76 protein-coding genes and 1 pseudogene (2 of these 77 cut by a window edge) are annotated in these 55,143 nt (G+C 43.9%); 4 read left to right on the forward strand and 73 right to left on the reverse strand.

Annotated elements, in window-relative coordinates:
* Nucleotides 1-106 carry the 3' end of an alpha/beta hydrolase gene (locus tag FPL14_RS01350; protein ID WP_182301332.1) on the forward strand. Its footprint begins 743 nt before the window's first position, so only the last 106 of its 849 coding nucleotides appear in the window; its start codon lies beyond the left edge, outside the window; the stop codon is at nt 104-106.
* A gap of 6 nt (nt 107-112) precedes the next feature.
* Here the strand turns inward: FPL14_RS01350 and FPL14_RS01355 are convergent, their stop codons facing one another.
* From FPL14_RS01355 to FPL14_RS01365, 3 genes are all read right to left on the reverse strand, one after another.
* On the reverse strand, nt 113-1,321 hold the full coding sequence (locus tag FPL14_RS01355) for an MFS transporter (protein WP_182301333.1): 1,209 nt from the start codon (nt 1,319-1,321) through the stop codon (nt 113-115).
* Nucleotides 1,322-1,323: 2 nt separating this feature from the next.
* Complete coding sequence (locus tag FPL14_RS01360) at nt 1,324-2,097, reverse strand: IucA/IucC family C-terminal-domain containing protein (RefSeq protein ID WP_182301334.1); 774 nt, start codon at nt 2,095-2,097, stop codon at nt 1,324-1,326.
* Between the two features lie 129 nt (nt 2,098-2,226).
* Nucleotides 2,227-3,789, reverse strand: a complete 1,563-nt coding sequence (locus FPL14_RS01365; protein ID WP_182303794.1) for a family 10 glycosylhydrolase — start codon at nt 3,787-3,789, stop codon at nt 2,227-2,229.
* A 346-nt stretch (nt 3,790-4,135) separates the two neighbouring features.
* Here FPL14_RS01365 and FPL14_RS01370 point away from each other — a divergent pair, with 346 nt between their 5' ends.
* The gene (locus FPL14_RS01370) at nt 4,136-5,398 is read left to right on the forward strand and encodes a mandelate racemase/muconate lactonizing enzyme family protein (RefSeq protein ID WP_229263926.1); all 1,263 of its coding nucleotides are present in this window, start codon (nt 4,136-4,138) and stop codon (nt 5,396-5,398) included.
* A 29-nt stretch (nt 5,399-5,427) separates the two neighbouring features.
* Here the strand turns inward: FPL14_RS01370 and FPL14_RS01375 are convergent, their stop codons facing one another.
* The 7 genes from FPL14_RS01375 to FPL14_RS01405 all read right to left on the reverse strand — a co-directional run bounded on the left by FPL14_RS01375 (nt 5,428) and on the right by FPL14_RS01405 (nt 14,371).
* Nucleotides 5,428-6,996, reverse strand: coding sequence for a response regulator transcription factor (locus FPL14_RS01375; protein ID WP_182301335.1), 1,569 nt, complete (start codon nt 6,994-6,996; stop codon nt 5,428-5,430).
* Complete coding sequence (locus tag FPL14_RS01380) at nt 6,974-8,746, reverse strand: sensor histidine kinase (protein ID WP_182301336.1); 1,773 nt, start codon at nt 8,744-8,746, stop codon at nt 6,974-6,976. The genes FPL14_RS01375 and FPL14_RS01380 overlap by 23 nt, the downstream gene beginning before the upstream one ends.
* Before the next feature lie 24 nt (nt 8,747-8,770).
* Nucleotides 8,771-10,084: an extracellular solute-binding protein gene (locus FPL14_RS01385; RefSeq protein ID WP_182301337.1), complete on the reverse strand. Its 1,314-nt coding sequence runs from the start codon at nt 10,082-10,084 to the stop codon at nt 8,771-8,773.
* 69 nt (nt 10,085-10,153) lie between these two features.
* A complete protein-coding gene (locus FPL14_RS01390) occupies nt 10,154-11,140 on the reverse strand; it encodes a mannonate dehydratase (protein ID WP_182301338.1) in 987 nt (328 codons plus the stop codon).
* A gap of 98 nt (nt 11,141-11,238) precedes the next feature.
* Nucleotides 11,239-12,579, reverse strand: coding sequence for an ABC transporter substrate-binding protein (locus FPL14_RS01395; protein WP_182301339.1), 1,341 nt, complete (start codon nt 12,577-12,579; stop codon nt 11,239-11,241).
* Between the two features lie 38 nt (nt 12,580-12,617).
* Complete coding sequence (locus FPL14_RS01400; RefSeq protein WP_182301340.1) at nt 12,618-13,451, reverse strand: carbohydrate ABC transporter permease; 834 nt, start codon at nt 13,449-13,451, stop codon at nt 12,618-12,620.
* Complete coding sequence (locus FPL14_RS01405) at nt 13,448-14,371, reverse strand: carbohydrate ABC transporter permease (protein WP_182301341.1); 924 nt, start codon at nt 14,369-14,371, stop codon at nt 13,448-13,450. Before FPL14_RS01405 ends, FPL14_RS01400 begins: the two co-directional genes overlap by 4 nt.
* Before the next feature lie 257 nt (nt 14,372-14,628).
* Here FPL14_RS01405 and FPL14_RS01410 point away from each other — a divergent pair, with 257 nt between their 5' ends.
* On the forward strand, nt 14,629-15,534 hold the full coding sequence (locus tag FPL14_RS01410; protein ID WP_182301342.1) for an RraA family protein: 906 nt from the start codon (nt 14,629-14,631) through the stop codon (nt 15,532-15,534).
* A 61-nt stretch (nt 15,535-15,595) separates the two neighbouring features.
* On the opposite strand, the gene FPL14_RS01415 is transcribed toward FPL14_RS01410, so the two are convergent.
* The 50 genes from FPL14_RS01415 to FPL14_RS01655 form a co-directional block, all read right to left on the reverse strand.
* Nucleotides 15,596-16,789, reverse strand: coding sequence for a helix-turn-helix domain-containing protein (locus FPL14_RS01415; protein ID WP_182301343.1), 1,194 nt, complete (start codon nt 16,787-16,789; stop codon nt 15,596-15,598).
* 59 nt (nt 16,790-16,848) lie between these two features.
* Nucleotides 16,849-17,496, reverse strand: a complete 648-nt coding sequence (locus FPL14_RS01420; protein WP_182301344.1) for a GntR family transcriptional regulator — start codon at nt 17,494-17,496, stop codon at nt 16,849-16,851.
* Nucleotides 17,497-17,641: 145 nt separating this feature from the next.
* Nucleotides 17,642-18,157: a hypothetical protein gene (locus FPL14_RS01425; RefSeq protein WP_182301345.1), complete on the reverse strand. Its 516-nt coding sequence runs from the start codon at nt 18,155-18,157 to the stop codon at nt 17,642-17,644.
* 211 nt (nt 18,158-18,368) lie between these two features.
* On the reverse strand, nt 18,369-18,911 hold the full coding sequence (locus FPL14_RS01430) for a DUF1697 domain-containing protein (protein ID WP_182301346.1): 543 nt from the start codon (nt 18,909-18,911) through the stop codon (nt 18,369-18,371).
* Nucleotides 18,912-19,166: 255 nt separating this feature from the next.
* Entirely contained in the window at nt 19,167-19,472 is a 306-nt protein-coding gene (locus FPL14_RS01435) for a DUF4870 domain-containing protein (protein WP_229263738.1), read from the reverse strand.
* Between the two features lie 149 nt (nt 19,473-19,621).
* On the reverse strand, nt 19,622-20,242 hold the full coding sequence (locus FPL14_RS01440; protein WP_324617860.1) for a LysE/ArgO family amino acid transporter: 621 nt from the start codon (nt 20,240-20,242) through the stop codon (nt 19,622-19,624).
* 24 nt (nt 20,243-20,266) lie between these two features.
* Nucleotides 20,267-20,419, reverse strand: coding sequence for an alpha/beta hydrolase family protein (locus FPL14_RS01445; RefSeq protein ID WP_182301347.1), 153 nt, complete (start codon nt 20,417-20,419; stop codon nt 20,267-20,269).
* A 24-nt stretch (nt 20,420-20,443) separates the two neighbouring features.
* Nucleotides 20,444-21,013 carry a GNAT family N-acetyltransferase gene (locus FPL14_RS01450; RefSeq protein WP_182301348.1) on the reverse strand — a complete coding sequence of 190 codons (570 nt, stop codon included), beginning with the start codon at nt 21,011-21,013 and terminating at the stop codon, nt 20,444-20,446.
* 9 nt (nt 21,014-21,022) lie between these two features.
* Complete coding sequence (locus tag FPL14_RS01455) at nt 21,023-21,499, reverse strand: GNAT family N-acetyltransferase (protein ID WP_182301349.1); 477 nt, start codon at nt 21,497-21,499, stop codon at nt 21,023-21,025.
* Nucleotides 21,500-21,537: 38 nt separating this feature from the next.
* On the reverse strand, nt 21,538-22,353 hold the full coding sequence (gene pheA / locus FPL14_RS01460) for a prephenate dehydratase (RefSeq protein ID WP_229263739.1): 816 nt from the start codon (nt 22,351-22,353) through the stop codon (nt 21,538-21,540).
* A 57-nt stretch (nt 22,354-22,410) separates the two neighbouring features.
* Nucleotides 22,411-22,608, reverse strand: coding sequence for a helix-hairpin-helix domain-containing protein (locus tag FPL14_RS01465; protein ID WP_182303798.1), 198 nt, complete (start codon nt 22,606-22,608; stop codon nt 22,411-22,413).
* Nucleotides 22,595-23,188: a hypothetical protein gene (locus tag FPL14_RS01470; RefSeq protein ID WP_182301350.1), complete on the reverse strand. Its 594-nt coding sequence runs from the start codon at nt 23,186-23,188 to the stop codon at nt 22,595-22,597. The genes FPL14_RS01465 and FPL14_RS01470 overlap by 14 nt, the downstream gene beginning before the upstream one ends.
* A 44-nt stretch (nt 23,189-23,232) precedes the next feature.
* Nucleotides 23,233-24,036, reverse strand: coding sequence for a phosphotransferase family protein (locus tag FPL14_RS01475; RefSeq protein WP_182301351.1), 804 nt, complete (start codon nt 24,034-24,036; stop codon nt 23,233-23,235).
* Nucleotides 24,037-24,066: 30 nt separating this feature from the next.
* Nucleotides 24,067-24,801: a YqjF family protein gene (locus FPL14_RS01480; protein ID WP_229263740.1), complete on the reverse strand. Its 735-nt coding sequence runs from the start codon at nt 24,799-24,801 to the stop codon at nt 24,067-24,069.
* Nucleotides 24,802-24,876: 75 nt separating this feature from the next.
* On the reverse strand, nt 24,877-25,158 hold the full coding sequence (locus FPL14_RS01485) for a hypothetical protein (RefSeq protein WP_182301352.1): 282 nt from the start codon (nt 25,156-25,158) through the stop codon (nt 24,877-24,879).
* A 45-nt stretch (nt 25,159-25,203) separates the two neighbouring features.
* Nucleotides 25,204-25,464 carry a DinB family protein gene (locus FPL14_RS01490; protein ID WP_182301353.1) on the reverse strand — a complete coding sequence of 87 codons (261 nt, stop codon included), beginning with the start codon at nt 25,462-25,464 and terminating at the stop codon, nt 25,204-25,206.
* A 24-nt stretch (nt 25,465-25,488) separates the two neighbouring features.
* Nucleotides 25,489-25,944: an SRPBCC family protein gene (locus FPL14_RS01495; RefSeq protein WP_182301354.1), complete on the reverse strand. Its 456-nt coding sequence runs from the start codon at nt 25,942-25,944 to the stop codon at nt 25,489-25,491.
* A 49-nt stretch (nt 25,945-25,993) separates the two neighbouring features.
* Complete coding sequence (locus FPL14_RS01500; RefSeq protein WP_182301355.1) at nt 25,994-26,461, reverse strand: hypothetical protein; 468 nt, start codon at nt 26,459-26,461, stop codon at nt 25,994-25,996.
* A gap of 34 nt (nt 26,462-26,495) precedes the next feature.
* Nucleotides 26,496-27,110, reverse strand: a complete 615-nt coding sequence (locus tag FPL14_RS01505) for a transglutaminase-like domain-containing protein (RefSeq protein ID WP_182301356.1) — start codon at nt 27,108-27,110, stop codon at nt 26,496-26,498.
* Nucleotides 27,111-27,148: 38 nt separating this feature from the next.
* Entirely contained in the window at nt 27,149-27,847 is a 699-nt protein-coding gene (locus tag FPL14_RS01510) for an MBL fold metallo-hydrolase (protein WP_182301357.1), read from the reverse strand.
* 145 nt (nt 27,848-27,992) lie between these two features.
* Nucleotides 27,993-28,376 (reverse strand): GRAM domain-containing protein, encoded by a 384-nt coding sequence (locus FPL14_RS01515; RefSeq protein ID WP_229263741.1) that lies wholly within the window; start codon nt 28,374-28,376, stop codon nt 27,993-27,995.
* Between the two features lie 12 nt (nt 28,377-28,388).
* A complete protein-coding gene (locus tag FPL14_RS01520) occupies nt 28,389-29,150 on the reverse strand; it encodes a class I SAM-dependent methyltransferase (RefSeq protein ID WP_182301358.1) in 762 nt (253 codons plus the stop codon).
* A 7-nt stretch (nt 29,151-29,157) separates the two neighbouring features.
* Entirely contained in the window at nt 29,158-29,721 is a 564-nt protein-coding gene (locus tag FPL14_RS01525) for a GNAT family N-acetyltransferase (protein WP_182301359.1), read from the reverse strand.
* A gap of 25 nt (nt 29,722-29,746) precedes the next feature.
* Nucleotides 29,747-30,205, reverse strand: a complete 459-nt coding sequence (locus FPL14_RS01530) for an NUDIX hydrolase (RefSeq protein ID WP_182301360.1) — start codon at nt 30,203-30,205, stop codon at nt 29,747-29,749.
* A 10-nt stretch (nt 30,206-30,215) separates the two neighbouring features.
* Entirely contained in the window at nt 30,216-30,653 is a 438-nt protein-coding gene (locus FPL14_RS01535; protein WP_182301361.1) for an NUDIX domain-containing protein, read from the reverse strand.
* 105 nt (nt 30,654-30,758) lie between these two features.
* Nucleotides 30,759-31,178 (reverse strand): GNAT family N-acetyltransferase, encoded by a 420-nt coding sequence (locus tag FPL14_RS01540; protein ID WP_182301362.1) that lies wholly within the window; start codon nt 31,176-31,178, stop codon nt 30,759-30,761.
* A 155-nt stretch (nt 31,179-31,333) separates the two neighbouring features.
* Nucleotides 31,334-32,011 carry a VOC family protein gene (locus FPL14_RS01545; protein ID WP_182301363.1) on the reverse strand — a complete coding sequence of 226 codons (678 nt, stop codon included), beginning with the start codon at nt 32,009-32,011 and terminating at the stop codon, nt 31,334-31,336.
* A gap of 51 nt (nt 32,012-32,062) precedes the next feature.
* Complete coding sequence (locus FPL14_RS01550; protein ID WP_182301364.1) at nt 32,063-32,500, reverse strand: hypothetical protein; 438 nt, start codon at nt 32,498-32,500, stop codon at nt 32,063-32,065.
* 23 nt (nt 32,501-32,523) lie between these two features.
* Nucleotides 32,524-33,156 (reverse strand): pyridoxamine 5'-phosphate oxidase family protein, encoded by a 633-nt coding sequence (locus tag FPL14_RS01555; RefSeq protein WP_182301365.1) that lies wholly within the window; start codon nt 33,154-33,156, stop codon nt 32,524-32,526.
* 278 nt (nt 33,157-33,434) lie between these two features.
* Nucleotides 33,435-33,959, reverse strand: coding sequence for a nucleotidyltransferase family protein (locus FPL14_RS01560; RefSeq protein WP_182301366.1), 525 nt, complete (start codon nt 33,957-33,959; stop codon nt 33,435-33,437).
* Nucleotides 33,960-34,020: 61 nt separating this feature from the next.
* Nucleotides 34,021-34,377 carry a hypothetical protein gene (locus tag FPL14_RS01565; RefSeq protein WP_182301367.1) on the reverse strand — a complete coding sequence of 119 codons (357 nt, stop codon included), beginning with the start codon at nt 34,375-34,377 and terminating at the stop codon, nt 34,021-34,023.
* Between the two features lie 286 nt (nt 34,378-34,663).
* Nucleotides 34,664-35,185: a GNAT family N-acetyltransferase gene (locus tag FPL14_RS01570; protein WP_229263742.1), complete on the reverse strand. Its 522-nt coding sequence runs from the start codon at nt 35,183-35,185 to the stop codon at nt 34,664-34,666.
* A 136-nt stretch (nt 35,186-35,321) separates the two neighbouring features.
* On the reverse strand, nt 35,322-35,486 hold the full coding sequence (locus FPL14_RS01575; RefSeq protein WP_182301368.1) for a hypothetical protein: 165 nt from the start codon (nt 35,484-35,486) through the stop codon (nt 35,322-35,324).
* Nucleotides 35,487-35,510: 24 nt separating this feature from the next.
* Entirely contained in the window at nt 35,511-36,377 is an 867-nt protein-coding gene (locus FPL14_RS01580; RefSeq protein WP_182301369.1) for an aminoglycoside phosphotransferase family protein, read from the reverse strand.
* Nucleotides 36,378-36,406: 29 nt separating this feature from the next.
* Nucleotides 36,407-36,871, reverse strand: coding sequence for a GNAT family N-acetyltransferase (locus FPL14_RS01585; protein WP_182301370.1), 465 nt, complete (start codon nt 36,869-36,871; stop codon nt 36,407-36,409).
* A 371-nt stretch (nt 36,872-37,242) separates the two neighbouring features.
* Nucleotides 37,243-37,503: a DUF2164 domain-containing protein gene (locus FPL14_RS01590; RefSeq protein ID WP_324617861.1), complete on the reverse strand. Its 261-nt coding sequence runs from the start codon at nt 37,501-37,503 to the stop codon at nt 37,243-37,245.
* 55 nt (nt 37,504-37,558) lie between these two features.
* Nucleotides 37,559-37,999 carry a hypothetical protein gene (locus tag FPL14_RS01595; protein ID WP_182301371.1) on the reverse strand — a complete coding sequence of 147 codons (441 nt, stop codon included), beginning with the start codon at nt 37,997-37,999 and terminating at the stop codon, nt 37,559-37,561.
* A gap of 4 nt (nt 38,000-38,003) precedes the next feature.
* Nucleotides 38,004-38,723, reverse strand: a complete 720-nt coding sequence (locus FPL14_RS01600) for a hypothetical protein (RefSeq protein WP_182301372.1) — start codon at nt 38,721-38,723, stop codon at nt 38,004-38,006.
* A gap of 26 nt (nt 38,724-38,749) precedes the next feature.
* Nucleotides 38,750-39,373, reverse strand: coding sequence for an HAD family hydrolase (locus FPL14_RS01605; RefSeq protein WP_182301373.1), 624 nt, complete (start codon nt 39,371-39,373; stop codon nt 38,750-38,752).
* A 30-nt stretch (nt 39,374-39,403) separates the two neighbouring features.
* The gene (locus tag FPL14_RS01610; RefSeq protein WP_182301374.1) at nt 39,404-39,973 is read right to left on the reverse strand and encodes a hypothetical protein; all 570 of its coding nucleotides are present in this window, start codon (nt 39,971-39,973) and stop codon (nt 39,404-39,406) included.
* Between the two features lie 45 nt (nt 39,974-40,018).
* The gene (locus tag FPL14_RS01615; protein ID WP_182301375.1) at nt 40,019-40,630 is read right to left on the reverse strand and encodes a hypothetical protein; all 612 of its coding nucleotides are present in this window, start codon (nt 40,628-40,630) and stop codon (nt 40,019-40,021) included.
* Nucleotides 40,631-40,867: 237 nt separating this feature from the next.
* Nucleotides 40,868-41,320 (reverse strand): GNAT family N-acetyltransferase, encoded by a 453-nt coding sequence (locus FPL14_RS01620; RefSeq protein WP_182301376.1) that lies wholly within the window; start codon nt 41,318-41,320, stop codon nt 40,868-40,870.
* A gap of 321 nt (nt 41,321-41,641) precedes the next feature.
* The gene (locus tag FPL14_RS01625; RefSeq protein ID WP_182301377.1) at nt 41,642-41,893 is read right to left on the reverse strand and encodes a hypothetical protein; all 252 of its coding nucleotides are present in this window, start codon (nt 41,891-41,893) and stop codon (nt 41,642-41,644) included.
* A gap of 49 nt (nt 41,894-41,942) precedes the next feature.
* Nucleotides 41,943-42,605, reverse strand: a complete 663-nt coding sequence (locus tag FPL14_RS01630; RefSeq protein ID WP_182301378.1) for an HAD family hydrolase — start codon at nt 42,603-42,605, stop codon at nt 41,943-41,945.
* Nucleotides 42,606-42,628: 23 nt separating this feature from the next.
* Nucleotides 42,629-43,405 (reverse strand): Cof-type HAD-IIB family hydrolase, encoded by a 777-nt coding sequence (locus tag FPL14_RS01635; RefSeq protein WP_182301379.1) that lies wholly within the window; start codon nt 43,403-43,405, stop codon nt 42,629-42,631.
* A 171-nt stretch (nt 43,406-43,576) separates the two neighbouring features.
* A complete protein-coding gene (locus FPL14_RS01640) occupies nt 43,577-44,098 on the reverse strand; it encodes an SMI1/KNR4 family protein (protein ID WP_182301380.1) in 522 nt (173 codons plus the stop codon).
* Between the two features lie 479 nt (nt 44,099-44,577).
* Complete coding sequence (locus FPL14_RS01645; protein WP_182301381.1) at nt 44,578-44,778, reverse strand: DUF4177 domain-containing protein; 201 nt, start codon at nt 44,776-44,778, stop codon at nt 44,578-44,580.
* 51 nt (nt 44,779-44,829) lie between these two features.
* Nucleotides 44,830-45,060, reverse strand: coding sequence for a glycoside hydrolase family 16 protein (locus FPL14_RS30670; protein ID WP_220471203.1), 231 nt, complete (start codon nt 45,058-45,060; stop codon nt 44,830-44,832).
* The gene (locus FPL14_RS01650; protein WP_220471204.1) at nt 45,057-45,635 is read right to left on the reverse strand and encodes a glycoside hydrolase family 16 protein; all 579 of its coding nucleotides are present in this window, start codon (nt 45,633-45,635) and stop codon (nt 45,057-45,059) included. The genes FPL14_RS30670 and FPL14_RS01650 overlap by 4 nt, the downstream gene beginning before the upstream one ends.
* 25 nt (nt 45,636-45,660) lie before the next feature.
* Nucleotides 45,661-46,326: a B-box zinc finger protein gene (locus tag FPL14_RS01655; RefSeq protein WP_182301382.1), complete on the reverse strand. Its 666-nt coding sequence runs from the start codon at nt 46,324-46,326 to the stop codon at nt 45,661-45,663.
* A gap of 449 nt (nt 46,327-46,775) precedes the next feature.
* On the opposite strand from FPL14_RS01655, the gene FPL14_RS01660 reads away from it, so the two are divergent.
* Nucleotides 46,776-47,024, forward strand: a complete 249-nt coding sequence (locus FPL14_RS01660) for a hypothetical protein (protein ID WP_182301383.1) — start codon at nt 46,776-46,778, stop codon at nt 47,022-47,024.
* Nucleotides 47,025-47,297: 273 nt separating this feature from the next.
* Here the strand turns inward: FPL14_RS01660 and FPL14_RS01665 are convergent, their stop codons facing one another.
* From FPL14_RS01665 to FPL14_RS29710, 13 genes and pseudogenes are all read right to left on the reverse strand, one after another.
* Nucleotides 47,298-47,774: a hypothetical protein gene (locus FPL14_RS01665; RefSeq protein WP_182301384.1), complete on the reverse strand. Its 477-nt coding sequence runs from the start codon at nt 47,772-47,774 to the stop codon at nt 47,298-47,300.
* A gap of 60 nt (nt 47,775-47,834) precedes the next feature.
* Entirely contained in the window at nt 47,835-48,311 is a 477-nt protein-coding gene (locus FPL14_RS01670) for a GNAT family N-acetyltransferase (RefSeq protein ID WP_182301385.1), read from the reverse strand.
* 11 nt (nt 48,312-48,322) lie between these two features.
* Complete coding sequence (locus FPL14_RS01675) at nt 48,323-48,850, reverse strand: DinB family protein (protein ID WP_407644638.1); 528 nt, start codon at nt 48,848-48,850, stop codon at nt 48,323-48,325.
* Nucleotides 48,851-49,050: 200 nt separating this feature from the next.
* A complete protein-coding gene (locus FPL14_RS01680) occupies nt 49,051-49,314 on the reverse strand; it encodes a tautomerase family protein (RefSeq protein WP_229263744.1) in 264 nt (87 codons plus the stop codon).
* A 44-nt stretch (nt 49,315-49,358) separates the two neighbouring features.
* Complete coding sequence (locus tag FPL14_RS01685; protein WP_182301386.1) at nt 49,359-50,090, reverse strand: alpha/beta fold hydrolase; 732 nt, start codon at nt 50,088-50,090, stop codon at nt 49,359-49,361.
* 808 nt (nt 50,091-50,898) lie between these two features.
* Nucleotides 50,899-51,534, reverse strand: a complete 636-nt coding sequence (locus FPL14_RS01690; protein ID WP_182301387.1) for a histidine phosphatase family protein — start codon at nt 51,532-51,534, stop codon at nt 50,899-50,901.
* Between the two features lie 148 nt (nt 51,535-51,682).
* A complete protein-coding gene (locus tag FPL14_RS01695) occupies nt 51,683-52,129 on the reverse strand; it encodes a hypothetical protein (protein WP_182301388.1) in 447 nt (148 codons plus the stop codon).
* A gap of 174 nt (nt 52,130-52,303) precedes the next feature.
* A complete protein-coding gene (locus FPL14_RS01700) occupies nt 52,304-52,570 on the reverse strand; it encodes a hypothetical protein (RefSeq protein WP_182301389.1) in 267 nt (88 codons plus the stop codon).
* A gap of 157 nt (nt 52,571-52,727) precedes the next feature.
* Nucleotides 52,728-53,618 (reverse strand): IS3 family transposase, encoded by an 891-nt coding sequence (locus FPL14_RS30675; protein WP_182301390.1) that lies wholly within the window; start codon nt 53,616-53,618, stop codon nt 52,728-52,730.
* Between the two features lie 29 nt (nt 53,619-53,647).
* A complete protein-coding gene (locus tag FPL14_RS01710) occupies nt 53,648-53,974 on the reverse strand; it encodes a transposase (protein WP_182299820.1) in 327 nt (108 codons plus the stop codon).
* A gap of 57 nt (nt 53,975-54,031) precedes the next feature.
* A complete protein-coding gene (locus FPL14_RS01715) occupies nt 54,032-54,397 on the reverse strand; it encodes a hypothetical protein (RefSeq protein WP_182301391.1) in 366 nt (121 codons plus the stop codon).
* 144 nt (nt 54,398-54,541) lie between these two features.
* On the reverse strand, nt 54,542-54,892 hold the full coding sequence (locus FPL14_RS01720; RefSeq protein WP_182303805.1) for a VOC family protein: 351 nt from the start codon (nt 54,890-54,892) through the stop codon (nt 54,542-54,544).
* Nucleotides 54,893-55,067: 175 nt separating this feature from the next.
* Nucleotides 55,068-55,143 (reverse strand): annotated as a pseudogene (locus FPL14_RS29710) (IS5/IS1182 family transposase) (its annotated part continues 204 nt past the right edge of the window); the annotation flags it as partial.

Below are 55,143 nucleotides of genomic sequence, written 5' to 3' on the forward strand. Positions count from 1 at the left end.
GCGGGAATGGCCGGGGTTCAAGCACGAGCTGCTTAACGAGCGTGGTCGGCAAGAAGTATTCCATGTCATTCGCGATTGGCTTGACGTACAATTGAAAGCTCGTTGAGCGGATTCAACTTCCATCGGTCAACGATGTTTTCTCCTTTTTATTAAAGAAGGTAAATTTCATCCAAATATTGTTCATAAACAACAGTGCCGCGGAACCGATGAAAATCATAGGCAAGCCGAACCGGGACGAGAGTGCTCCCATTCCGACCGCACCAATCATCCCCCCGAGGAAAAGCGCGCAATTAAAGTAGCTATAGGTTCGGCTCTCCATCCCTTGAGGCGCATATTTCCGAACGAGCGAATTCAAGGAAGGCATCATGCCGCCAAGGCAAGCGCCGGTTAGGATGCGCAGCAGGATTAACTGCCATAATTCCTGAACGAAGGCTTGCGGTATCGTAAATATAATTGCCCCTAATATGGAACTGATCAACACGAAATGCGATCCGAATCGGTCTCCCAACTTGCCTAGCTGCGGTGCGGTAATCATGTTGCCTATCCCCATCGCCGCCGCAGTAATACCTGCCCATAAAACCAAATTATCCTCGTTCGGCGCGAGCATCTGGACATAAAGCGGGATAAGAGGCAACGTGCCTACCATCGCCGTTCGGATGAGGGTGGCCGATACGAATAGAGATGCGATCGGTTTTCGGGAAACGATCGTCTTGAAATCCTGCGTGAAACGCGTCTTCACCCGTTCCTTCTTCTCGAAGCTTTCGCTTACGAACAAAAAGACGATCATGGCGGCAACGAAAATACTTATACCCGTGCACACGAAGACGGCTTTGAACCCGAAATGGTCTGCCATCAACCCGCCTAACAAAGGACCGCACATCGTTCCGGCAACGGCACCGGAATGTAATATGCCAAGCGCGTACCCGCTTCGTTCCTTTGGCGTATTCGTTGCAACGAAGGCGATCGCGGCCGGACCGAATCCGGACATCATCCCGTTCAGCAGTCGAAGCAAGAGCAAGTGAATCGGCGCAGAGCAGAAGCCCATCAACGTAAGGGTGACGGCCATCCCGATCCCGGAGCGTACGATCATCGGTTTGCGTCCGTGCCTATCCGCGAGCTTTCCCCATATCGGCGAGAAAAGAAAGGCCGTCAGCAGGTTGGCGCCGTATACCAAACCCGACCATAACCGAACCTCGCCCGGGTCGGTAAGCCCAAGATCTTGCAAATAAAGAGGCAAGAATGGAGTGACGCTGTTGATGGAGGCCATAGCTAGAAATTGACCTGCGTACAGGATGTATAAATTCCGTTTCCACTTTTCCACCTTCACGATCCATTCCTAGGGCAATTCGAGCAGTACCCCTCATCCGAAGGAACCATGTAATAGAAGCAACAGGTTTTCCGGACCCGGACAGGGGAATCCGAACAACCTTTCAAGCTGCCTTCACCGTAAAACCGCATGAACGGATTGTCGGCCTCCCCGAATAGGGATCCCGACGCCCGGCGAATCAAATAATCGTAATCCTCTTGCAGACGCAAACGTACTTCGTTATTGTTGGCAGCTATACCGGATATTCGTTTTTCGTACAACGAAAATACCCGCACGGCCGCGTTTTCCCACAGAATCGGCATGGGAATGCTCGCTACCTTCGACAATGTTCGCCATACTTTCGCAATATGGTCATAGAAAAGCCGTTGCAGCAGCTCCTCTCGCCATTGCTCCCGGTTACCCGTTCTGGGCTCGGACGCCCGCAGAGCGGTCATAGCGTTACCCGGCAACCAGATCTGATTAGAAGCGGTCTCCAAATAGCACTCCTCAAGCGGCAATTCAAATCCTTTGTTGAACATCGTCATTGCGTACAAACGCGGTACGATGACCAGAAACGCGTACCTCTTCGAGAACAAGGAAGCCGTAACCTTTCTGGACGGGGAACGATACAGCTTCGTCCATTCGTCCAGATATGCCGCGCATCGGGTCTCGTCGAGCAGGTCCATGGAGATATAGGCGTTGCCGGAATGTTCCTCGGATGGAGAGGAAATCCCGAAGTTTCTCGCCAAGTCATCGATTTCTGCATACGTAAGCCGGGATAGCTTGATCATTTCATCATCCTTCTTCAAAATCTTAGCAATTCCATTATATTGATAATAATTCTCAATATCAATTAGAAGTTAAGAAAAAACCCTGAACGACATCCTAGGGGTGTCGATTTCAGGGTTTGCTCTATTGCTTTAATTATTGCCTGACACTTTATAATAGGCTTTCAACAGCGGAATGAGTCCGAGCGGATTTCTCCGCATATCCTTGGCGCTGAAAAAGATATCTCCTTTGACCTCGAACACCTTCTCATTGTATTTCAACTGGTTGATGATCTCCTGCGCGTTGTCCCATCCCGCTTCTTTAGTCCCGAGTTTATAAGGCGCGTGACCGATATAGAGATCGACGTTCGTGCCTCTTACCTCGTTCGCCCACCAATCTACGAGTTTATCGTACTGAGCGATTTTAAGGGACATGCTCCAGTAAATCTGGGGCACGATATAATCTACCCACTCTTGCTTGATCCAGGTACGAACATCGGCGTGCATATTGTCGTATGCGGTAACGCTCGCCTTCGTATCCGATCCTGACGCATCCGTTTCTTGATTGCGCCATACGCCGAAAGGGCTGATTCCGAATCGAACCTTCGGTTTGGCTTTATGGATAGCTTTGCTTAACTCCTCGACGAATAGGTTGATATTGTCTCTGCGCCAATCGGCTTTATTCGGCAGATTGTTGACGTTGTACGCCAAGTAGGTCGCATCGTCATCGAATACGCCGCTCGAAGGATAGAAGTAATCATCGAGATGTACGCCATCGACTTCGTAATTGTTGACTACTTCCAGAATCACGTCGATGATGTGCTGGCGAGCTTCCGGTATTCCCGGGTTAATGTACATTATGCTGCCGGATTTAACGATCCAATCGGGATGAGTGACCGCTACATGGTTAGAGGCGAGATTCTCGATTTTGCCATCCATGCTCGCCCGAAACGGATTAAACCACGCATGAAACTCCATTCCGCGTCGATGGGTTTCCTCGATCATGAACGCTAACGGATCATAATCAGGCGCAACTCCCTGCTTCCCCGTCACGAACTTGGACCAAGGAACAAGCTGCGACGGATAGAAGCTGTCCGCGGAAGGACGCACTTGTACGAACGCCGTATTCAGCCCCATCGCTTGCAATTCATCGAGTAGCTGTATGTATTCTTGTTGCTGCTGTTGCGATTTGCCGTATGATTTATCGGATGGCCAATCTAGATTATAGACGGTAGACACCCACGCGCCTTTGAGGGAATTGTCCATTGTTCCTCCTTGGGTCTGAAGCTTAATTGTCCGTGCGGATTGATACCAAGTGACTAGCAGCTTCATCTGTTGGCTCACGAATCGTATAGGAACCATGATTCGACCATTTATCGCTTGCACTGTTGAATCCAGAGCGACCTGCGCGCCATTGACTAAAGCGTACTTTTGTCCGATCGTCATCGATAAGATCAAGCCTTCATACTTGATCGTGGCGGTTTTGGTTGATTGCGACCATGCAACTCCCGCTCCGAGATTTTTGCTGATGACGCTTAAAGGTACCATCGTCACGTTCGATTTCGTGATATAAGGCGGAACATCGGCGTTGATCTTGTTGCCATCGAGATAGATGCTTATCGATGCGGGCGTCTTGGCATGAGCAGGAATACTCATTATCGTAAAACAAGTGAAAAGACTAAGAATGAGTAACAAATATCGACTTCGAAAGTTCATCATGAAAATCCTCCAGAGCAGCTTAAACATGCTATTAATATCTCAACTTAATTATAGACGTTTCAATAACGCGGAGGTTGCAGGCGAAATGCTAAAAAATCAAACCTAATCATAATTTTACGGCATCGTTGCGAAAGGAACTTATTCGTATAATGAGAGGAAGCGAAGCGAAACTTCCGTTTCCAGCCCGATTCGGACATCTTCATAAAGGAGAGAATTACGTTGTCTAATGCGGACACCTATGAAAGTACCTTGGCTTACGTGAAAACCGGTTCGAACCCGTCGGAGCTGAGAATTACCGATATCCGGTTCGCGGACATCGTCGGGCCCTTTCCACAGCAGCTTAATCAAGGTTTATACGAATCAAGGAATTGTCGGTTACGGCGAAGTCCGGGATAACGCGGATAAAGTATATGCGCTTATGCTCAAAAGCCGTTTGCTAGGTGAAAACCCTTGCCATATCGACAAGCTCTTCCGCAGAATCAAGCAGTTCGGAAATCATGCCAGACAAGGCGGCGGAGTTAGCGGCATCGAGATCGCATTGTGGGATTTGGCAGGCAAAGCGTACAGCATTCCCATCTACCAGATGCTTGGCGGCCCATTCCGCGATCGTATACGCATGTATTGCGACACGGATGTCCACGGTAAAGACAGCGGACATGCGATGGGAGCAGCTTTAAAGCAGAAGATGGACAAAGGTTTCACGTTCTTGAAGATGGATCTTGGCATCAATCAAATCATTCACGAGCCGGGAACGCTCAGCGCGCCGATCGGCTGGCTTAAAGAAATGCAGACGATCAGCAAAGATTGGTACTCTCGCAAGAACGGCACGGCAACGGAGGAAGAACTACGTGATCTTCGAATTCGCCATTATGACATATACAATATCGCTCATCCCTTCACAGGCATACACGTAACCGAAAAAGGCTTGGATATGCTTGAGCAATACGTAGCCGACGTTCGTTCCGTTATCGGCTACGAAGTTCCTCTCGCGATCGATCACTTCGGACATATCGGCCTAGAGGACTGTATCAAGCTAGGAAGACGAATCGAAAAGTTCAATTTGGCGTGGATGGAAGATATGATCCCTTGGACTTATACGGAGCAATACGCGCGATTAGCAAGGGCGGTAACAACGCCGATCTGTACGGGCGAGGATATTTACTTGAAGGAAAATTTCAAACCTTTATTGGAGGCTGGCGGAGTGTCCGTCGTCCATCCCGACGTGTTAACTTCCGGCGGAATTCTCGAGACGAAGAAAATCGGGGACATGGCGCAAGATTACGGGGTAAATATGGCCATTCATATGGCGGAAAGCCCCATCGCCTGTTTAGCTGCCGCGCATGTTGCAGCCGCAACGGAAAATTTCCTTGCGCTCGAGTACCATTCGGACGGAATCGATTGGTGGGATGATCTCATATCGGGCAGCATGCTGCCTAAGCCGCTTGTCCAGAATGGTTTTATCGTGCTTCCCGACGCGCCTGGACTAGGGATCGAACAGTTGAATGACGAAGTGATCGCCGAGCATTTACACCCGGACATTCCGGGACTATGGGAGCCAACCGTTCAATGGAACAACTATTGGAGCCATGATAGGTTGTGGAGTTAATAGAACAAGAGAGCTAACAGCTTAGGCTGCTAGCTCTCTTGTTTAGACCGAACGCGGTCGCGATATTCACGCGGAGTTTGACCGGTATGCTTCTTGAACATTTGCCCGAAATACTTTACATCCTCGAAGCCTACCTTAGCTGCAACATCGCCAATCTTCGCATGCGACGTGGTCAGAATTTGAGCAGCGAGATCCATTTTCTTCCTCGTTACATAATCTACGAATTTCATCCCGGTCTCTCTTTTGAATACCTCGCTAAGATGATTGGGATGCAGATGCACGTGCTCCGCGACCTGCTGCAATCCGAAATCAAATCCCAACTGTTCCTCGATATAGGCGATCGCTTTTTGGACATGTACCTTTTTCCCATCCGCAAGCCGGTTATGATAGAGCTTCATAATGGCGTATAAATGCTGAAATAAAATCTCGTTCGGCAAACGGTTCAATTTATAGACTAGCGGTCCCTGGCTCGGCTCAACTTCCGATTGTTTGCCAAGGACTGCCTTCAATCTCTCTAACCATCGTAGAGCGGCGATCGCAACGGATTGAATGGCCGCTTCCAGCGATTCAGGCGTGACATCCGAATCATTAAGAAGCCCTTCGATATACTGTTGAACCCAAGCTTTCAACGCGATGGGATCATCCTCAAGAAGCTTCGAGGACAATTCCTTCTCTTCCTCGACGGTACAGATCGTTTTACCGCCTTTACGGCATGCGATGTCCGAATAGTCCCATATCTTATTCTTAACTAACGGCCTATATCGGCTTGCTTCCGCGGCTGCGACATAAGAAGAATGCCATTGCTCGGGGCTTTCTACCGCCAGCCCGGTTACGACTACCAATTGGCACTTGAGCAAGCGTTCGATTTTCTCATAGACGGAATGTTGAAGCGTCTTAACCCATTCCGTCTCCTTCACCAAAACGGCCATGATGACTTGATCCTTATGAATGAAGCTTATGCAGGGCAGCAAGTCCATGACCATATTGTCTACCGCAAACAGCAATAATGCCTGTTCGGCCGCCGAGTCCCCCCAACCGTTGGCTGCGATTAGCGTGACTTGCCATTTTCCTCTCGCTCTATCGAAGGAAGGTTCAATAGCCGGTTTCAAAGCCTTGAGAATCGCTTCTTCACTAGCTTTAACGTCACCGTCGACAATACAACGCTTAAGAAGCTCGTTTCTCTCCGCCCGATCTTTAATATTGTCCCGGTTAACCGAAGCCCATCGTTTCTCTATACGCTGCTTCACTTTCAATACCGTTCGAATGATTTCCTCCGGCCTGCTTGTCTTCAACAAATAGTCGCTCACGTTTTGGCGGATCGCTTGCTGCGTATAGATGAAATCGTCATAGCCGGATAAGATGATGACTTCAAGATCCGGTAACGTCAGTTTTGCTTCCTCGGCAAGCTGAAGCCCGGTTTTCCCGTTCATGCGAATATCCGTCAATAGAATGTCCGGGCGTTCCTTTTCGATCCGCTCCAACACCTCTTCCGCGGATTCCGCGGGTGTCAACAGTTTAAGACCCAGTTCCTTCCACTTGATTAAGTCGGCCAGCCCCTCCCGAATGATAATCTCGTCATCCGCGATCATGATTTTCATAGGGAACCTCCAAGAATGGAATCGTGAAAGAAATGCGGGTTCCGGCATGCAGCCTGCTCTCGATAGTTAGTCGCGACATCGGTCCGTAATGCAACCTGAGCCTCTCGTTCACGTTCCGCAGACCATAGCTGGCCCCGGGACTATAAGAGCCGTCAGTTTGACCGATAATGTCTCGTACGTATTGCAGTCGATGCTCTTCCATCCCGATGCCGTCGTCGATAACAAGAACATTCATGGAATGGCCTGACTGTTCCAAGTAAATGCCGATCGTACCCTTACCCGTTTTCTTCTGTATCCCATGAATCATCGCGTTCTCTAGGAGCGGCTGCAGAAGGAGCTTGAGCATGATTTTGTCGTTAAGCGCGGGATCCACGTTAATATCCACTTCGAATTTATTCGGGTACCGAATCGACTGGACTTGCGCGTAATTCCGAATATGGGCGATCTCCTGATGAACCGGGCAATATTCGCTCCCTTTATTTAAGCTGAATTGCAGAAAATCGCTTAATGCTCCGACCATATCCGCTATGCGCCTATCCTCTGTCCTTAACGCCATCCAATGAATTGAAGACAACGTGTTATAGAGAAAATGAGGGTTGATTTGCGCTTGAAGCGCTCTGATGTCCGCTTCCTTCTTGCGTGCCTCATCGCGAATAAATTGTTGCTTAAGCTCTTTGATATGGGAGCCTAACATATTGTAGCTCTCTCCAAGCCTTCCGATCTCATCTCGCGAAGAAGAATAATAGGTCGGCATTGGACCATCCGGATTCACTTTCGTAAGCAACCGAGTAAGTACCCGAAGAGGATTCGTGACTCGCTGAATAACGAACAGCACCAATCCCGCATTGATCACGACCATTATGACAACGGCTATAGCGGTTAATAGGAGGATAAAGCGATTCTGCGAGCTATATAAATCGTTGGGGATCGTACCCACTAACGTCCAATCCGTAATGGGTTGATGGTAATAGAGAATGGTTTTCCTGTCTTGCCCTTCCCCGAAATCCGTTTCACCCTGCTTGCCGGATAGAATCCGGCTTGTCGCACCCGGAAATATCTCATCGAAGGGCTGCGTTAACCACTCTCTCTCCGTGGAAGAGAGCACGTTGCCCGTTTCATTCAATAGAGCTACCTGTCCCCTGCCATCACCTAAGTGCGGCTCCGACCAATACTCGGAAATGAAGGTTTCATCGAGACTGATGACCATCCAGCCGAGATTCTCATAGGTGTATATGCTCCTAAGGGGACGTATAAACGAGATAACTTGGTGCTTGCCCGAATAATTGGATATCGTATAGATTCCCGTCCACATTTTCTCCTTCACGTCATAAAGATTGATTAGATCATCCAGATTAGAAGAATAGATCGTTGAATTCGAGAGCGGCGTATTGAATTTCTTTGGATAAACCGTAATGTTAAGAATATACTTCTTGGAGCTTGACAGGTTCAGCATCAGATTAAGAATGCGGCCCTTTAACTCCTCGTTCTCCTCGGATTGGCTAAGATACTGCTGAATATCGCTTTGCCCGATCAGGAACATGGATATATTCTCGATATCCCCGATGACGAATCTAAGCTTTCCCTCCATTTGCTCTAACGTATCGATACCCGACTGCTTGATTTTTTCCTCCGTAACGTTAGAGGAGATTAAATAAGTGAAAGCTCCCAGCGAAAGCAAAGGAACCAGAGTCGAGACCATGATCATAATCGAGAGTTTGCGCCCAAGCGATAGGCTCATCCAATGCCTCATTGTGTGTCCTCCAAAGCCTATCAGCTACTTGGCTGTCGCGGCCGCTTGCGTCTCCTGTATTTTACGGGCAACCGATAAGGGATCCGCTCCGAGCAATAACTCCTGCAACCCGTTGTTCATTACCTCGACGGTAACCGCCTCAAGCTTACCATCGTAGACCGGGCTTATCTCCACGTTCTGAATGAGTTCGTAGAGTTCAACGAACATAGGATTGGCCTTGCTCTTGTCCCATTCGACGTTATAGCTAACGAGCGTATTTCCATCCAGAGTCGCCTTCTGACCTTCTGGACCGGACAAGGCGTAGAAGAGCTCGAGTGCCGCTGCTTTCCTCGCTCCATCTAATTTCTTATTTACTCCCAGCCCCGTCCCTACGACGCCGGAGGCCGATCTCGCTTTGCCGCCTCCCCCGTGAATGGCGGGTAGTATGGTGACATGCGTATGATCCAAAACTTCCTTCGGAGCATTCTGAACGATGTTCGATGCGGCCCATCCCCCGTTAATGACCATGGCGGACTTGCCCTCGAAAAAAAGCTGCATCATCTGGTTGTCGTCGATGCTGTTGAACCCGGGCTGAAAGGCTTTCATCGTTCCTAACGATTGCAATAGCTCTAAAGCGCGAATAAACTCCGGATCGGTAAAGGCCGCGCCATTCTGATTAATAGCCCGCTTAAACCAATCCGTACCCGTAATGCGATCGGCTAACGTGCTGAATATCGTGGATTGAACGACCCAATTGGATTTATTGCCAAGCGCTATCGGAATAACGCCTTTTTCATTGAACCTGTTGATGGCGACGAGCAACTCATCCCAAGTCGTAGGAACCTTCACGCCATGCTTGTCAAAAAGGGCATTGTTGTAGTAAATAATCGAAGTGGGCGCTAAGTTCATCGGAACCGTATACGTCTTTCCTTCTACGGTGAAATCATCGAGAGCATGCGGGATAAAATGATCTCTCCACTCCGGTTTGCTGTCTAACATATCATCGATCGGTTGCAGCAAGTTTCCTTTGACGAAATCCTTAGTCATCGCTCCTGGCCACATGACGAACAGATCCGGCATCTCGTCCGCAGCCGCTAACGTGCGAAGTCTAGCCTTCAAGCCATCCGTAGAAAGACCTTCTTCCTCCACGATCACATCGGGGTGCGTTGCACGGAAGTTTTCCAACACTCTTCTCATGGCAACCGCTTTACCGTCTTCTATCGTCCAATTATGCATGATCGTGATCGTAATCTTCTCCGACGATTCTTCAAAACCTGTTTGGTTCATTTCGGAAATACAGCCTGTTAGAAGGAGCATGGTAACGAAAATAACGATCCGTCTATCAAACCCTCTCTTCATCCCAGGGAACCCCCTACCCTATCTATCCATTCATTTTATCTTTTAACAATATCATACAGCAGATGGAAATTAACAGATTTCAGGCAGAACATTCGCAGAGCGCGAAGCGGCTCTCATGAGCCCCTTAATATAACCGACTCCGTACAATCGTCCCATTAGCTCATAACCCGGATTGGAATTATCCTCACCCTCCATTGTCGGGACATGATCCGGTCGTGCAGGACCTTGGAATCCGACCTGATAGTAAGCGTTCATCGCTTCCAACATATCCGTTTGACCATCATCATGGAACGTTTCTTCAAACTTCTCCGGGGTACCGCGAACGTCACGAAAATGAACGAAAAAAATCTTGCCTTGCTTGGCAAAATGACGGATTACGGCTGGAATGTCCTCGCCTGCTGTCGCTAGCGTTCCTTGGCATAACGTGATGCCGCTGTATTCGCTTGGCACCAGATCAATCGCTTGCTGCAATTCGTTTGAATTGCGCAGAATACGCGACACGCCTCGAATCGGACTAATCGGCGGATCGTCCGGGTGCAGAGCCAGCTTCACGCCAGCCCTCTCCGCAACGGGAACGATCTTCTCAAGATAAAACTTTAGATTCGTCCACAGCTGATCTTCGGAGACGATTCCCGCTTCCGTCAGGGGAGCATTCTTCATAAGGGAATGGTCATAGCTGGATACAAGCGCTCCTCCGCGGGTACGCGTTGTGGTCGAGGTGCGAAACCAATTGAATTGGGCCATGAAATTGTAGCAAAGCACGGGGATGCCCGCAGCCCCCATATTCGTTATCAATTCAGTCATGAACCCGATCTCTTCATCCCTTCCGGCCGTGCCTAGCTTAATATGATTCGTAGGCGGGGCCGACTCTATGACAGATAACGTGAATCCGAAATTCTCGAAACGCTGTTTCATATGAATGAGAGGCATAAGCTCCCAAGGTTTTGCTCCTTTTTCCTCCCAAGGCAGGGGGCCGACCGCATGAGAGATCCCCATCTGCTTGGCGAGATGCCAAAGCCGATCCGGCTGCGAGGCGAAAAATTCGGCTAACTGCATAAGTTATTCCTCCGCTTCTCTTCGCTTAGGACAAGAAAAGGACCGCCCGATACCTTTTCAGTAACGGCTTGCGGTCCCTTTCCTTTCGAATTGAACTCTTATTTCGCTTTCGCCGCGATTTCATTGCCCAATTTATTCAATTTCTCATAAGCGTCTTCGATTTCCATTTGACCGAACATGACGCTTTCCATTGTTGCCTTGAATGTATCTACCCACTCCGTGAATCCCGCTGCGATCGGGTAGAAGGGCAACGCTTTATCAAGCGCAACGTCATAGATTTTTTTGCCGAGCTTATCTTTTGGCTCAAGCGTCGGTTCAAGAGCCGCATAGATTTCCGGATTGATCGGGATGCCTCGCGTTAGTCCTAGCGCTTGCCCCGCTTCTTTGTCCGATACGAACCATTTCACGAAAGCTTTGGACTGTTCCAAGTTTTTGGAATCCGCGCTGACTGCTAAGAAAATCGTCGATTGCGCCCATCCGCCGCCTGCTGATCCGGTCGGGATATTCACCACGTCGACCTTACCGGGCATAAGTTGTTCGAGTGCGCTTACGGAGCCTGTAGTCGCGCCGCGCGTCATGACGACGCCGGAGGCCATGGGATCGGCAGTCGGGTCATTCTCCAAGAAAGCCACCTGCTTGTCGGCGGGCGGTACGGCTTTCTCCTTGCGGAGTTCGGCGAACGTAGTTTGGTATTTCATGAACAAGTCTTTGTCGAGAGTGAATGTTTTACCGCCGTCCGTCATTAGCGGCTTGCCGCCGTTAGCGGTTTGATACCATTGATACCAGTCCCAGATGTTAGAGGTGTCGTTAATGGCGTATTTGCCTTCCGGCAATTTCTCCTTCGCCTTCCGTCCGAATTCGAAGTATTCCTCCCAAGTCCAGTCCTTCCGCGGAAGCTCGATACCCGCTGCCTCTAGTTCCGGTTTATTGAATGCGATTCCCTGGGCATTCTGGCTAAGCGGGACCCCGTACAGCTTGCCATCGATTTTCAAGTTCTCGATTACCGCTGGATCTACTATGCCTGCCAAATCAAGGTCCGACAGATCGGCTAAAGTTCCTTTCGCGACATACTCTTGGATGTATGCTGCATCCATCTGAAGCACGTCCGTCATCGATTTGGATGCCGCTAACGTTGGAAGCTTTGCCCAGAACGCATCCCATGCGACATACTCGGGCTTGAAGGTAACGTTAGGCTTCTGCTTCGTATAGATATCGAGAGCTTTAAGCGTTGCCTCATGCCTTGCGTCCGATCCCCACCACATGATGCTGAGCTTGACCGGATCCGAGCTTGGCGCGGAGCTTCCGGCTTCCTTGGAGCTTACTGCCGCCTTGCTTGGTTCGCTGTTTTTGGCGTTATTGTTATTGTCTCCGCAAGCCGTTAGTACCAATACGAAGGCCAACAACATCAATCCCAATCCTCTGTACCCTTTGAATCCCATCTTTTTTTCCCCTCTCGAATCGTAATGGATTTACACCGTCAGCCTTTGATTCCCGTTGTTGCAATCCCCTCGACGAAATGTTTCTGCGCGAGGAAAAATATAATCGCGGATGGAACGACGGATGCCAAAGCCATAGCCAGCATCGGTCCCCACTGGATTTCAAATTGATCGATGTACATTCGAAGCGCTAGTCCTACCGTGAATTTGTCCACCGAGGTTAAGTAAAGCACCTGCGAGAAGAAATCATCCCAGCTCCAGATGAAGGTGAATATCGCGACAGTCACGAGAGCCGGCTTTATTAGCGGGAAAATGATTTTCAGGAAAATGCCGTAAACCGACGCGCCGTCAATCTTCGCGGCCTCGTCCAAGTCTCTTGGAATTCCCCGAATGAATTGAACAAGCAGGAAGATGAAGAAGGCTCCCCCTCCGAAGAAATGCGGCAATATTAATGGAACATAACTATTCACTAAATTGAAATTGTTAAAGAGAATGTACTGGGGCACGATCGTGACCTGCGTCGGAAGCATCATCGTCATCAGAAGGATCGCGAACCAGAATCCGCGCAGCTTAAAGTTTAATCTTCCGAACCCATAAGCGACGGCCGCTGCGGACAATACCCCGCCTACCACGTTCCATAATTCCATGAGCAAAGTATTGCCGAAGAAGTGGGCAAAGGTATGGTCCGAAGGCGTGAAGTCCCAGCCCTTAATGTAGTTGTCCCATACCGGGCTCTCCGGCCAGATTGCCGGCAGGCTCATCTCCGGCAACGTTTTCAAGGAGGCGCCCATCCACCAGATGATCGGGTAAACCATGAGAAGCGAGAAGATCAGCAAGAAAAGATGGTTCGTTATTCTCGGACGCCGCGCGTTCATTTCCCATTCCTCCCATCCGTCTCATAGAACACCCAGTATCGAGAAGCGAAGAAGTTTATGGCGGTGATCACGGCAACGATAACGAGCAGAACCCAAGCAAGCGCTGAAGCGTATCCCATCTGGAAGTGCTTGAATGCTTTCTCGTACAAGAACAAAGCGTACGTGTAGGTGGAGTGCATCGGTCCGCCCTTCGTAATGACAAGCGCAGCGGTAAACATCTGGAACGAACCGATGATTCCGAGAATGAGGTTAAAGAACATCACCGGCGAAAGCATAGGAAGAGTGATATGGAAAAATTTTCTGATCTTGGCCGCCCCGTCAACGGAAGCCGACTCATAAAGCTCTTGCGGAATTTGCTTAAGTCCCGCCAGGAAAATAACCATCGTGGATCCGAATTGCCATATATTCAACAGGATCAGCGTTCCTAGTGCGGTGTCGGGATTGGAAATCCAGCCCGTGCCAGCGATCCCGAACCAAGACAGCACCTCGTTGAAATAACCGTCGACTCCGAACATGTTCCTCCATAACAAGGAAACGGCAATACTCCCACCGATCAAGGACGGAAAATAAATCGCCGTCCGATACAGGTTCATGCCGCGAATCTTCTGATTCAACAGCATCGCTACAAGTAAGGAGAAGATTAATTTAAGAGGCAATGAAATGAGCACGAATAGGAAGGTAACTCTGAGCGACTTCACAAACTCGTCGTCGTTGGTGAAGATTCTGGTGTAATTGGCCAAGCCTGACCATTCCGGCTCGGCTAATAACGAGTAGTCCGTGAAGGACAAATAAAATGACTGTATGATCGGCCATAAGGTCAGCAGGAGAAATCCGATTAACCAAGGTGCGATAAAAAGATAACCGGCTCGATTGTTCTCCCCGCGGTTCCGAAGCTTGCGAATCATCTGATTGGCTGACATTCCTTCACCCCCTCATACGCTCTCTAGCGGTCTCGCATTTAACATTAACGGACGGCACTAGGTATGAACAGGCGAAGAATTCAATATCGATAGGTGAAAAAAACAAGGGATTCCATAGCCAAGTGCGACAAACTTACGATTCCCGTTCATTCCCTTAAGTTCGTCGCATCGACACTTGCAGAAGCGTCATCGATAATGAAAGTGATGCAATAGATTAGGCAATTGTCTTGATTAACACGCTGAAAGAAGGGGTTCGGATGAAATTCGATAACGCGGATGATATTATTCAGTGGACGCAGTTATGGGAAGGCGAACGTTTCCAGAACGGTCGTCCCAAGGTGTCATCGGACATCTTGCGGAGAATGCGGAACATTACGCTAGAGGAAGCTTGGGGACCGTTATGGAATAGGGGATATCAAGCTCAATTCGAGGGAGACTTCAAAATCGTTCACCCGGAAAAGGTGATGGTCGGCCGCGCAGTTACTGCCGTAATGGTACCTCGGCGCCCGGATCTTCACGATACGTTGCTTCAATACGGACATGAACAGGAGAACCGGCGAGGTTTCTTCAATCAATGGGTCATCGATACGCTCGAGGAGGAGGATGTCGTTGTCGTCGATTTATTCGACAAAATTTTCAAAGGCACTTATGTCGGAGGAAACCTCGCAACCGCGATTTCAACGCGCACGAAGCGTGGAGGCGCGGTTATCTGGGGAGGTATCCGCGATAACCAACAAGTCGTTAAGATCGAGAACATCAATGTGTTTCATCGGGGCAGCGATCCTACCGCCATCGAAGATGTCACTATGATCGGGATGAATACCCCCACGAGGATTGGCAAAGCGATTTGCTTGCCGGGCGACGTCGTTCTAGCCACTCCCGCCGGAGTGATCTTCATTCCTCCTCACATGGCCGAGCATGTTGTCGTTCAAGCAGAGAAATCCCAGGTTCGCGACGTCTTCGGGTTCGTTCGTCTAAGAGACTTAGCCTACACGACAGCACAAATCGACTCCCCTTGGTCTAGCCCAATGTGGCAAGATTTCCTTAATTGGTTTATGACCGACCGGCAAGCGGCAGATTACCAACACCTGAATTGGGATAAAGAGCTTGAGGAAGCCAAGCAGTATGATGACAAAGGGCCTTCTTACGAAGTTCGGCTATAATCCGTCTCCCCGCTTCGACGCCAAATAGGAGCTATCCCGATAGAAGAACGGGTTAGCTCCTTTATTCTCTCTCTATCCATCCTGCTCGATAATCACGTCTCCACGGAATCCCTATATTCGCTAGGCGAGAGACCAACCTTCTTTTTGAATAGCTGGCTAAAGTATCTGGAATCGTGATAACCGATTTTTCGGCAATCTCGTAATTTTTTAGCCCCGTGCTGCTTAATAAAGCCTTGGCTTTGTCGATCCGAATATTCGTAAGCTGTTCGATAAAAGTGATGCCCGTGTTCGCCTTGAAGAGCATGCTCAGATAAGTTGGAGTCATGTAAACTTTGCGAGCCATTCTTTCAAGAGTGGCGATCTGACATTCTTGTTCCATATAGGAGATCGTTTTTTTGATTATACTACGATGGCTATCCTGATCGTCCCTCTTCGCCCTTTCCCTCCTATCGAGCAAATACATGGCTGCAAAACTTATAATCTCCCCTAGGGTTTCCATCTTCACGATCGATACCATCTCATATTTAGCCAGAGAAGCCCTTGATTCGCCCAAAATTTTATTCTCCATCCCTACTAGCATGCGAAGCGTCACCTCGCGAATTTGATTCACTTCTATCGGACCGTTCTTTATTACATGTTCGTAGAACAGGCCTATGCCCTGCTCCATATCCGTAATATCCTTAGCGGATTTAACCCTATGGTACAGTTCCTTTTCTTGCAATACCGGATAATCCTCAAGAGATTCTGCCTTGTTCAGCTCAGAGTACAAGATCCATTGCCCGGTTCCCTGATAGAACTTAGCTTCAAGCGCTCGCAAAGCTTGTACGTAACTCTTATGAACATCTCTTAGCAACATGCAAGGCTCTCCAATTCCGATATTAACGGGACAAGAAGCGGTTAACGATATTCTTGTATTTAAAGCTCGAAGAAGGGGGAAGTGCTCCCAAGAAAAAAGCAACGCAACCCGATCCTCCCCATCCTTGAAGAGAATGCTTCCTTCAGGCATATGCTGCGTCAAAAACAATTGGAGCCGTTCGTTCTCTTTATTCCGCTGAATATCATCGATAAGGGTGCCAGAGCATTCAAACAATGCAATACTGGGTGCAGTGAAATAACAATTCAGATTCAACATAATGAGCTTATGTTGCCATTCCTCGATTTCCGCATTGGGGGACGCAACCAGATTTCTCAATACGCTGTCCCTCATCCAACTCAGTACCAATGGATCCTCTAGCAGCATTGTTTCGTTCCTCATGCTCCATTACCCCTTATCGGAAAAAGGTTAACAAGATCATGGCTCGCATTTGTTCCCGCTTAGTTCAAGTCGATCATTTTATAGGCGTGCATATGCTCGATAAACTTATTCTCCGCTAACCGTGCATCTCCCGTCTTCAAGGCTGCGATCAATTGCAGATGCCATTCCGCCAACTTCTCCGTGGAATAATGCCGATTAGAGATCGCCATGAAGCGCATGATCGTTGTTCTCATCCGGTGCCATAGCTCCAAGATCGCCCCGTTATCGCACAAGGTAAAGAAGTAACCATGAAACTCCATATCCTTCTCCAAGATCGCAAGACTGTCGTTGATCTGAATCGCGGCTTCCATCTCCGTTAGAATTTGCTCCAAGTTTATATAATCTTGATCCGTTAACAGGGATATGGATTGCTTCACCGCGAAGCTCTCTATTATCTCGCGAAGCACGAACAGATCCTTGATTTCTTTAGAGGTAATCGAAGAAACGACGGATCCTTTATTCGGTTGCCCGACGATTAGTCCTTCTTGCTTCAATCTTTCCAGCGCTTCCCTCACAGGGGCTTGACTTATCTGATACTTTCCCGCGATTTCGAGCACGATAAGCCGGTGACCGGGATGAAGCGTTCCGTCTATAATATCCTTCTTCAGAGCGGCATATACGCTCTCGCTGATCGAGGATATCGGGAGCAGCATCTGTTTGTCAGTCATCAGTAAACCATCTCTCTTCGTCATTATCGATTATCGATAATTTGTAATTGATTTAATTTTAGGTTTAGCGAATCGCGAAGTCAACAACAATTTAATGTACACAAAAAAAGCGTTTCCTCTCCAAGGAAACGCTAATTTGACTATATTACGGAAGGAATTGCTGCGTGATTTTAACGATTTTATCATTCTCGACGGAAAAGTGATAAGGATAATCTTTCAAGCTCATTCCGGAATCGTCGCTCGTCATCAGAGTAAAGAATTGATCGACGGTGATCTGCTCGTTCCATACGGTGCCCGCTTCTTCTACGTTACCCGTCCGGTTATAGATTTGCATGAACACTTTCGCATCGTCGGCAATTTCCAGCATCACCAATTGAGGGTCGTCGTTAACGATATAGTAACCGTCCGGCGCTTCCGTCATTTCCGCATCCCGTTCTCTCTCGCGGAATATTTCGTTCGCTTCTTCGCCCTCATACCATTCTATTAAATCCGCATTCAAATACCGCTTGCCGTCCTGTTGATAGATTCGGTCAATATAAGCAACCTTTGTCTTCGAATCCTGGGGAACCGGCATATAGTCATTCGTATTGGCTTTAATATATCCGAGAGACATGAACCCGAATAATACGGCGACAAAGCTGACTATTGTTTTGTTGATCATAACCGCATTCTCTCCTTCAGGGCTTGAGCCCGTAGCCTTTACGAAAACCTATACCCATTAGACGTTCGACCCAATCGGAAAGTTACATCCTTGAACCGATATTATTAAAATTTTTTAACCTTTTCAACGACCAATAAATGCCTTTAATTAAGCATATTGCGCGACCGATGCATTTAGTCTGTGACAGCTTGTTATAATCCTTAAATTATCGTTAAACTTGCCCCATGCCGATCAATTTATTGACCGTAGCCCAGTTCCTCGTCGTAGCCGCCACTTTCAGCTTCTTCTCGAGGAAGTTGTTGGAGAACTTCGAAGTGCCGTAACTTTTATGAATCAGAATATACGCTTCCGTATCCGTAATGACGAGCTCATCGGCTTCGTTCTTCAATGCCATGCATTGAGCGATCGCTTCTTCGGCTGGACGCTCGGACAAGAAACTGACGTAGAGAGAATCCGTCTTCTGCATTTCCTCCAAAGGGTAAGGATTGTTCCTCACCACCTCTTCCAACTCCCGAATCGTTCTTAGGACAACCGTTACCGGAAAGGAATACTCCTCTTCGATCTTCGCTTCGATTTGCCTCGCCACCTTAACCGAATCATTATCCGAAGAATCGAACAGGACGTTCCCGCTTTGAATATACGTTCGCACGCGATGATATCCCAACTGTTCGAATACGCTTTTCAGGTGATCCATCTTAATTAGCTTTTGCCCGCTGACATTAATCCCTCTGAGCAACGCAACGTAATTGATCATGGTTCTTTCCTCCCCCTCAGCCTTAGGGCTGCTCTTTGTTTGGCATATCCCAGCCGTCTCCTTTAAGGAACGACTTTCCTCCCAAGCTTATGTCCGGCGATCACGATCGGCAACAATAGAATGCCTGTAGACGCGTACGTCAAAACTTGGCTGAGCGTCAAGGAATCCGAATCCATTGTCCATCTCCTCAACAAAAACCCCATCACCTAATGGTAGACGGGGTTTATTTCCGCGAATTAATCTTAAGCCGTTTCGTTACTTCATAATAACGATCTGTCCGATCAATGGTAACGGCTTGTTTTGGCCGTTAACGGCATTGACGATACCTAATATCGCCAAAGCAAGAACGCCAAGGTTCGCTAAAGGCAAGAGCAGCCAACCGATAATCGGAATAATCCCGAGTACGATATTTACCGCCAGTGCAAGCAAGAACAAATTCAATCCTTGTTTGGCATGATATTGGGCGAAGGGAGATTCCTTAGCCGCAAGCAAAGGAATAAAAAACAAGATATAAGCAATAATGGCCATCCCTTTGTTTTGCTGAATATCGCTTTCCTGCATGTACAACACCTCATCCATTTCACCTAGAATATAACCAGTATATTCCACCGAAGCAGTTCCAGACTAGTTACTATCGTCATGGATTTGGTCATGCTTTGTCACGTTTCGATAGGTCGTTAGACCTCGTTAGTCGATCTCGGGCAATCCGTTCAAAAACTAGAAACGAGCAACAGAATCGAAGCTGCCCACATCACGACAGCGGATATTTTATTGAGATAGACAACCCATCGGCCAGTGTGATCCAACTTTCCGACCAAACGACCCAGCAGCGCAAGGAAAAAGAACCACGCCCAAGATACCGCAATGCACGCAATCATAAACGCCCATTTCCGAGCGCCTTCATAATGAATCGAGCTGGTACCGATTACGCCGATCGTATCCAGGATGGCATGAGGATTCAGAATAGAAATCAGCAAAGTATAACCAATGAGCTTCCCGGTTTTTCTGTCGTCGGGTATATCGGCGCTTGTACGCGGAGGCTCCGCCCTCCAAGACATGATGCCCATATACAAGAGAAACAGCGCTCCCAGCAAGACGAGAACCGTCTTCATCCATATAAAATGAAGAATCAGAAGCGAGACGCCCGACACGGCCAGTACGATCAATAACGTATCGCAGATGGCGGCAGTCACGACTATAGGCAGCACATGGCTGAACCGGTTTTTCAAAGCGCCTTGAGAAAAGACGAAGAAGTTCTGCACTCCTAGGGGAATAATGAGTCCGATTGCTAATATCATTCCGTGTATGAATGCTGCTGCTATTGAATTCACCTACTAAATCATTCTAATTCCGCGTTATTCCCGAAAAATTCGCTTCAAGAAAATCTGGATTTGCTCGAAAGCGTTCTGAACGGCCGGACTCTCAAAATGCTGATCGAACACGTGATACGTACCTTCAATAGCGATCAACTCCGAATCTACTCCTAACCGCTGCAATGCCTGATTCATTGTCTCGTGGCGAAAATAACACGGTTAATCCCTGCTAAGAAAACGAGATAATCTGCTTCGTACGTCTACCCACTCGCTTTGAATAATGCTGTAGATCACGTAGTCTAAGTTGTAATATTTCTTCCTAAGAATACCTTCCTTCACAGCGCCTAACCTCTCGATTGCCCTTTGCGAGCGGACATTGTCCGTCGAGGTTATAATCTCTACCCGATCCACGCCGAGCACCTCGAACGCGTGCTTCAACATCAAAAATTTCGTTTCCGTGTTCACTCTCGTTCTCCATACTTTCGAAGAATACCAAGTCGAACCGATATTTAAGTTATTATGCTCCCTGGATATTCTGAGAAATCGCGTGGAACCCACGAATTCGTTACGTTCCTTGTCGAACACGGCGAACGGAAACATCTCTTTGCGTTCAAGGCCTTCCAGCGCCTTGTCGATAAAGTTGTTCATCTCGTCAAGAGAGGTAATCGCAATGGGATAACTGGACCAAATATCCGGATCCCTCGAGCAGTCGAATAAAGGAATCGCGTGCGATCGTTCCAGTGGAATTAATCGAACCCTTTCCCCTTCTAGTCCGGTAAATCGATACATGTGTTTCCCTCACTTTAATTCCATTCTGAGTCTGACCATATCCGTAACTTGCAGTCCGTCTTCGAATAGTTCCTCTTCATAATTTTTGATGAAAAAATCGTAGTCGATCGCGAACATGCGAAATCCGCATTTCTGGTATAGTCTAAGCTGCATAAACCCCGAATTCCCCGTCCCGATCTCGACCGTCTTCGCCTTTAATTTTCTGGCTTCCTCTATCGCATGCAAGATTAGCTTTTTCCCGATGCCTTGGCCTTGGAATTCCTCTTTAACGGCAATGTTAACGATTTCGATCGTCTGAGGGTGGGTGCGGATGAGCACGTATTCGCCTACGATCTCTTCTCCCTCCCGAGCTACGTAACAATAGCCTCTCTTCACATACTCTTCGACCAATTCTCTTGACGGGTCAGCCAGCAAAAGCAGGTCCCACGGCAAATCGTGAGTGTACTCTAGCTTTGATATCGTAATGTTCCTGTGGTTTGCGTTCATGAATAACCTCGTTTCCCGCACAGTTGAGCCAAGCGGGTTTATTGATATCTTCCGATAATTCTTACATCATGCCCTAAAGTTTCCAGAATCGTTACAGCTTTATTTACCGTCTCTAGGCTGCACATTTGATTGGCTTCCAAGAAAAAGCGATAAACCCCTAGTTTCGTCGTGGTGGGACGCGATTCTATCCAAGACAAATTAATAGAAAGAGCGGCGAAAATATTCAAGATCGCGGACAATAAGCCCGGCTGGTCTTGACCCGGAGTAATGACGAACATCGTCTTCTTCGTTTCTTGATCCCGTAACCGATCATTGCCGACGATGATAAACCGTGTTTGGTTATCGGGGTTGTCTTGAATATCTCTTTCAAGGATGTCTAAGTTTAATAAGGAAGCCAGCGATCGCGGGCCGATGGCGGCTACGTCCGTCCTGCCCGATAGCTGCATAGCTTTGGCAGCAGACGCGGAGCTATCGTATTGTACGCTTTTCATATGATGGCTTCTTATGTACTTCCTGCACTGGGTAAGAATCGGGGAGATGGACCATGCTTCCTTGATATCGGAACGGATCGTCCCCTTATTAGCGAGCAATTGCAAGGAAACCGGCAATATATATTCCCCCTCGATGAACAACTGCTCGTATGAGATCAGGGAGTCTATCGTCATATTAATCGTGCCTTCTATCGTGTTCTCCAGAGGAACGATGGCTTTATCGACTCGACATTCGCCGATCGCTTCTACGACGTCCGGAATGGAATCGAACATCCAAAATTCCGTTTCTTTGTCAGCGAAGTATCGGGTAGCCGCTTCTTCCGAGAAAGTTCCTTGCGGTCCAAGATATGCAACTTTCATCATGTAAGGCTGTCTCCTTCCATTGGCTTAGCAGTCGCTAACGCCATATCCGATCCAATTTCAATCTCTAAAAGCAAGGGCTCTAGCTTCAAGAGCGACGCGTAACTGTTCAATAGCTTTTGGACCCATTCCATGCAGTTTCTTGAGCTCCGCCTCGCTTATCTCAGTCAGTTGCTCCAATCGAACGATTCCGACGTTATTCAGAGCGCGTAGAGCAGGCTTAGCCAAGCGGGCTGGAAAATCGTTATTTTCCGGCATCACGACGATACCTCCTATACCCTAAAATTAGAAGCAGGATAACCATACACGCAATCGTGACCGTCACACCAACCCCGTTGGAGGTCTGTTCCGATGTCGGTTGGGATTGATTAGGCGAACTACTCTTCGTATTACGTAAGAAGTCGCTAAAAACTTCTCGTTCGTGCGAATCCGAATGCTGCACTTCACCGTTCACGATCTGGATCATCCCGTTAGGTCCTGCCACGGGAGTGTAGAATTTCGTGTTATCGGCCTGTTCCAAGAACAGGACAAAGCTGCCCTTCTCGCGTTGGAACTCGTCAACCCATCCCACATCGAACCCATCGATTCCGACAACTAGCGGATCGGTTGCCGCTCCTCTATATACACGATCTACTTTAAAATCATAGCTGACCCAAATAAATTCGCTTCCTTCTCTGGCTTTCGAGAAATCGTACTGGCCTTGCACAATGACTTTAGCTCGCTTAATGACCTCTTCCGGCTTCAGATCAACCCAGCTTGTGGCGTGAACCGTACCGTTTATCATCAACAATAGCAGAATTGACGCGAGTAAGCTTTTTCGCAAGAGCATCTTCATCATGATCGACTCCTTTCTCCCCGACGAAGAAATGTTGATTCTATTTTCTAGATAATCGATCTCTTAATCAGCTCTACTAGCTTCTGCTTCTCATCCTCGGGTATCCATTCCGATAATCGCGCTGCGGCTACGGGAACTAGCCATTGGTTAACTTCTTGATCGGATAAATTTGTAACGCGAGTGTACTCCTTCATATAAGCTTTAACCATTTGTTTTCTTACTCGGGAGAACAAATTCACGACGATTCTAGGCGTTCGCTCCGGCATGGTACCCAATTGAAGGAGCAATAACGTTCGTGCAACGTCGCCCGCCGGATTCCCGGCCACGCCGGTCATCCAATCGATAATCCATTCCCGTTGCCCGACAATAATATTATCGGGGTGAAAATCCCCATGGCATAGCTTAGTATCCTCGCGAAGCTGATGGAGAAGAGTAAGGATTTTCTCTTTTTCCTCGTAAGTTAACAAAGGCGCGTGCTGGATCCGATCGATCAACCTTTCTCGCTGGCTCGGCAGATCGTGTACCGTTTTCCCGTGAATCGCAGCGTGCAGAGCCGCCATTTTGGATGTTTCTTTGGAGATAGCCCATGGCTTTCTAGTGAACGATTTGAGCATCGTAGATCCTTCTATTCGTTGATAGACGATTCCAATTCGATCGGCATAATGGATTAGCTTAATGGGCTGCGGGGTTGTTATGCCCGAATTGAAAACGATCTTGCTGACTTGATACTCCTCTAGGATTGCGGTTTCCGGCATACCCGAACGGAATAATTTCAATATAAACTCATCGCCATAAGCATAAATTTCCGCGGTCCTGCCGAAAGCGACGACTTGTTCCCCGGCGTCAAACATCGTTTCCAACTTCCTTCCTATCCTTCATCCCTAAACTTGCTCAAGCCCCCAAGTTAATACCTCTAATCGCTCAGCATAGTGTAGAACAGGTTTCTCGTCGGGAAGGCGCAAACCGTTGATATTCGCCATCGTATTGGTATAAATTTCGGCTTCCGCATGTTGCAAAGGCCAGGGGTCATGCAAGATATCGCATCTATACGCCCGTCCCTTGTGATTCGCGTATAAGCAATATCTTTCCGTTAACCAATGTTCCAACGTGCCTGATTGGGCGGTATAAGGAGGAGAGATAGGCCTGTACGAACCATGGAATTGAAAATCCCCGCGGGATCCCCTTCGTTTGCTTTGGTACGATAGAGTCTGCGCTTCCTTGTGCAGCTCGATATCCGCAAGGTAATACGGCAAATGGTAAAAGGCTCTTGCGCCTTTTACCGCTAGAATGTTAGTCGCATCCAAACTAAAAAAATATACGCCCGGTTTATTATCTATGGTGACATAGGTTCTCACGTTTAGTTCCGCGAATTTCGACGTAAACGGAAGAGTAGGCATATGGTTTAACCGTATTCCGCTCATATCGAAAGGCACGACCGCGATCCAAGCCTGCCCTTCAAATACGTCAAGACGCAACGGACTCGGAATGAATGGCTGAATCTTATCTATCGCGATCGGCCAATGCGCGAAGAGCAAAGTATGCCAGGTTTGCTTCATTCTCCATGGCTTCGACGGAATGGGCCACGGTCGATGATCCGTTCTTATAGAAGTCGTCACGCCAAACCCTCCAATAGGATAAATATTGGAAAGAGTGTACTCCTCTATTGGCAATAGGTCAATAAATTTTGGCAGTTACACCTTCATTTTACTGCGAAGCTTATTGATCTCGTATCTGACGTCGGATAATTCCTCTTCCAGACCGTCAATGATCTTTAAGTTAAGAACTCCGACAATGATCAAGATTAATCCGCATATCGGAAACGCAATCTTCCTTGCCGTAATCGTCCAGAATATGGACTCCGGCGTATCGGATGAATAGGAACCCAACAAATATTGCGATAAGCCAAACAACAGCAAGAGAGCGCCTGCTACAATGATCGCGATGGACCATTTCTTAACCTTCTCGAATCTCACGGTTGTCCTCCTTTCGCGAGCTTGCTTCCCTAATCTAAAGGCACCCTAGATTCGATTTGCGAAATGTGGTGCCAGTTGTGCCATATAAATCTCTGAAGAGCTCCATCCAGGATGGATGATCTGCTTGATCGTCCATCCCCCTTGGCGGTAAGGGATATTAAGCTTTTCGGGAGTAAGATCGTTAACGATGGTTCTTAGCGATCTCGCGATTTCCGGGACTTGATCGATCAGATTGGCTCTCTCTTCCGCTGTCGGGTTCATAATCTGTTCAAACTTACCAATCGGAAAACGAATATGGTCTACCATTTTCGGCTACCCCCGAATTAGGATTTATGATTCCTCTGCAATTCTCTTCAATTGTACGTTCCGATGCTCAAGAAACTTTCTCATATATCGTTTCAATATCACTCTCTCGACGATCCATCCGACAACCCCGAACGGTGCGGTAAACGTTAAGATATCAATCATTTTAGTCTTTCCGTTAAGTTCCTCGAAATGATGCTCATGCCTTAGTTTCTTGAACGCGCCTTTCACCATTTCATCTACGAAATAATAGGGTTTCTCAAGCTTCGTGATTTTTGAAGTTAATTTCTGTCTGATCAGAAAATGAGTAGCCTGGAAAGTCACCGTTTCTCCTTCATTGATCGTTCCCGTTGTCGTGCCGCTAATCGCTCGTTCTTTCGTATGCTTCCAGACCGTTCGAGTATGCACTTCAATATCTCTAGCTAAATCGAAGCACTTTTCTATCGGAGCGTCTATGATTACTTCCGTTCTGACTGTGACCATCTGTTTACCTCGTTTCAGCTGAAAAGTGCGAGAAGCTTATGCCGATTTCCTAAAGATATCCGCTCCTGAAGTCGGGCAGCTTCTTGTATTCTTCTTTCGATTCTATAATATCCTGAATAAGTTTAACGAGCTCGGAGAATCGGATATCTTTGTCCTGATCTCGAAAACCGTCGAGCCAAACTACGTTTATCCTCTTGCCTTGATATTGGATTTCAAACTTATATCCGGATGAGGGTTCCATGGCTAGCCCTTCATTTACGACGGGATATTCAAACAGATTGATATCTTGCATCTTGCGAAGAATTTGTTCTTTTTCGTCGTCCGTTAAAGTAAGCGAGGTTTCCACAAGCCCATCCAGCACTAGATCCTTGGTATAGGTATTCTTAAATGTATCCAATTGATTTAGAGTAGAGACGCCATAGCTGAAGATGAAATTAAAATCAAGCTTTTGCTTGTCTGCGCAGCCAATAAGAACAATCAGCGTGAAGATAATAAAGCTAATCTTGTAAATAATCATCACCGCATTATCTTATGATTGATAAGACCGTAGATTATATCTCCGTAGGCAACTCGTTCAAACACATATACATACAATCGTTGCTCTTCTTCAAAACGTCCATGGTACGTGAATTGGGTTTGGCATAGATCGTAGAATAGTCGTGTTCCGCATATTCTTCACGAATAGGAAAAGCTAGCTTCTCCGTGTCCGCCGAAAATTCGGCATGAACTCCATCTTTATTCCCGCGGGCATCCAATCTGACCCAATTCTTCAGATCGGTTATATAGACTGCATTTAAGGCATGAATGCAATAACCGGTGTCCGGCGTATCCCCTAATGTCAACCGCTGATAACAAAACCCGGTCGGGATATGGTTGGCGCGTAATAAGGCCGCTAATAAATTGGATTTCGCGTAACAGATTCCTTCCTTGTTCAGCAGCACTTCCGATGCCGTTCTCGTAACCCTCTTGCTTCGGATATCCCAAGAGTGGGAGATTTGATCTCTGACGAACGCATATGCCTTTTGAATGTACTCCACTTCAGTTAATGGTTGCCCATTTAACAGTTCCTGCACTTTAAGTTGGATATCCCGATGGCGAAAATCTACTTCTTCTAATTCGAATAAATAGTCTTGCATGCGGGACGACTCGCAATGTAACTTAAGCATAAGCTAACGATTCCTCCCGATCGATAGTATTGTTTCTTTTATAAAATCTGAACAATATGAGTCGATACTTGCTTATAGGATTGGAATACAGAGTTGTCATGGTACGGTAAAGGGATGTATTGGTTACGATTAGCCTCTTCGAGGAAGGCTGTATTCTTTTCCGTACTTGCGTAGACGCCTATCGGTCTATTGTCATTCATGTTATCGCGGTCATAGCATTCATCGCCCGTTATAACAAAGTTGTGCCCGTCTTGTTCAAAGTAAATGACGGATGAACCGACCGTGTGGCCTCCTATGACTTTGAACTTGAATTTATCGTCAAATAGGAATTCGTCCTTTACCGTGATTACGTTTTCCCGTAGAAGCCTTTCCTTAACAGCCGGATTCCCGTTATTCAGGGCATGAAGGTAATCATCGTGTGCAATAATGATCCGAGAATCCGGATACAGATCAATATTATCGATATGGTCAAAATGACTGTGCGTAATAAAGATTGTATCGACCGGGTTATCTTTAATGAGGCTGTTGATTTCATGTTCGACGTTCATCAGAGTTATTCCCCACTCATGAGCAATCAAGGGATCCCTGAAACCGACGTCGAATAAAATCGTTTTGTTATTGAATCGGGCCAAATAATAAGACCATGAGATTTGCATGGTTTCATCGGAAGTATCATCGCGAAAAACGTATTTGGAGTAGAATGAGGATTCACCGAACTTAATCGCGTATAGCTGCATCGACTACCTCGCCTTTCCGTTTCATTATCGCACGTACGAATGCATGGCCATTATCCTTGAAACCGATTAATGGCTTATAGAGGAAGCCCTCTTCTCTATTGGCTCTTCTTCTCGTCAAGCTTTCTTGAAATCTCTTTTAATACCGTCAAGATATTATTACTTGTTGGGCTTGTTTAATTGTTTGGTTAAGTAATTCAATTATTTTCGATCTGTTCCAGATGACGAACTTGTACTCTTTCCCGTCTCCTGTGGTCAATTTCATCCCGTTAGGAACGACTAACAAGTTATTCCGCTTCTCGACTTTAACGATGTCTTGGACGTTGAGTTCGAGTATATTGGATTGGATATTTATTGCGTGAGGCTCGAAAACCAATCTTTCATTCGTGATCGACAATCTCCCGCCGACCGACTCTATCCCCCTGAACAAGTTCGCTGCTACTTTCTCTAATAAGAATAATTCACTTGGTCTTAAGTCCATTTTGCGTAATGCTCCTCTCGTGTTCTTATTATCGTTTTTGACTTGAGCCATTAAAGTTCTCCGTTAGTCTAGAACTTTCTTAGCTTCATAGGTAATCATCTCTCCCGCGCGAGCGGGTTTATTCCCGAATTTATACCCCGCGGACTTGATTATTTGTTGAAAGCCCGTTCTCTCAAGCAACATTTCAAATTCGTCATTCCCATACCAGCTTAATGGAAATCGTTGCAGTTCGGTTTGCACGAGATGTCCGTCTTTCCATTTCTCATACTTCAATAAGGAAACGATTCGCTGCTCGAGGATATTCACTTCCGTTCGTCTCTCCTCTAAAACAAGCACTTCATCGGTCGGAGTATTCCATGTTCGGACGGAAGAGAGGTTAGGGTTAAAGTCGGTCGGAATAAACAGATCCAGAATAAGTCTTCCTCCAGGCACCAGGCGGGAATGCAAATGCCGTAACGTTGCTATTGCTAATTCTCTGCCTTCAATGAGCTGAAAAGATCCTCCCGGAATGATGATAGCGTCATATGGAATAGCCGAACTAACATTATGCATTTCATCCTCGTAGAGGAAAGGGCTAAGATTCAACTCCTGGCATCTTCTTCTGCAGGAATCGAGCATGGCCGTGGAATTATCGATGCCGTCCACCGCGATCCCTGCTTGGAGAAGCGGAATAAGAACCCGACCGGACCCGCACCCCGCTTCTAGAACTCTACCATCCACTCCCGACAGACGTTCTTGATAAAACTCTACGTCACCGAATGAATAACCTAGCGGTTTGCTTATATCGTAAACCTCTGTACACAACTGTCCGTATGAACTAAACATCTTGACGTTACTCCCCCTTATCGTTGCCGGTTCCAACATCGTATTCCATTAGCCAACAATCCCTTAGTTTTCCTTCGTGCATCTCATGGTTCTCTAGAAACTTCTTCTTGCGGAATCCGTTCTTCTCATACACCCTCAGCGCTCTTGCGTTCCATGCTTGAGGGTCCATTACGATTTTGCTTGCGCCTTTATGTTCTTCTAAATACTTCACCATTGCCTGGATCAGCCTGGATCCGATACCTTGGTTCCAGTAATCCGTTTCCCCGATAAACTGATCCATTCCGAATATTCGGCCTGAATAGTCCGTATAATCATATTCTTCAACTTCTTCGGCATCAATGACGTAGAATTGGATATAACCGATCGGGTTGTTGCGATATTGAATCATACACTGCGCAACTTCATCGTGATCCTCATAAAAGTTATGCCTTACCAGTTCCATGTCATGCGGTCTGTCGCGGCCTTCATAATACTTCAACACTCGCGGATCCGAGAGCCATTTCACGAGCAAAGCCGCGTCTTCCGGTTCCAGAAGTCTTACGGATAGTTCATCCGCTTGAAATAGAATCATAGATTGATCACTCTTTCCATAGCTTTTATGAGCCTGCTCCTTCGATGTAATCAGTCAATATAAGCGCTCTCAAATTTGCATTAAATCCATCCGGCAAATGGCTAAGCTTGAAAAACTTCACTTCCGTTCCTTCCACGCCGTCTGCAGCAAGCGCTCCACCGGTTATTTCTTTCGTAGTGTAGGCTACAGTGACGGCATAAAACTCATCGCCGTTATCCAGCTTTAGGAATTGATCTTTACCCGAGTAAACCCCTATTAACTTCATTGCGCCTATATGTAAGCCGGTTTCTTCGAAGACTTCCCTTCTCCCGGTCTCTTCCGTTGACTCGCCAAGCTCCATTAATCCGCCAGGAATCGCCCATAGCCCGTTTTTCCTTAGTTGGAGCAGCACCTCGTTCTCTTCATTGATGACGAGAACCTTAACACCTACAAGGATCACTGGTCGTGTACCGACCAATGCCCGCAGCTCCTCGATGTATCCCATGCAATGACTCCTACTTTCTTATATCCATCCTGCGTGTCTGCGTATTCTTATGTTCATATTCAGTCCACTTACGGTGTACGAAATAAAACATCTCTCCGAAATTCAATCCTTCAGGCAATTGATCTACCTCTTTCACCTCTTCGATCTCATAAGCAGGCAATTCCGCCATAAGATGAATTTCCGCAAAAAAGACCATGCCGTAGTTCCCGTTCCACATGTATATCCCGAATGGCTCTAAGTCGGATTGAATCGCGCCCGTTTCTTCATACAGCTCCCTGCTGGCCGCAGTAAACAACGGCTCTCCCGGCTCTCTATTCCCACCGGGAATTTCCCAACCGCCTCTTTTACTATTTTTAACAATGATGAATTGATTGTTATATTGGGCAATAAGGACAACAAACTTAACCAGTTCATGATCGATTTCGGATAATTCATGCCATTGGTACATTCGGGTGTTAGTCCTCGCTTTCCGTTTTTCCAAACTTAATCCTATTGGGGAGTGATCCGTGTTCATGGATTGATAAGCTTCCCTAATATTAGGGACATTGTTGATCTAAAATTCCTTTACGAAAAATAGTTCCCCAATATTCCCCTCGTTGATTCCGTTTAAGATTCCGCATTCCTTGAATCCCATTTTTCTATGCCATTGTTGGGGATCGTTCTCATTTACTTGAGAGGAGCTATAGATTGCTTTTATCCCTTGGGTACTTAGATACACTTGCGCATATTCTAATAACCCTTTACCCACACCTTGACCTCTAAAGTCAGAATGCACCTTGATCAGCCCGATGTAAGGATATTTAGACCAAAGATACTCCAACCTAAGGTAGCCAATGATTTCGGCACCCCATGCAGCGATAATAATTTCGCGGTTACGCAGCTTCCAATTTAAGATATGGGCCGGGACATGCGGATCGCCGGTTATGATTAATTGGAAGTCATCTACTTCTCCAAATCTGATAGAAATCGTCATGCTTCAACATGGTCCTCTCGTCTAGTAGTTTAGTCCATCTCTGACGACTTTTTAATAACTGGTATTATAACCCATATCCACAACTTGATATCTTAATTTCCTTTAAAAAAGTTGAGGCGTTACGGGGGGAGTTCCATAGATTGCACGCGACCGATTCATATCAGCGTGATTTGATAAGGGTATTGGAGTACGAAATCGATTTGAGTCGTCCCCTTCGTGAGAACAATCTCCATTGGGAAAATAGCGACTTTCTTACTGGATCCAAGCCAGTTACGATCGAGAGAAGAAAGTATCATCAAACCTTCCTCGTCTCCGATCGGAGTAAACATGGCATTGCCTGACCGATATACCGGCTCCTCATACTTCTCTTGTAAATGAGCCGACAAATCTAACACGTCTTCCGAAGGAAGTCCGATTTCGCTGATGTTCAGAATATCTAGTGCCGAGAACCCCTTCGCGTTTGATCCTTGCCGTAGAGAATGTCTCGCGATAAATTCGACGATATTACCGGCAGGATCATAGAAGTAGATCGAATCGGAATTCCATGATTCCGAATAGAGAACATCATTGCCTTCTACCTGATTTATGGGAACCGCTCTAGCCTGCAGCCATTTGAGCGCTTGGTCGACTTTGTTTTCCGAAATATTAAATGCGAAATGATAATAAGGGTTCACTACATCCGTACTATGCACGAATATGAGTTTCGATGAACCGGCTAAAATGCTTAACGAGGAGGGCGTATATTCGAGTATCGGCAACTCCAGCATAGTGCAGTAGAATTCTTTTAAGAGATCTAGTCGATTCGCCAACAACTTGATTTCTGTGATTTCCATGGACATCACCCCCGCATAAATAATAAGACTTTCTTAAATATAATAAGACTACTAACGAGTTTTGACCTGTGGATCATCTATATATGCTCTTATTAAAGAATGACAGACGATAAAAAGGATTTGCGGTACGCCAATGAAAAGGGGGATACCGAACTCCCATAATGCAAAATCCCAACGAAAAAACCCTGAAGCATTTGCATTGAAATCCACATGCATCTTAATGATTCCATATACGGTAGAAAGAAGAATCCACGCCACAACCACGATCACACCTGTTGCTTTCTTATATCGATTAACTATTTTAGCTGAAAGTAACAACAGAACTAATAGAACGGAATTGAATATCACAAAAATAAATAGCCCATCATTTCCATATTTGAATGGCCAAGTATTCATCCATGTCCCGGCAATCAAGAAACTCAAGTAAATGATAAGAAGTCCTATTAATCCCTTCATAGTACATTCATTCCTTTCAGCGTTGTTCCACACCGCGATAGCACCTCGGAAAACAGTCAATACAAACGCTTCTCGTAGCTTTCCTTAAGCCCCTTCGCTACATCATCTACGGATACGCCAAGATGTTTTGCATGTTCGGCAATGATAGCTGCCGGTTTAGGCAAGGATTCCTTTGAAGGCCAGTACTGGTTATCCCATAGATGCGATCTCTTGAACGCTTTAGCGCAATGAATATAACATTCTTCCACTTCTACCCCTATTCCAAGTACCGGAGTTTTTCCGTGCGCCTCCATTTGATTCAAGAGTAATGGATCCTTCACGATACATGCGCGTCCGTTAATGCGTAAGGTCTCTTCGAGGCTCGGGATCATGAAGATCAAACCGACTCTTGGGTTGGAGATCAGATTCCTCAGGGAATCGAATCGCCTGTTGCCGGGACGCTCAGGGATCACTAAATGCTTGTCGTCCACAACGAGTACAAACCCTTCCCCGTCTCCGCGAGGAGAAACGTCGCAATTCCCGGATGAATCGCTGGTCGCGACGAAGATCAACGGCGATCTAGCGATAAAATCACGACAATGGCGATCTATCACGGTAATGCTTTTATTCTGGACGACTTCGTTGGGATAGCCGCATAGCTCTCTCAATTGTTGTTCCGAATCTATGATATGTTGAAAAATGTTCTTCATCCGCTACCCCCTAGATAACGACAAGACCCACCCTTAGATAAATCTTATCTTTGGCTGAGTCTCGTGATGTGTATTGTGAAATGATCGGGGTTCCATTGACGAATCCCTTTCGCTTGAAGCCACTTTGCAGACCCTTTCCAGAGATCTAGCACGATAGGGCTTTCATCAATCGTCGCCCGCTGCATTAGATTGTCATAGATTAATCAGCAGTTCTCTATGCTTGTTGGATATTGCTTGCTTCATTAATTCCTTGTCATATCCGTTAGCTCTTAAGGCATTCAAAATGGCGTCGACTCGGTCTTGCTATTCCTTCTCATATTGGACTCCAGTTGAATCTCTAACGGGACTACGGGGATTACATACTTCTCGAAATCAATCGTCTTGGCATGGGTCCAAATGTATTGACCGCCTTCCCATATCCCTTCGCCGGTAACGGAGTCGGGTATTCCAGCGGAATCCGATATATGTACGACTTCTATGCTGAAATCTTGTATTTTCCATTTCCCTTTGGTCCAGGTGAACCCTGAATCGAAGGATTGCGTAAAATAAGGCTCATTTATCGAAGATAGCCAATCCGCGTCAAAATAGGAAAGCTCGCTTTTGGTTCCCATGCTATATGGTTCCAATAAGGCTGCGATCTGGATTACGTCGTCTATATCCTTAACGTATATATCTAGATCATTTGGCGTCATCTCGGCCCCTTGCAATACCGAACCAACAGAGCCGACGACAATCCAATTACAATTCAGATTAGCAGCAGAGTACAGTTCGCAAAATGTTCTAAGCGCTTCGTTCCAACTCACGACTATTGTTCCCTTCCTATAGCCAATGTCTAGTTCAACTACGATATCGAATTTACTGCATTCATTGATTCATTAATACAATCTCTTTGGCTTCAAGTTTAGATCTCCGGCTCTCACTATCTTTAATGTTTCGTGCTTTCACGAGAGTCACTTTTACGAATGCGCTTTGCGGCAATTGCTCGATCTCTAATGGATTCCCCGCTTCATCCGTAACGTTTGTTTTATCTGTCACTTGAACGGAGCATATGTAACCTACATCGTCGATGTTCTTTTTTCCTTTGTTCACTTCATCCGAACAATTAACCAATAAGCGATCGTCATGATAAGCTTCAACTGTGCCCTCGAACGTTGAAACGCTTGACCCACAACCTACTATTAATAGACTGATAATAACGAAAATTGCAATAACTCGAATCATAATAGGCCCACCTTCAATATAGAGACTCAGCCTCGTACCAAGGGTTTCCTTACTCATCCACTAGTTCCGAACATATCCGGCGGCTATGTAAGCGTCCGGTATATTCAACGATCGAATCCATACCAGGTCTCGTTGAAGAGTGGGATGGGCGGATAGTAGTTCCATTAGTCTTTTCTCAAGGTTCATTTGATTCACCCGTTTCGAAATCAACCCATTAATCCATTCCGATTGCGAGCCGGCTTGATTGGTTCCAATTAAACGAACACCCCAAGCCGGCCTTGCAGACTCACTCGAAAAAGGCTTTAGAGTATTGCAGTTCGCCCTTAATCGTACTTAGTGCGTTTTCTTCCAGCTCGCAAACCATAAATACGTCGTCCGTAACATCGAATTGCGTCAATTCGATGCCGAAAGGTCTTGCCGGTTGAAATCCGAATTGCGGATAATAGGTTGGATGTCCGATCAAGAACACCGCTTTGAAGCCGAGTTGTTTACTTATCTTTAACCCTTCGTTAATCAACAGCTTGCCAATCCCTTGTTTTTGCTTGGCAGGCAGCACCGCGATCGGAGCTAATACGAGTACTTCTTGCGATTGATTGTCTGCCACGACATTTGCCTTGCTCATTAGCATATGTCCAACGATCGTTCCATCCTCTTCGGCGACTAGAGCAAGATCCGGAACATAACAAGAGAACTTTCTTATCCGTTCAATTAATCTTGTCTCGTCTTCCCGATTGCCAAATGCTATAAAATTAAGAAAATGGATAAAAGGATAATCTTTCGCGGTTTCCTGCCGGATCGTAATTGTCATGGGTTACCCTGCCTTTAGTGTTCATATTTTGTCTTGGTACATTATCTCAGCTTAACATATTAAACAAATATACCACTACCTTTAACTGTTGGTAATGGATCCTGTCACTCTTTAAGCATTCTTTATCGAGGATAGATCACTGGTCCGATTTCCCTCTACTGTTAATGAGAATATCCAATCTTTCTATTATTCTCTCATCGTTCTTAAGCTTCTGCTTTAACTTATAGTTAACGGAGTTGAAACCGAATACCAACACAAGAATAGTAACTATCGCGAAGAGTATGAAAAAATCTTCGTTCATCCAGTTGTTCCCCCTCTGTTTAATTCACTTACAAAGTACTTTCCATTGTTCCCATGCCGCTAAATATTCGGGCAGATCATTCGGATGATGCTTAAGGCTAAGCCCGATACGACAGTACAGATGTACTGCCGCTTCTTCCAGTAACCTCGATAGGTCTATCTGGACTTGTTCCAGTAAATCAAATGCGGTAAATAAGGTATCCCTATCGATATCATCGGGCGAGGAGACAAAAGCATATAGAAAATCATAAAGGACAGGGCCTGCCATTGGGGAAGGATCAATGACGCCTATTAACTTAGACTGATCATACACGAAATTATGCACCCCGGTATCCCCATGCAATAAATACTTCTCTCCTTGGACCGGCCCTTTACTGTACAACTTCTCAACCAGAGACTTGATATAGAGATAATCTTCCGTGGGTAGCGTACTTCCAATATTAACTCGCGCTTCTTCGACGCTGATTTCATTGAATTCTAGCCATGATCGACGAGGCGATTCTAATCTGCCCCAGAAATCAACCTGCTCATACGGGATATATTTATTGAGCAGTTCCGTCGTAAAGAGCGATAACCAATCCGACTTTATGCCGCGATTAAAATGGGTGATGCCTTCGATATACGTATAGAGAAGATGTGACTTGTCTGGCGCGGTAAAGAGAATCTTCGGCAGCAGGTCAGAACTTTGATAGGTGCTGAGCAGTTGTTCCGCCAAAAGAATTTGATCGGGTCGATCAAACTTTAGAATGTATTTCGCATCGGTGTCATCTTCAAGCCTAAACACAAGGCCATCCGTCGTTCCGGATATTTTTTGAACTTTGGTGATTTCATCTTGGATATTTTGTTTTCTAAGAATATCGTTGATCTCTTGAACGTTCAGTTCAACTTTCATCACTTGCGCCCCTCACCATAATTCTCAACTTATTCTAAATACTTATAAACAAATTCCCTGTAACCCTTAAAGCCCAATTTCTCATAAAATCTCTGAGCCGCTTCATTATCCGTCCAGTAATCCAGTTCGATTTTTCGAATATTGTTTTCTTTTGCCACTTCGTTAATCTTGTCCATTAACTTTACTCCCAAGCCTTTGTTTCGATACTCAGTCGAAATGCTTAGCTGATGTACAAATATCGATTTGTAAGCTTTCATAAAAGCATTCTCCTGGTATTCCTTGATCTCGATCCAGGCATAACCTAGGTTGGTCTCATTCTCTTTGATAACATAGAAATAGAAATTGGGATTGCTAATTATCTTCTTAAAGAAGACATTCACCGATTCAAAATGATATTCCTTAAAGTAATCCGGATATAGAGAAACGTGCACCTCGTGAACGTCCTTATTAAGTGCTGCGATAACTTCCGATTCAAAGGTTTGATCGATCTGCACAGGGAGCCTCCCAACGTTATTCACTTACTAACCATGTTTTCGCATCTTCAGGGTCTACAAAGTATTTGACGTTCAAATTAGTAGATTAGTTCCTATGGATTAGTTTATTATTAAATGTTGTCAGTCAGGTACAAAAAAAGTCGCTTTATAAGCGACTTTCTTAATCAGAGTATTCACTATTTCCTATTACGACTCCTCTTAGACCGATACAACCAGGAAAATAACAATAGGATTATCCCTATACTTAACAACTGAAAAATCGCATTAGACCAACTAAAAGTCATAAACTATTCCCCCTTTAATTGAAATCTATGCTCAATAGTTGTTTCGTATAACGGAATCGAATTTAAGATACCGTTCTATTAATATTCCTATCTCGACCTGTTCGTAATCGGCTTTTCTAACGTGTATAACTCATCATCCAATTGATTGTTTTTTTCGTGAATGATTGACCTAACGTCTGCAATTGCTTTGTTATAGATATGCGGTCCAAGTTCCTTAATCATAAAATCAATAAACTGCTCCGCGCCTAGTGCTCCAATCGTTTCCGAACGTTCTTCTTCGAAATAAGCTTGTACGTTCCGAACAATGACGTCCTTTTCTTCTTTTGGAAGCTTTAATGAAATGATCATATTAACACTCCTCTTTATCGGTTTAATCTATACGCCTATAACGATCTTCTAACCGTCAACCGCCTACTGAATCAAATCTTGTCTCTTTACCATTCTTATAGATCTTTATCTTCTCATACTCTTGTGTACTGCTTAGATTGAACACTCTTATGTTGTTTAATCTTTTATCTTGGTAATCAGTCGTACCTAGCTCTTCAATATGTATTTTTAAGGTTCGATCCATAACTTGTGCATTGATCGAATCAAGAAATAACGCTTCTTCTCCTTGAAGGACATTTGAATAATTAACGATTAGATATTGCTTATCATCTTCTCGCGAATACAAATACACTCCGTTGTTATTCTTAATCGTATCAACAAATATCTTGGCGCCGTTGTTAAGTTCTTGCAGTTTAACTTCTTTAATCGTCGGGGAAGCATTGTTACATCCAACTATAATAACGAGGATCAGTGTGAAAAGAAATAATAACAACCTTTTCTTCGGCTTGGTCTTCATGTTCTCATCCCTTATCATCCGGCTTCAATTGATTTGTCTTCTGTAGAATCATGGAATGCTTCGATGAATCATATTTGAAATGAAACTCATCAATGGTGTCCTGACCAGCACCATATCCGCCCGTAACGATAAGTTCGTCTTTAGTGGACCGAATAAGTTTATGAGGATGTTGATCTATATTCAGCCAAACTTCTCCGGATTTCATCTCGAATGTGATATGAAAAGCTTTTCCATCTGTTACTCCGAAAAGATAGGTATCGAGACCATGACAATCTGTATACCGCGGAACAAAAGCGAAAACATCCGTATCCCCCATAGAAAACTTCTGCATCTCGACAGGCACATCGTTTGGCTGAATGATTTCAAAATCGCTTGGAAAAGCCATCACTTCGCTAATAGTCCCCGCAGTTTCGGATTCCCATACGGCTTCATAGTCTCCCGACCAACTAAGATCCGTTTCCAATCCGTAGCAGCTTGGAGCCCCTAAGGGAGCAACGATTACGTTACCTGCAGGTTGTATCAGTAATCTTCCGTTCGGGTGCGTTCCTATTGCTCTAACCGAGTTGTCGCTCCTTTTTACTTCGGTAGATTTAGGAGACGGCATTACCGAAGCTGTGGGACTTTCTATAGTTCCCGGGACTCCCTGGTTCTTCTCATCCGTAACATTGGCACACGCAGTGAGCAAGGCCATAATCATAACAAAAACCATCGAATTATTTCTCATCGGGTATTGCTCCTTTAAGTATGGACCTAGCAATCTGCCAACTTAATGATTTCATTCGGATGATTCAAGTAATACTGCGCAGGAATCTTATTAGCTGGGTTCGCGCCCCATACGGCCAATCCAAACGAAACGCCTGCATCCCTTGCGCACTGAGAGTCGTATATGGTGTCTCCGATATAAATGGATTTACTCGGATCTGCTTTAGATTTCTCCAGAAATTTCAAAATCGGTTCTGGATTCGGTTTATGTAACTCGGTATCATCCGCGCACACTACAATCGATAGATACTTCATTAAACCAAATGGTTCGAAATCATCCGTCAGTTCAGTTCGTGTTTTGGAGGTTACAATTCCAACTTGAACGCCTCTTGATGACAATTGTTCCATTGTTTCCTGTATGCCAGGATAAACATGTATCGTATCCTCAAACTGTCTCATGTACATATTCCAAAGTTCGTTGGCTCTATCAACATCCTGTATTCCGAGTTGCGGCAGCGATCTTGAACCCGGAATTCCTAACACGAATGCTAATTCCTCAAAGCTATATGATTTGTCATATTCCAATAACAGCATCTTCTGCAGGGAGCCAAGTACGGCAGTCTCGGTATTAATGAGTGTTCCATCAACGTCAAATAGAATTGTTTTATACAAAAGTCTCACACCTCTTCATGGAGTTTCTGACTAGAAACTCATAATGCTCTTAACGGAAATTATACCTTTATTACGAAGCTCCTGTTCATTGTCCCTAAACTCACTCTCCATGTAATCATAGGAAAGCCATTCATAATTCGATAATCCAAGCAACTTCGCGATTTGGTCGACAGGCTCTTTTTCGAACAAGTCCTCCATATCTCTAATGTAAAATATCTTAGTAATATCTAATGGAGTCACCGGATTTGGATTGTGGGGATTCGAATTAACCAACTCAACGATTCTGTCCCTGTTATAGTCGTCCTGGTTGATCTCCAATTCTTCTTCCCACGTGCATTCATAATGACAACTGCGTTTATTCCCATCGTATATACTGAAGGACCAACCATGGTCTTCTGCATGTATCAGATGGACTAATATACCAGAATTCACCGCTATCAAACGTTTAAGCGGCAAGAATTTCGAGCCTTTCGGCAGCACGGTAACCCAATGATTGCTTTCCGGCAAAACAAATCCACGTATCCATGCCTTTTTTAGTAGCTTTATTCCTTCGTTCTGATCGGTTGAATAGAGATGATAGCTTTCGCTAAATTCGCTCATTGGTTTCTCCTTCTGAGAATGCCCTATACGACATCGTGTAAAGTTTTAGACCTTGCTCCAAACATTCTTATATAGATTAGATATCGCAATGCGCACTTGTCCGCTCTCGTTAACCGTAACTTCGTTATCTGCATAAGCATCCGACGGAAAAATATAAAAAGAAAAATCATCTCCATTCTTATAATTTAATCCGCCATGTCCCGCTTCTGAACCATTGTAAGATTTACCTTTGTATTCTGCTGTCATTTGGGCAACATTCCTAGAGGTAAACATTTGGGGCCCTAAAGCTTGATGGTGCACTCCGGAAATCAAAGTCGCTCCGCTTAAAGAATAAGGTCCGCAGGAACGGAACCCGATTTCATACCCGCCTGAATTCGCGCTGCCCGAATTTTGTACCCAAGCAACATAGATCTTATGATCCCCGTCATTGTATAATTCTTTTCCGACGTTGCTTGCCAAATCCGAAAGGTCGATCGTGACGGAATATTCCCCATGAATGACATAGCCGCTTTTATCCGTGAAATCTTTGGTATCATTTGCGATATAGGCCATCCCTTCCTTCCACAACCCCATCCATCCGGTTTGCCATAATGCGGTTATAAGAAGTGCAACAACTAAGGTAAGAAGAGCTATCCATTTTCTCCAATTCATTTTCATAACAAGACTCCCGATATAAGAGATCAATTCAGGATCCTCCTAAGTGACTCTCTCTAGATATAGGTAATCATCTCCTGGTTCCAAATGAATTTTTACAGCCTTCCCGTCTCCAACCGTCCCTTTTTCGATACCATTTATCACGATTTTATAATTTCTAAATTTGTTTACATATTGTGACGATCTGAATATTTCTATTAGAGAATTCACGCTATATTGCTCCTTAGTATTTAATAGCTCTCAAGCTTTCTTACGCAAATAAATCAAGATCAGACTTTCATTTACTTCAACTTCCTTGAATTTCTGATATCCCCTATTCTTATAAAACTCTAGGTTCTTTAAGCTTTTATGCCCAGTAAAAAGTTCAATTTGTTTCACTTCGCTATAGAATTTTTCAATTTCATTCATTAACTTCTTTCCGATTCCTTGGTTTTGAAACTCGGGTTTTACTATTAATTTGCCTATTTTACAAATGCCATCTTCAACCGTTGCTCTTACAGATCCGACAATCTCACTATGGTAAGTGGCCTTCAAGATGACACCCAACTTATACTCCTCTTCCAGTTCGCTTATACTCTGCTTGAGCGGCTGTATATTATAATCTTGATAAATCTCCGCCTCACTCTGATAAGCTTCATACTGAAGGTTGAGAATCGGATTAAGGTCAGTAATCTCCGCTTTTGAAATTATCAATGAGCTATCCTCTTTTCAACTTGTTTTGGCATACTAATGACAGGTCAATCTCCCACTGGCTTCTTAGGGAATCCGTATGCGAGTAAAACGAATCCAATTAATAAAAAAAACCAAACAAAAAAATTATCAAAAAAACCTGGATAATCGGGTTTAATTTCAATACTATGCCCGTTTGATGCATGACCAGCTTCTATAATGGATGACGATATTCTCGCCGTTAACCTTTCGAATGAATATATTAATCCGCTAATGACCATGAATATAGTCCCTAATTTTCTATACAAGTTATTTCCCATTTTCATACTTCCTTTCTTGCGATTATTACAGTAACTTAATCAGTTGATAGATAATAAATCCAACGTATACGCCAACATTTAATATAATCGCCCACCGTATAATTTGTTTTAGAGGACTTGGAAAGTGATTAAGTTGTTTGGGGAGCAGAAAACCGTTTACTGCATCATAATGCTTAATGACATCATTAAACCCTTGCCGGTCTGTAAATTCTTTGAGAGTTTCAGGTTGTGTAGTATGAATGGTTTTGTCGTTATACGGATTAAAGTTCTTATCCATTTCTACCCTCCTATATCCTATCGTTAGGTATAAAGGTTGTTGCCTCTTCCTAAAGCAACTCCAACAATTCGCTTATCTTATCAATTGTATGTAATGGTTTTGCCACAATATCCTCTTTCCATGGGTGATTAACTCTAACCCATATCGTCTCCATTCCAATCTTTGCTGCTCCTTCAATATCATTAGTCGGGTGGTCTCCAATGTATATACATTCATCGGGCTTTAACTGTAGCTTCTCAAGAGCCATTTGGAATATTGTTGGATCGGGTTTCTTAACTCCGGCTTCTTCGGACACGATGACCAAATCGAAGTCGTTTCTAATCCCTAATCGATCAATCTTTCCATATTGGATTTCCGTCTTTCCGTTCGTTATTAATCCCGTTTGATACTTCTTTCTTGCGTGAGCTACAACTTCTCTTGCTCGATCCATTAACTCTGCACTGTTAACATACTCTGTTCTATAGAAATCTAACAGTTCTGTCAGTGAAGGTCTCGCCTTCCACGATAATTGATCAATAAGTTCCGAGAATAGTTCGCTCTTGTCCTTGTACCCATCTTGATCTAGATCAATGATCTTATCGATAATTCCTTGATTCGACTCAATATGGTTGAAGTAAACATTAACAAATGTATTCGTAAACTTATTAAACGTACTAGTTCTATCGAGAATGGTGTTATCTAAATCGAATAGAATCGCTTTAATGTGATCCATGATTACCTCCACTCCCAGGCAGCTTAGATTAACCTTTCCAAAGTCTTGGCCACTCCGTCGTTATCATTAGTATCCGTAATCTCTTTCGAAAGTCTTTTTAACTCCTCTACCGCATTCCCCATTGCCACTGGCCACCCGCAAGTCTTAAATAATCCGACGTCATTATAATCATCTCCGAAGACGATTACATTTTCGAGAGGCACATCCAAGCTCTTACACAACCATGCTACCGCATTCTCTTTGGAAGCTTGAATGGATGTCATCTGAACAAGATCCCCATTATCCGTTACCAGTATATTTAATCTTGTCGCGAATTTTTCTTCAAGCAAGTTAACATCGAGTTCTCCGAAAAAAAGGATTTTGGTCGCGTCTAGTTTTCTGAGCTTTTCCAGTGGTGTAACAATAGGATTGCCTTTTACCTTCATAAGCGTTTCATAATCATATTCCTTTAAGCTCAACCATTCGTCTTGCACTTCAATACTTATGTCTAGATCGGAATTACGGCTTAAACAGTAATCCAAGACATCGGCTGCGATTGTTGCTTTAATGGGTTCATGATGATGTATCCCTGTATAATCGCATTTAATATAAGCCCCGTTGTAATAAATATATGAACCAATTGTTAATAATGGTTCTTGCAAAAACCATTTAACGGCTCTTGGAGGTCTTGCCGTTGCGAAGATGATTTTCATTCCTTGCCGGTGACAGTTAAGAATGGCCTTGTAATTTCGATCCGATACTTGCTTATCCGAGTTAAGAAGCGTCCCATCTAGATCCAGAACAATTGCTGAGAATTTCATTGCGTTCCCCCTAATTTCCCTGGTCTTAAATGGTATTATAACCCAGTCTTTCTAATTCTGCTCTTCAAAATCAATCGCAAAAGAAAGAAGCCGCAGCACATGAGGAGCTTTTCCTCGATTCGCGCGCGGCTACTTGTTGCTTATTTCTTTTTCCCTGTCCCCTTCTGGTATTCAGTCCGTTTCTTTCAAGCATATTTCAATAAAATCAAACAGACTTTTCGCCTTAACGGACCGGCTACCCCAATCGTGCCAAAAATACAGTACTTGACCTGTAACGCCCGTTATTGATGGATCTGTATCGAGACAGAGGTAATCCCCTCCCCCGTTCGTTGCGATTGGAATCCATTTCGGATTCCATAGAACTGGTTTAATTTCATTGTCGATATCCGGTTCTAAATCATCAGGATCAAATTCTTCCTGCAGAAAGCTCCAATTGTCAATGATTTCGGATATAGGGGAGAGCGTCAGATTTCTTACGAAAGGATTAACTCCTACTTCCCAATTCTGGCCGTTATGTACCCGATACAATTCTTTCATCTCTTCCGGGAGCGCGACACCAAGAACACTCTCTAAAAGCTGAAAATCTTCTTCTTTCGCCCCCGGCTGCAGATTCAAGGATTGTTCAAAATCCGCCTCTTGTGATGTGCCTTTTTCGATAATCAACTGCCATAGCAACTCAGCTTGTTTTATCATATGTTGTACCTCTTCAATTGATTGATTTTAAGCTGATAGGAATATGGCCGATTGCCAATATCAAACTGCTAAGGAACATGAAAGGGGAGTGCAAAATCACCGAAGCACAACAAAAATATAGGATTGGACTAATTGCTAAAGGAACCGGGATTCCGAGGATCGACGAGAAAAGCAAATGATATTCCCTGTTGCCAATAAAATATCGGATCCAACAAGAGTAATAAAACAACAGGAACACTAACATCCCTATTAAAGCTAGAACCTCATACTTTCTATCCATGTGCATAGTCGAGAAAATGGGGAGAACGAATACGCCTAGTCTCCCAACTCCCTCTGCTATTTTGAAGATGGGATTTATATGATTCTGTTCATTATTAGGTGTATTTCTAGGCGGTATCACAAAGAATAGAAGATTAGGCAGCAGTATAGCAATAGGGATAATTAGGCTGTAAAGATGAATCAATGCTCTCCCCCTTATACTAAAATTTCTTCCTTCGCTTAAAAACAATAATGATATCCCGAGATGCCCCCTGCGACATGCTTGTATCGAAGCAAGAAGTAAGTTCCCATCCTTCAATCCCATACTGATTCAATTCCGTTTCGAACTCCTCAGGGTCAATCTTCCCACCTAGAAATCCGCCTGTCTTAAATTTGATCGTTTTATATTCCCATTGTTCCATTTTGATTTTCTCTCCTTTATGGCTGTTTTTTCTTCACTGTTGCAGGAATGCTTATTCCTTCTGATAACAACGAATATAATCAATGGTGAATTCGCTTGGATATTTAGGAGCTTGGATTGAGCCGCTTTCATTCGACGGAATTTCATAGATATTCAGCATCAATTGCATGGGATATCGCGGAGATTGTTTGGATTGATGAATCAGGTTGTTATCGATATAAAAATCAACGCCATCAGGCGTCCAATTGACCGCATAGATATGGAACTTAGTAGCGTCTATCAAGAACTCTTTTCGAAAAACTCGTCTTCCATATCCGGATCACCGAACGGGTGAATACCGAACCCTATCGTGGACTTATCGGGTTGTGCATTCCAGCCTTTCAGCTCAAAAGGACATATTTCCGCGGAACGTTCCGGGAGGTCCTCGAATCCAATCATCCAAAACCCAAAAACATTGTTAGGGTCATTGGTTCCTTTAGCTCGAATTTCGAAATAGCCATACTGAGGCGTAAACAGCCTTTCTTCCCTTTGTTCTTCTCTAACGAGACAGTTTTTTGAAAACCTATGTTGGCCATTTACACTATTTATAGGTCCAGAATACACGCCGGTTTGGAGATTGCTAACCTTAACGTTCCCATTAAACTCAGGACACCACGGCAGTTGGTTTTCGGTTATTTGCAATATTAATTGGCTATCTTGAATTCGATAATTTGCCTTAGAATTGGTTCTATTACTCCATTGAGGCAAGTAGTAGGGAAACCATTTATCGCGGTCAAGATCATGTGAATCAAAATCATCATTGAACACTAATTTATAGCCTGTTTTCTCGATATTTCTTGGAAAATCAATAATGGACAAAGTTTATCTTCTCCTTATTTTTCCTCTATGCACCAGTGATTAATACATCTATGAGTATCAGTACAATGATCGCCATTGGAAGTAATGAAATTAAGCCACCGATTATTATTAGTTCCTTTTTAATTTTGCTTCTCTGCAGCCCAACGAATAGTAAAGATACAATTCCTCCCACAATAGCAAAAGTTGATTTATCAAACCCTATATTAAGATGGATGCCCACGTTTAAATCCGCAAAGAATGGATACAGAAGTCCAACCACTAAGTACATTGTTACGTTGAAATACCATACTCTCAATGATTGAATATATCGTGCTGCAAAGTCAATTAATAGCGATACGATGATCCCATAGGTGTACACAATCATTGAAGTGAATAATCCAACATACATTACAACGGCCTCAACTTCATCTACCCCTAAGAAACCAAACCAAATGAACATAAATATGGTGAATATAAAGCAGGACCCTAGAGCAGCAAACAATTTACGAAGACTATACAGAACTATACTATTTTCAAACCACTTCGAGTAAGGATAGTCCTCTTCGGCAGCTCCTAAATTATTATCATGTTCGAGTCCGCAACTCCAACAATAGTCTGGATATCCAGAATGAAAACACTCATCGCACAGGGCTTTCTTACAATGAATGCAATACTTTGTAGCTTCAGAAGTCTCATGATAATAACAATTCATGGTTATACCTCTTGGTTTAGAAGTTTCTTAACTCAGTTGTGTGAACATGATCAATTTCAATTTCCTTATGTCACATGCTTTACGGCCTTATCACCCTATAAAATACTTTTTGTATCCATCCTTATTTGCTTTTCTCCTGGATTTCTCCGATCTCATTGATCCGCATTCTTATTGGTATTATAACCCAGCCTTTCAAATTCTGCTTTCTAAGATTCCCCTAATTTCCATGAAAAAAAAGCCTCCGAAGCAAATTGGATAGCCAATTTATCACGTGACTTTCAATGATTTTCATTGATTGTGATATCCGTCACATCACTCGCATACTAAGCGATTTAATATATAAATCAGAAAGAATGATCAATCACTCTTATCGGAGACACCCCAAGCTGCTTGCTCTAATCCGGAGACTCTGATTCCCACTAAATTAATATTTAATTGGAGGAATTACAATGAACATGCATTTTATGTCGAACCTGCCCCCAATCGGTGAAAGTGTAGCAAAATTAGCCTCTGAAGGCGGTCAGCTCATTTCAGACATGATAAGTGTTTACGGTTTCTTCGCCTTCTGCCTGCTATTAGTGGGCTGCTGCCTGATGGTACCGGTTCATATGTACGAGAAATATTATAAAGTCGCAGACGACGAATCTCCCGTTGAACTTAATCACGATCATCGTGAAGCAACCGGCCCAGCCGCATGATTGGTCTCTGCGCTGTCAGATAAAAATTTGAAATTAATCGCCTAATCAGTTAGGCGGTTTTTTTCTTTTGATGACCTCCATGTTCCGACATCGCATACAAAACTTTGCCACGATTGTCTTTCCAAATAAATCTGGCAGCGTGGCATCCTGGCTCTAATCCAAAATAAATAATTCCATTTGTTCTTTCTAATACGTAAGCTTGATGTTTATAGAAAACGGGGAAATTCGGGTCCGAATAGTCCCATTAAATAACACCTCAGCAATATCAACAATCTAATCTCTCAATTGGCTTTCAATCAAATTAATCTTTTCCAAATCCTTATTATTCTTTTTTATACTTCTGTATCCATCAATCGATGATCTTTTATACACCCTATGGTATTGTTCAAGATTCAGTAATTTATATTCAGTTCCTTTATGTTCTAGCGTTTTGACTAATTCCACATCGACCCCTGCAAACTCGTTCAGCTCTTCAATTTTTGCAAATGCAACTCGGATTTTATCATTCAAAAATTCATGTTCTCTAAGATCGATCAATGTATACCCTAGTACTGTCATTAAGGTAAATAGATCATTCCAGCGCTCTTGAATGAATTCTTCCGGAATTAATACGTCTATATCTTGAGGATTTAATTGGCTATTTGTAATTAGTTCTAAGCCCAAGGATCCGTATAGTAGTGGCGTTATATTTAAATCTTGGTTTAGTCGGCTCGCTAGAATAATAAATGTGTTGAATAAGTTTTGTGTCAATCTATCTTCCGCCTTTACTTCGTATAACGACTAATCATTTTTGGCCTTCAAGAAAGATACTCACAAGTCAATCAGTATTTTCATTTTCTTACCGCTAGTGACTTCAAATCCTTGCTTCAAATAAAATGAAAACGACCTTTCGAATTCTGGTAAAGGCGGCGTACACACTTCTAACCGCTTCCACCCATTCGTTTTAGCTAGACTAATTACGAACGATATCAATACTTCTCCCACGCGCATGGAACGATATTCTTCAAGTACGTACAATTCTTGAATGATTCCGAATCTTCCATTGGCATAAAGGGATAAGCATTCACAAAGAGAAATAAAACCAATCATTTGTTGCTCCTGATTAATGGCCTTATAAATACTATACATCCCGTTATTCAGGCTTTCCTTAAAAATCTCCAACGTATCCGTAATATTAAATAGATTCGGATTACCGGTTGTCTTGATGACAATCTCGTTGATTAACTTCCGAAATAATTCATTAATACCTTCATAGTCATCGAAAGTACATTGTTCAACTCGAATCATCTTCGATCACCTTATCCTTTTAATCTTTTCCTTATCATTCTGATCTGGCCTCTATGATTGATCTCATCTTCAAAAACATGGAACCACATAAAATAATGATTAGCTTGTTTGCTATACCAGAATTCTTCTTCTAGGTACAACCAGCTATCGTCAACGGTTTTAAATAATTCGTATGTTCGATTCCTAACCTCATTTAACTTATCCAAATAATAATCGAGATCATGCCCCTTAATCTTTTTCCGTCCTTCATCACCGAGATCCAACGCCGCTCCCCAGATCGACAACTCTTCTTCGTTCAATTCTCTTTTTTCAAAGGTTTCCAGTTGGTACGCGTATTCTACCGCAGCAAAATGCAACAACAATGCGCCTATTGAATTGCTTTCAGAGTCTAGTAAATAATCCAGTTGATCTACGGTTAAATTCTTCGTCGATTCTAGCGTTGTATGTCTTGCATAGTTCATCATCGACAATAAACGGCTAATTTGTGGCGTATATCCCGGTATATCCGTAATGAGATAAATATTGTTCATGTTTATCATGTTTTTCCTCCTGTTAGCTTACCATTCCCAGAATTTATTCTCTGCTTGTAGCCTTGAGCGATCAAAAGAAACTCATAATAATCCTCAGGCAGTTGATATCCTTCGCTTAGCTGAAGTCGTAACAAGTTTTCGTTGTCATGCAATCTTTGTTTTAGTGAAGTAATTGTTTTATGTACAAGGACGATTAGAAACTATGTTCTTCAAGTCCTTTCTTTAATCTTGCTTCTATACTCATCTGTTAAAATTCCTGCAAAACCCCAATTCTCTTCGTCAATTTCCTGAATGACTATATGTGTGTGTTCTGGTTTCTTCCCTAGAACATTTATCAAAGTGTCTGTAAATTCTTTTACGATTTGCGCTTTCTGATCACGAGTTGCGCCCTTAGTAATTTGAAGATTTATATACGGCATTCTTTGTCTCCTGACTTTTGGAATAAGGTAAAAACATGCTGCTGCCCCTTGCATAAGTCATTTCAATCCTGAATGAGGATGCGCTACTTTAAGTTGCTTCAACTTCGGTTCAGCTCGGTTCGATCGATAAAATCTAGGATTACCTGTAGATGCTTATCTTTTTCTGTATTCCTAATGTCATGTCCTGATTCAAAAAACTCGATGATTTCACATTCCTTATTAAGCTGCTTATACTTCACTACATCTTCATCGCTTATTAAGGATCCTTCTTTCATTCCTCTTAATACTAATATGGGTATTGAAATGTTATTATCAAATCGAATTTGATTTGAGTCTCTTTCTATTCCACGAACTGCTATCTCTGAAATATTATCTGTTCTTTGATAAGGTATTAAATAGTTCTTGATGTAGTCATCGGCCCATCCTTCATGCATTCTCTTATGCATCGGTGGGTAATCTTGAAGAATAATGCTTTTCGGTTTTCCAGGGAACTTATTAACAAATCCAATTGCATAGGGTACTCCCCTTGAATAAGCAAATAGATGAAAACTATTTAGTTGTAAATGTTCTACGATTCCTTCAATGTCAATTATATGATCACTTAAATCATAACCATATATTGGAGAGTCACTCCTCCCTCGACCGCGAAAAGAAAGAACAATTCCGCGTCTAGGTAATAGTTGCTCTAAAAAATCAGTATATTCTTCAGCAGTTTCCGATAGTCCAGGGCAAATTAAAACTGGAGCCAATGTAGAGTCCGATACCGGTTGTGAATCAATAAAATGCATTCTGAAATTATTACGAAGATAAAAATCAGATATGACCTTCATATCCCTGCCTCCTTGCTAGTGGTTTCTTTCCTATAACGTTCCCCGCACTCACAACGGACCCAGCCTTAGATAACTCCTATCTTAGGCTGGGTCGTGTGTTGTCTGAGCTATTTCCACTTTTACAATGCTGACAGTAAGTCCCGTAGCGTGAATGCCATGTTATTGGATGTGAACGCCCTTTAAGAGCTGCTTAAATTGTCTCTTAAATTCTTTCTCCAATTGACAGTTTCCAGTTACTTACGGTGTGATTTAATAATTAAATAAATACTTCTTATAAACCAAGACAACCCGATAAGAAACCCAGAAATTATGGGGATATATACAAGTCGAGAAATGGATCCATCTCCTACTGGCCCGGTTCTTGGCTGTTGAATCACCCAAAACTGATAAACAGTAATAATAATTAAAAATAGGGATACTAAAAGGATTATATAATAACGCTTCATCGTATCCTCCTTCTATAAATCAATTTGCAATGTCCGGAACCTTCGTTTAGAATCGAGTACCTTTTGTCATTGTAAATTGATTTAATTCTTTAACTTCATCTATATATCCCTTTATATCTAGATAACACTCGCTAATTAATATTTCATTGTTTCTTTCGTATTCTTCAATGATTTCTAATTTGATTTTTTCAAGTTCCTTTGGTTCAATCGGCTTTTCTGTCTCTATCCTACAAGCTGTAAATACAAATAATATCAAACATATTGTAAGAAAATGTATGAACCGGAACTTCAATAAATCGCCTCATTTCTTTCATGCCCTAATGCGTGAAAATGGTGTTAAGCGAAGGCACATGCCTCTTCAATTAACTCTCAATTAGTTCTTCCTTATAATGACTCATATCACCATGTAAAACTATCGAATGATTATCTTTTTTAACTTCGATCTTACACAAACAAGTTGGATAAATATAAGGAGGATTCCAGATATTCTTTAAGTCACGTTGTTCAAAATAAGCCATAATCAGCTTTAAAACAACAGTATGAGTTACAACTAGAATAGACTTTCCAAAGTTATCATTTACGATATGATTTAACTTGTTTATTGCTCGCTCAGAAACTTGTCCAAAAGTTTCGCTATTCTCCACATGAAATGCTCCCGGATCGCTCCAGAAATTATGAAATTGAAGTTCAAACATACTCTTTGCTTCTTCCTGAGTAATCCCTTCCCAAACCCCAAGATCTATCTCCCTAAATGCTTCACAAACTTCAATAGGTATTCCTCTTCTACCTTTAATTACTTCTGCTGTTCTAATTGCTCGTTCGCTCGAGCTCGAGTAAATTTGATCGATTTTTTGTTCTTGAAGAGATTCGCCTAACCACATTGCTTGCTTAACTCCAAGTTCTGTGAGTGGAGAATCATTATGACCCTGAAATCGTTTTTGAACATTCCATTCCGTTTGCCCATGCCTTGTTATGAAAATAGTGGTTGTATCATTCATAGTAGTACCTCTTTTATTATATTTGTGTCCGGCTGATTCCGCTTCCCACTGTTGCAAATTACTTCTCTGAATTAACTTCTAACAGGACCGAGAGCCGGATCGCCGAAGCTTGAACATGGTGTTATGCGTTTCCCCGTACTTCAAACCTTTACTTCAATTTCAATTTATTCTTCAAGCTTTCATCAGATAATATAAACAGGACTGAAAGGTCGTTTATCATTTTGATTTGTATAAATTTATCATCAGTTGGATTTTTACTGATCCCGGTTACATGGACCTTCCCTTTGCTACTTGTATCATTTGGGTCATAAATAAATGAAACCTCATAATTGCTATAGCCCTTTCGATATACATAAGAAGATATGTAATCTTCGGTATTATCTTGAAAAGTAAAGTACTGTCCTTCCTCTCCAGTTCTTCTTGCATTATCTAACCATTGACTGACCTTATCTATATGTACGTCTTCTATTTCATTCAACTTGTAATTAAAAACAGCGTTCATGCTACTTTCTAAATTGTTTTTTTGCTGTTCTTTTTGTGCTGAACATCCTGCGATTACCAAAATAAGAGAAAAAATAAGAACTAAATTCCGCATATTCCCTCCACCAAAATGATCTTATTTTAGGTTTTGCCGGGTTTCGTATACCGTTCATGTAATTCACAACACCCAGCCACCGATCTGTTTTACTTTTGCTTTCATCTTTTTCATCTCCCATCTATTCGCATCAATTTCAGGATGTTCCGGCCTTCCTGATTAATCAAAGATTAATTAATCAAATAGAAAATACATATGTATTTCTTCTATTGTCTCATTCTCATCAATAATAAACTCTGCGAAGAATCCAAGGGAATCTTGAAAAAATTCATAAACCTCTGAATTAGGTTTTTCATCGATAACCGTTGTAGCTGAAAATTTAATATTGGGATAAGCATTTATCAAGGCATTCAGTGTATCTCCGACCTTTATTCCTTCGGATGTTTCATACTTATTTTTAGTTAAAACAATTTCAGCAAGCCAGAGATCATCTTCTGTCATTCCCAGAAATCTTAATGAAAGGCCTTCATAGTATAGTGTTTTACTATACATTTCACTGAAGGTATCTGCTCCTGCACCTAATTGTTTTGGTGGAGTTATTTTTACGGTTCAACCCCCTAAGTTTGGACACTCTCGTCCAATTTCAGGTTCTATCGTATTAAAGCGCGATTTCTCGCGGTTTAATGAGTCCATTTAGATGCTTGCTAAGGTACTCCGCTGGGGACAGATCTTGGAGACTTCCATGGATCCGCCTTTCGTTGTAAAAACGAATATATCGATCCACAACGGCAAAAGCTTGCTCGTATGTTTCAAAGACATTTCTCTGGTAACATTCTCGTTCTAAGACACTGTGAAACGATTCGATATATGCATTTTTGTTGGGTGTGCGATTAGGCGTGCGTTCGTGCTCAAAGCCCATTTCGTTCGAAAATGCATGGAAAGCATGGCTACAAAACTGCGGACCATTGTCCGTGCGTATTACGAGCCGATGCTCGTTTACATGCACGTTTCGTTTCAGAAGTGCTTTCTGGACCATCTGCAGGATCGCCTTGGTATCGCATGATTTGCCTCTGAAATGTGTGACGATGCCGCGGTCATACACGTCTATAATGCTGGCTAAGTAGAAATGTCGACGAAGGCCGGTGACATACCCATACTTAATGTCCATTTGCCATAGCTGATTGGGTCCAGTCACCACGCGGTTGTTCGCTACCTTGCGAGGCACACTGTTCTTCACCTCTCTTTGAGGCTGCAGGACGCCTAGCAACTTGCAAAGACGGTAAACCTTCTTCTTGTTGATACGCAGCTTGTACTGCCTTCTAAGACACAACGTAAGCTTGCGGTAGCCATAACAAGACTCTTCTTCTTGGGAGAGCAGATGGCGAATGTAGCTTTTGATTCGCGCATCCGAAATCTTCTCTCCACGGTGGTTCCAAGAGTATCCCGGAACGGGCCGGCCGCCACGAGTTGCTGGCGTAATTGTAGGATGTTGTAGGCGATAGTAATACGTAGAGCGCGGTACCTTGCAAATACGGAGCACCGTTTTCACGGGGTAACCGGCAGCAATCCAGGGTAGCGCTACTTCGAGTCGGGTGTCGACTGTGGATTCGTTTTTTTTACCAGGTCTCGGAGAATGGCGATCTCCAAATCCTTCTCTCCAAGCAACTTCATGGCTTGGTCATATCTCTTTTGCAAGTCTTGAGAATCTTTAGTGATCTGATCTACTTGCTGTTTCTTTTTGACCATCTCAGCCTGCACCTCATCCCAATATTGGCGTACCCATCTCTGAAGAGTTGATGGAGACATCCCGTGTTCCCTAGCTACATGCTCCGTTCGATATCCGGAGACCACCAACGCCACATACTCCTTCTTCAACTCTTCCGTACAATGAAAACGTCTCTTCACGAACATTTCCCCCACTCATTTAAGTTTACTTTGAGTTGGAGAAAGTGTCCAAAGGGATTAGGGGGCTAAATAGTTTAATGGTTTCCCTAAGAGGCTTTGGACTGTCTTTTCGTCATTTCTCAGTTGAATAAGCGTATTATTCACCTTTATGGAATAATACTTATCTTCCTCAACTTTTCCAAATACAGGTGGTACCGTTTCAGGAACGGGCATTTCAGTTGCAGGCAATTCAGTCTCAGACATCTCAGTTGGAGAATCAACTTTGCTTTCTGTTGACGAAGAAGGTATTGAATCTTTTACCGTGGGGTGTACCGAAGGACTTGACACTGCAGCTGAATTTATCGCGTTGACTCCTTTGCTTTCTGAACAACTTACCAAAATAACTATTGGTAAAAGAAAAACAATTAAGTAGATTTGTTTCATAATTAGGCCTCCATTTTCGAATTGCCGGAATTTCCTATAACGTTCTTGTATTTACGACGTCCCATCGACTTAAGGCGACAATATTAATGCACCTTTGCTCAAAGAAAAAAAAGATCTGCATTGCAGATCCCCTTCCCAAACCCTTTACTTATTCTGAATTAATCCGATTCCGTTGCCTACAGGGTCAACTAAATACGCTAAATAAAAAGTATCGAATTCCATCTTATCTCTTACAATCTGAGCTCCTAATTCAACCGACTTCTTTATCGACTCTTCAATGTCATCTACTTCAATTTGTATTCTTGTGCCATGAGGAAAATCGCTAGGCCCTTTAGAAATGCCACCATGGATTCCCGGTTTATTATCATCGCCTGTCGTCACTGGATAGTATCCCCAATTGGGTTCTGCAATCCTCCATCCAAATACTGAAGAATAAAAGGCTGCTGCACGTTCAGGATCTTGACTACTTAAGTCAAATAAAACTACTCTCCCCATAATCGCTTCCTCCATAAATGGAATAGATACCCAAATAGATATTAGCGAATGTTTGTTCTTATGTAAAGAAAAAAAATGACTTCTGATCTTAAGCTCCGCTAATTTCGCATAACGTTCTTGTAAATTTATCTTTAATTTCATTCTCCGTCATTCCAATTTTTGCATTCTCTTTTAAAGTATGCATCGCGTCTACAATGATGGAGGTGCTCTTTAGAACGCCCTGTCCGATCGCCAGTTCGACGGTTTTACCA

This window comes from Cohnella cholangitidis (assembly GCF_014107495.1).
Classification (GTDB): domain Bacteria; phylum Bacillota; class Bacilli; order Paenibacillales; family Paenibacillaceae; genus Cohnella; species Cohnella cholangitidis.

Bases quoted from the DNA above. Each gene is read 5' to 3' on its own strand.
- FPL14_RS01360 (WP_182301334.1), bottom strand. From the start codon at position 2,097: ATGATCAAGCTATCCCGGCTTACGTATGCAGAAATCGATGACTTGGCG.
- FPL14_RS01365 (WP_182303794.1), bottom strand. From the start codon at position 3,789: ATGAACTTTCGAAGTCGATATTTGTTACTCATTCTTAGTCTTTTCACT.
- FPL14_RS01375 (WP_182301335.1), bottom strand. From the start codon at position 6,996: ATGAAAATCATGATCGCGGATGACGAGATTATCATTCGGGAGGGGCTG.
- FPL14_RS01380 (WP_182301336.1), bottom strand. From the start codon at position 8,746: ATGAGGCATTGGATGAGCCTATCGCTTGGGCGCAAACTCTCGATTATG.
- FPL14_RS01385 (WP_182301337.1), bottom strand. From the start codon at position 10,084: ATGAAGAGAGGGTTTGATAGACGGATCGTTATTTTCGTTACCATGCTC.
- FPL14_RS01390 (WP_182301338.1), bottom strand. From the start codon at position 11,140: ATGCAGTTAGCCGAATTTTTCGCCTCGCAGCCGGATCGGCTTTGGCAT.
- FPL14_RS01395 (WP_182301339.1), bottom strand. From the start codon at position 12,579: ATGGGATTCAAAGGGTACAGAGGATTGGGATTGATGTTGTTGGCCTTC.
- FPL14_RS01400 (WP_182301340.1), bottom strand. From the start codon at position 13,451: ATGAACGCGCGGCGTCCGAGAATAACGAACCATCTTTTCTTGCTGATC.
- FPL14_RS01405 (WP_182301341.1), bottom strand. From the start codon at position 14,371: ATGTCAGCCAATCAGATGATTCGCAAGCTTCGGAACCGCGGGGAGAAC.
- FPL14_RS01410 (WP_182301342.1), top strand. From the start codon at position 14,629: ATGAAATTCGATAACGCGGATGATATTATTCAGTGGACGCAGTTATGG.
- FPL14_RS01415 (WP_182301343.1), bottom strand. From the start codon at position 16,789: ATGAGGAACGAAACAATGCTGCTAGAGGATCCATTGGTACTGAGTTGG.
- FPL14_RS01420 (WP_182301344.1), bottom strand. From the start codon at position 17,496: ATGACTGACAAACAGATGCTGCTCCCGATATCCTCGATCAGCGAGAGC.
- FPL14_RS01425 (WP_182301345.1), bottom strand. From the start codon at position 18,157: ATGATCAACAAAACAATAGTCAGCTTTGTCGCCGTATTATTCGGGTTC.
- FPL14_RS01430 (WP_182301346.1), bottom strand. From the start codon at position 18,911: ATGATCAATTACGTTGCGTTGCTCAGAGGGATTAATGTCAGCGGGCAA.
- FPL14_RS01435 (WP_229263738.1), bottom strand. From the start codon at position 19,472: ATGCAGGAAAGCGATATTCAGCAAAACAAAGGGATGGCCATTATTGCT.
- FPL14_RS01445 (WP_182301347.1), bottom strand. From the start codon at position 20,419: ATGAATCAGGCATTGCAGCGGTTAGGAGTAGATTCGGAGTTGATCGCT.
- FPL14_RS01450 (WP_182301348.1), bottom strand. From the start codon at position 21,013: ATGTATCGATTTACCGGACTAGAAGGGGAAAGGGTTCGATTAATTCCA.
- FPL14_RS01455 (WP_182301349.1), bottom strand. From the start codon at position 21,499: ATGAACGCAAACCACAGGAACATTACGATATCAAAGCTAGAGTACACT.
- pheA (WP_229263739.1), bottom strand. From the start codon at position 22,353: ATGATGAAAGTTGCATATCTTGGACCGCAAGGAACTTTCTCGGAAGAA.
- FPL14_RS01465 (WP_182303798.1), bottom strand. From the start codon at position 22,608: ATGCCGGAAAATAACGATTTTCCAGCCCGCTTGGCTAAGCCTGCTCTA.
- FPL14_RS01470 (WP_182301350.1), bottom strand. From the start codon at position 23,188: ATGATGAAGATGCTCTTGCGAAAAAGCTTACTCGCGTCAATTCTGCTA.
- FPL14_RS01475 (WP_182301351.1), bottom strand. From the start codon at position 24,036: ATGTTTGACGCCGGGGAACAAGTCGTCGCTTTCGGCAGGACCGCGGAA.
- FPL14_RS01490 (WP_182301353.1), bottom strand. From the start codon at position 25,464: ATGGTAGACCATATTCGTTTTCCGATTGGTAAGTTTGAACAGATTATG.
- FPL14_RS01495 (WP_182301354.1), bottom strand. From the start codon at position 25,944: ATGGTCACAGTCAGAACGGAAGTAATCATAGACGCTCCGATAGAAAAG.
- FPL14_RS01500 (WP_182301355.1), bottom strand. From the start codon at position 26,461: ATGATTATTTACAAGATTAGCTTTATTATCTTCACGCTGATTGTTCTT.
- FPL14_RS01505 (WP_182301356.1), bottom strand. From the start codon at position 27,110: ATGCTTAAGTTACATTGCGAGTCGTCCCGCATGCAAGACTATTTATTC.
- FPL14_RS01510 (WP_182301357.1), bottom strand. From the start codon at position 27,847: ATGCAGCTATACGCGATTAAGTTCGGTGAATCCTCATTCTACTCCAAA.
- FPL14_RS01515 (WP_229263741.1), bottom strand. From the start codon at position 28,376: ATGGCTCAAGTCAAAAACGATAATAAGAACACGAGAGGAGCATTACGC.
- FPL14_RS01520 (WP_182301358.1), bottom strand. From the start codon at position 29,150: ATGTTTAGTTCATACGGACAGTTGTGTACAGAGGTTTACGATATAAGC.
- FPL14_RS01525 (WP_182301359.1), bottom strand. From the start codon at position 29,721: ATGATTCTATTTCAAGCGGATGAACTATCCGTAAGACTTCTGGAACCG.
- FPL14_RS01530 (WP_182301360.1), bottom strand. From the start codon at position 30,205: ATGGGATACATCGAGGAGCTGCGGGCATTGGTCGGTACACGACCAGTG.
- FPL14_RS01535 (WP_182301361.1), bottom strand. From the start codon at position 30,653: ATGTACCAATGGCATGAATTATCCGAAATCGATCATGAACTGGTTAAG.
- FPL14_RS01540 (WP_182301362.1), bottom strand. From the start codon at position 31,178: ATGACGATTTCTATCAGATTTGGAGAAGTAGATGACTTCCAATTAATC.
- FPL14_RS01545 (WP_182301363.1), bottom strand. From the start codon at position 32,011: ATGGAAATCACAGAAATCAAGTTGTTGGCGAATCGACTAGATCTCTTA.
- FPL14_RS01555 (WP_182301365.1), bottom strand. From the start codon at position 33,156: ATGAAGAACATTTTTCAACATATCATAGATTCGGAACAACAATTGAGA.
- FPL14_RS01565 (WP_182301367.1), bottom strand. From the start codon at position 34,377: ATGATTCGAGTTATTGCAATTTTCGTTATTATCAGTCTATTAATAGTA.
- FPL14_RS01570 (WP_229263742.1), bottom strand. From the start codon at position 35,185: ATGACAATTACGATCCGGCAGGAAACCGCGAAAGATTATCCTTTTATC.
- FPL14_RS01575 (WP_182301368.1), bottom strand. From the start codon at position 35,486: ATGAACGAAGATTTTTTCATACTCTTCGCGATAGTTACTATTCTTGTG.
- FPL14_RS01580 (WP_182301369.1), bottom strand. From the start codon at position 36,377: ATGAAAGTTGAACTGAACGTTCAAGAGATCAACGATATTCTTAGAAAA.
- FPL14_RS01590 (WP_324617861.1), bottom strand. From the start codon at position 37,503: ATGATCATTTCATTAAAGCTTCCAAAAGAAGAAAAGGACGTCATTGTT.
- FPL14_RS01595 (WP_182301371.1), bottom strand. From the start codon at position 37,999: ATGAAGACCAAGCCGAAGAAAAGGTTGTTATTATTTCTTTTCACACTG.
- FPL14_RS01600 (WP_182301372.1), bottom strand. From the start codon at position 38,723: ATGAGAAATAATTCGATGGTTTTTGTTATGATTATGGCCTTGCTCACT.
- FPL14_RS01610 (WP_182301374.1), bottom strand. From the start codon at position 39,973: ATGAGCGAATTTAGCGAAAGCTATCATCTCTATTCAACCGATCAGAAC.
- FPL14_RS01615 (WP_182301375.1), bottom strand. From the start codon at position 40,630: ATGAAAATGAATTGGAGAAAATGGATAGCTCTTCTTACCTTAGTTGTT.
- FPL14_RS01625 (WP_182301377.1), bottom strand. From the start codon at position 41,893: ATGGATAAGAACTTTAATCCGTATAACGACAAAACCATTCATACTACA.
- FPL14_RS01630 (WP_182301378.1), bottom strand. From the start codon at position 42,605: ATGGATCACATTAAAGCGATTCTATTCGATTTAGATAACACCATTCTC.
- FPL14_RS01635 (WP_182301379.1), bottom strand. From the start codon at position 43,405: ATGAAATTCTCAGCAATTGTTCTGGATCTAGATGGGACGCTTCTTAAC.
- FPL14_RS01640 (WP_182301380.1), bottom strand. From the start codon at position 44,098: ATGATAAAACAAGCTGAGTTGCTATGGCAGTTGATTATCGAAAAAGGC.
- FPL14_RS01645 (WP_182301381.1), bottom strand. From the start codon at position 44,778: ATGGAACAATGGGAATATAAAACGATCAAATTTAAGACAGGCGGATTT.
- FPL14_RS01655 (WP_182301382.1), bottom strand. From the start codon at position 46,326: ATGAATTGTTATTATCATGAGACTTCTGAAGCTACAAAGTATTGCATT.
- FPL14_RS01660 (WP_182301383.1), top strand. From the start codon at position 46,776: ATGAACATGCATTTTATGTCGAACCTGCCCCCAATCGGTGAAAGTGTA.
- FPL14_RS01670 (WP_182301385.1), bottom strand. From the start codon at position 48,311: ATGATTCGAGTTGAACAATGTACTTTCGATGACTATGAAGGTATTAAT.
- FPL14_RS01675 (WP_407644638.1), bottom strand. From the start codon at position 48,850: ATGATAAACATGAACAATATTTATCTCATTACGGATATACCGGGATAT.
- FPL14_RS01680 (WP_229263744.1), bottom strand. From the start codon at position 49,314: ATGCAAGGGGCAGCAGCATGTTTTTACCTTATTCCAAAAGTCAGGAGA.
- FPL14_RS01685 (WP_182301386.1), bottom strand. From the start codon at position 50,090: ATGAAGGTCATATCTGATTTTTATCTTCGTAATAATTTCAGAATGCAT.
- FPL14_RS01690 (WP_182301387.1), bottom strand. From the start codon at position 51,534: ATGAATGATACAACCACTATTTTCATAACAAGGCATGGGCAAACGGAA.
- FPL14_RS01695 (WP_182301388.1), bottom strand. From the start codon at position 52,129: ATGCGGAATTTAGTTCTTATTTTTTCTCTTATTTTGGTAATCGCAGGA.
- FPL14_RS01700 (WP_182301389.1), bottom strand. From the start codon at position 52,570: ATGACAGAAGATGATCTCTGGCTTGCTGAAATTGTTTTAACTAAAAAT.
- FPL14_RS01715 (WP_182301391.1), bottom strand. From the start codon at position 54,397: ATGAAACAAATCTACTTAATTGTTTTTCTTTTACCAATAGTTATTTTG.
- FPL14_RS01720 (WP_182303805.1), bottom strand. From the start codon at position 54,892: ATGGGGAGAGTAGTTTTATTTGACTTAAGTAGTCAAGATCCTGAACGT.